46 protein-coding genes (1 of these 46 cut by a window edge) are annotated in these 50,743 nt (G+C 67.2%); 20 read left to right on the top strand and 26 right to left on the bottom strand.

The genetic code is table 11. From position 1 onward, the window contains the following. Positions 1-99, top strand: partial view of a 4a-hydroxytetrahydrobiopterin dehydratase gene (locus tag BOS5A_RS06930; RefSeq protein WP_151954401.1) — the final stretch only. 207 nt of this gene lie to the left of the window's left edge; 99 of the gene's 306 nt are visible here — the last part of the coding sequence; its start codon lies beyond the left edge, outside the window; its stop codon occupies positions 97-99. A gap of 134 nt (positions 100-233) precedes the next feature. On the opposite strand, the gene BOS5A_RS06935 is transcribed toward BOS5A_RS06930, so the two are convergent. Continuing rightward, positions 234-1,013, bottom strand: a complete 780-nt coding sequence (locus tag BOS5A_RS06935) for an SDR family oxidoreductase (protein WP_151954402.1) — start codon at positions 1,011-1,013, stop codon at positions 234-236. A 102-nt stretch (positions 1,014-1,115) separates the two neighbouring features. Here BOS5A_RS06935 and BOS5A_RS06940 point away from each other — a divergent pair, with 102 nt between their 5' ends. Together BOS5A_RS06940 and BOS5A_RS06945 are read left to right on the top strand one after the other, a co-directional pair. Beyond that, positions 1,116-1,877 carry an ATP-binding cassette domain-containing protein gene (locus BOS5A_RS06940; RefSeq protein WP_234419232.1) on the top strand — a complete coding sequence of 254 codons (762 nt, stop codon included), beginning with the start codon at positions 1,116-1,118 and terminating at the stop codon, positions 1,875-1,877. Beyond that, positions 1,874-3,412: an ABC transporter permease/substrate-binding protein gene (locus BOS5A_RS06945; RefSeq protein ID WP_151954403.1), complete on the top strand. Its 1,539-nt coding sequence runs from the start codon at positions 1,874-1,876 to the stop codon at positions 3,410-3,412. Before BOS5A_RS06940 ends, BOS5A_RS06945 begins: the two co-directional genes overlap by 4 nt. Before the next feature lie 96 nt (positions 3,413-3,508). Here the strand turns inward: BOS5A_RS06945 and hslU are convergent, their stop codons facing one another. Genes hslU through hslV form a run of 3 tightly spaced genes read right to left on the bottom strand, consistent with a single transcriptional unit; the run spans position 3,509 to position 6,447 of the window. Beyond that, positions 3,509-4,807 carry an ATP-dependent protease ATPase subunit HslU gene (hslU, locus tag BOS5A_RS06950; protein ID WP_151954404.1) on the bottom strand — a complete coding sequence of 433 codons (1,299 nt, stop codon included), beginning with the start codon at positions 4,805-4,807 and terminating at the stop codon, positions 3,509-3,511. Then, positions 4,804-5,868, bottom strand: coding sequence for an aldo/keto reductase (locus BOS5A_RS06955; protein WP_151954405.1), 1,065 nt, complete (start codon positions 5,866-5,868; stop codon positions 4,804-4,806). The genes hslU and BOS5A_RS06955 overlap by 4 nt, the downstream gene beginning before the upstream one ends. Positions 5,869-5,877: 9 nt before the next feature. Beyond that, on the bottom strand, positions 5,878-6,447 hold the full coding sequence (gene hslV / locus BOS5A_RS06960; protein WP_151954406.1) for an ATP-dependent protease subunit HslV: 570 nt from the start codon (positions 6,445-6,447) through the stop codon (positions 5,878-5,880). Between the two features lie 119 nt (positions 6,448-6,566). Between hslV and BOS5A_RS06965 the strand changes: the two genes are divergently transcribed. After that, positions 6,567-7,739, top strand: a complete 1,173-nt coding sequence (locus BOS5A_RS06965; RefSeq protein ID WP_151954407.1) for an AAA family ATPase — start codon at positions 6,567-6,569, stop codon at positions 7,737-7,739. Position 7,740: 1 nt separating this feature from the next. Here the strand turns inward: BOS5A_RS06965 and BOS5A_RS06970 are convergent, their stop codons facing one another. From BOS5A_RS06970 to BOS5A_RS06995, 6 genes are all read right to left on the bottom strand, one after another. Then, entirely contained in the window at positions 7,741-8,151 is a 411-nt protein-coding gene (locus tag BOS5A_RS06970; RefSeq protein WP_151954408.1) for a holin family protein, read from the bottom strand. A 15-nt stretch (positions 8,152-8,166) separates the two neighbouring features. Beyond that, positions 8,167-8,706 carry a glycoside hydrolase family 108 protein gene (locus tag BOS5A_RS06975; RefSeq protein ID WP_151954409.1) on the bottom strand — a complete coding sequence of 180 codons (540 nt, stop codon included), beginning with the start codon at positions 8,704-8,706 and terminating at the stop codon, positions 8,167-8,169. A gap of 63 nt (positions 8,707-8,769) precedes the next feature. Beyond that, a complete protein-coding gene (gene aguB / locus BOS5A_RS06980) occupies positions 8,770-9,636 on the bottom strand; it encodes an N-carbamoylputrescine amidase (protein WP_151954410.1) in 867 nt (288 codons plus the stop codon). Positions 9,637-9,643: 7 nt separating this feature from the next. After that, positions 9,644-9,994, bottom strand: coding sequence for a DUF3147 family protein (locus tag BOS5A_RS06985; RefSeq protein ID WP_151954566.1), 351 nt, complete (start codon positions 9,992-9,994; stop codon positions 9,644-9,646). A gap of 2 nt (positions 9,995-9,996) precedes the next feature. Beyond that, the gene (locus BOS5A_RS06990; protein ID WP_151954411.1) at positions 9,997-10,968 is read right to left on the bottom strand and encodes an agmatine deiminase family protein; all 972 of its coding nucleotides are present in this window, start codon (positions 10,966-10,968) and stop codon (positions 9,997-9,999) included. Between the two features lie 51 nt (positions 10,969-11,019). After that, entirely contained in the window at positions 11,020-12,660 is a 1,641-nt protein-coding gene (locus BOS5A_RS06995; RefSeq protein WP_151954412.1) for a M28 family metallopeptidase, read from the bottom strand. 120 nt (positions 12,661-12,780) lie between these two features. On the opposite strand from BOS5A_RS06995, the gene BOS5A_RS07000 reads away from it, so the two are divergent. Then, complete coding sequence (locus tag BOS5A_RS07000; RefSeq protein ID WP_151954413.1) at positions 12,781-14,769, top strand: alpha/beta hydrolase family protein; 1,989 nt, start codon at positions 12,781-12,783, stop codon at positions 14,767-14,769. A gap of 144 nt (positions 14,770-14,913) precedes the next feature. Here BOS5A_RS07000 and rpsD read toward each other — a convergent pair whose 3' ends face one another. Next, the gene (rpsD, locus tag BOS5A_RS07005; protein WP_151954414.1) at positions 14,914-15,528 is read right to left on the bottom strand and encodes a 30S ribosomal protein S4; all 615 of its coding nucleotides are present in this window, start codon (positions 15,526-15,528) and stop codon (positions 14,914-14,916) included. Positions 15,529-15,711: 183 nt separating this feature from the next. Continuing rightward, complete coding sequence (locus tag BOS5A_RS07010) at positions 15,712-15,990, bottom strand: hypothetical protein (RefSeq protein WP_151954415.1); 279 nt, start codon at positions 15,988-15,990, stop codon at positions 15,712-15,714. A 645-nt stretch (positions 15,991-16,635) separates the two neighbouring features. Here BOS5A_RS07010 and BOS5A_RS07015 point away from each other — a divergent pair. The 3 genes from BOS5A_RS07015 to BOS5A_RS07025 are packed head-to-tail and all read left to right on the top strand — an operon-like array spanning position 16,636 to position 20,535. Next, positions 16,636-16,965: a chorismate mutase gene (locus tag BOS5A_RS07015; RefSeq protein ID WP_151954416.1), complete on the top strand. Its 330-nt coding sequence runs from the start codon at positions 16,636-16,638 to the stop codon at positions 16,963-16,965. Between the two features lie 52 nt (positions 16,966-17,017). Next, positions 17,018-19,486: a DegT/DnrJ/EryC1/StrS family aminotransferase gene (locus BOS5A_RS07020; RefSeq protein WP_151954417.1), complete on the top strand. Its 2,469-nt coding sequence runs from the start codon at positions 17,018-17,020 to the stop codon at positions 19,484-19,486. Beyond that, positions 19,483-20,535 (top strand): glycosyltransferase family 2 protein, encoded by a 1,053-nt coding sequence (locus BOS5A_RS07025; protein WP_234419233.1) that lies wholly within the window; start codon positions 19,483-19,485, stop codon positions 20,533-20,535. Before BOS5A_RS07020 ends, BOS5A_RS07025 begins: the two co-directional genes overlap by 4 nt. 4 nt (positions 20,536-20,539) lie before the next feature. Here BOS5A_RS07025 and BOS5A_RS07030 read toward each other — a convergent pair whose 3' ends face one another. Then, positions 20,540-21,418 carry a tyrosine-type recombinase/integrase gene (locus BOS5A_RS07030; protein ID WP_151954418.1) on the bottom strand — a complete coding sequence of 293 codons (879 nt, stop codon included), beginning with the start codon at positions 21,416-21,418 and terminating at the stop codon, positions 20,540-20,542. A 75-nt stretch (positions 21,419-21,493) separates the two neighbouring features. Here BOS5A_RS07030 and BOS5A_RS07035 point away from each other — a divergent pair, with 75 nt between their 5' ends. Next, a complete protein-coding gene (locus BOS5A_RS07035; RefSeq protein WP_151954419.1) occupies positions 21,494-23,662 on the top strand; it encodes a primosomal protein N' in 2,169 nt (722 codons plus the stop codon). 16 nt (positions 23,663-23,678) lie between these two features. Here BOS5A_RS07035 and BOS5A_RS07040 read toward each other — a convergent pair whose 3' ends face one another. The 6 genes from BOS5A_RS07040 to BOS5A_RS07065 form a co-directional block, all read right to left on the bottom strand. Further along, on the bottom strand, positions 23,679-24,356 hold the full coding sequence (locus BOS5A_RS07040) for a DUF4760 domain-containing protein (RefSeq protein ID WP_199857244.1): 678 nt from the start codon (positions 24,354-24,356) through the stop codon (positions 23,679-23,681). A 121-nt stretch (positions 24,357-24,477) separates the two neighbouring features. Next, positions 24,478-24,729 carry an ATP synthase F1 subunit epsilon gene (locus BOS5A_RS07045; protein ID WP_151954421.1) on the bottom strand — a complete coding sequence of 84 codons (252 nt, stop codon included), beginning with the start codon at positions 24,727-24,729 and terminating at the stop codon, positions 24,478-24,480. Then, entirely contained in the window at positions 24,729-26,210 is a 1,482-nt protein-coding gene (atpD, locus tag BOS5A_RS07050; protein ID WP_151954422.1) for a F0F1 ATP synthase subunit beta, read from the bottom strand. Before atpD ends, BOS5A_RS07045 begins: the two co-directional genes overlap by 1 nt. A 106-nt stretch (positions 26,211-26,316) precedes the next feature. Beyond that, positions 26,317-27,195, bottom strand: a complete 879-nt coding sequence (locus BOS5A_RS07055; RefSeq protein WP_151954423.1) for a F0F1 ATP synthase subunit gamma — start codon at positions 27,193-27,195, stop codon at positions 26,317-26,319. Positions 27,196-27,266: 71 nt separating this feature from the next. Next, positions 27,267-28,796 carry a F0F1 ATP synthase subunit alpha gene (gene atpA, locus BOS5A_RS07060; RefSeq protein ID WP_151954424.1) on the bottom strand — a complete coding sequence of 510 codons (1,530 nt, stop codon included), beginning with the start codon at positions 28,794-28,796 and terminating at the stop codon, positions 27,267-27,269. Between the two features lie 4 nt (positions 28,797-28,800). Then, positions 28,801-29,349 (bottom strand): F0F1 ATP synthase subunit delta, encoded by a 549-nt coding sequence (locus BOS5A_RS07065; protein WP_151954425.1) that lies wholly within the window; start codon positions 29,347-29,349, stop codon positions 28,801-28,803. Positions 29,350-29,541: 192 nt separating this feature from the next. On the opposite strand from BOS5A_RS07065, the gene BOS5A_RS07070 reads away from it, so the two are divergent. The 3 genes from BOS5A_RS07070 (at position 29,542) to BOS5A_RS07080 (ending at position 32,318) form a co-directional block, all read left to right on the top strand. Beyond that, a complete protein-coding gene (locus BOS5A_RS07070; protein ID WP_151954426.1) occupies positions 29,542-30,216 on the top strand; it encodes a dienelactone hydrolase family protein in 675 nt (224 codons plus the stop codon). A 64-nt stretch (positions 30,217-30,280) separates the two neighbouring features. Continuing rightward, positions 30,281-31,339, top strand: coding sequence for a bifunctional DNA-binding transcriptional regulator/O6-methylguanine-DNA methyltransferase Ada (gene ada, locus BOS5A_RS07075; protein WP_151954427.1), 1,059 nt, complete (start codon positions 30,281-30,283; stop codon positions 31,337-31,339). 58 nt (positions 31,340-31,397) lie between these two features. Next, positions 31,398-32,318 (top strand): CPBP family intramembrane glutamic endopeptidase, encoded by a 921-nt coding sequence (locus BOS5A_RS07080; RefSeq protein ID WP_151954428.1) that lies wholly within the window; start codon positions 31,398-31,400, stop codon positions 32,316-32,318. Here the strand turns inward: BOS5A_RS07080 and BOS5A_RS07085 are convergent. Next, complete coding sequence (locus BOS5A_RS07085; RefSeq protein WP_151954429.1) at positions 32,279-33,820, bottom strand: S1C family serine protease; 1,542 nt, start codon at positions 33,818-33,820, stop codon at positions 32,279-32,281. The genes BOS5A_RS07080 and BOS5A_RS07085 overlap by 40 nt on opposite strands. Before the next feature lie 128 nt (positions 33,821-33,948). Here BOS5A_RS07085 and BOS5A_RS07090 point away from each other — a divergent pair, with 128 nt between their 5' ends. The 4 genes from BOS5A_RS07090 to BOS5A_RS07105 are packed head-to-tail and all read left to right on the top strand — an operon-like array spanning position 33,949 to position 39,737. Continuing rightward, a complete protein-coding gene (locus BOS5A_RS07090) occupies positions 33,949-35,490 on the top strand; it encodes a CpaF family protein (RefSeq protein WP_151954430.1) in 1,542 nt (513 codons plus the stop codon). 8 nt (positions 35,491-35,498) lie between these two features. Then, positions 35,499-37,046: a hypothetical protein gene (locus BOS5A_RS07095; protein ID WP_151954431.1), complete on the top strand. Its 1,548-nt coding sequence runs from the start codon at positions 35,499-35,501 to the stop codon at positions 37,044-37,046. Positions 37,047-37,093: 47 nt separating this feature from the next. Beyond that, positions 37,094-38,281, top strand: coding sequence for an aspartyl protease family protein (locus BOS5A_RS07100; RefSeq protein ID WP_234419234.1), 1,188 nt, complete (start codon positions 37,094-37,096; stop codon positions 38,279-38,281). A 1-nt stretch (position 38,282) separates the two neighbouring features. Beyond that, positions 38,283-39,737, top strand: a complete 1,455-nt coding sequence (locus BOS5A_RS07105; protein ID WP_151954432.1) for a hypothetical protein — start codon at positions 38,283-38,285, stop codon at positions 39,735-39,737. On the opposite strand, the gene BOS5A_RS07110 is transcribed toward BOS5A_RS07105, so the two are convergent. Next, on the bottom strand, positions 39,727-39,909 hold the full coding sequence (locus BOS5A_RS07110) for a hypothetical protein (RefSeq protein ID WP_151954433.1): 183 nt from the start codon (positions 39,907-39,909) through the stop codon (positions 39,727-39,729). The two genes, BOS5A_RS07105 and BOS5A_RS07110, sit on opposite strands and share 11 nt — an antisense overlap. A gap of 10 nt (positions 39,910-39,919) precedes the next feature. Continuing rightward, the gene (phaR, locus tag BOS5A_RS07115; RefSeq protein ID WP_151954434.1) at positions 39,920-40,462 is read right to left on the bottom strand and encodes a polyhydroxyalkanoate synthesis repressor PhaR; all 543 of its coding nucleotides are present in this window, start codon (positions 40,460-40,462) and stop codon (positions 39,920-39,922) included. A gap of 102 nt (positions 40,463-40,564) precedes the next feature. On the opposite strand from phaR, the gene BOS5A_RS07120 reads away from it, so the two are divergent. The 3 genes from BOS5A_RS07120 (at position 40,565) to BOS5A_RS07130 (ending at position 46,264) form a co-directional block, all read left to right on the top strand. Continuing rightward, a complete protein-coding gene (locus BOS5A_RS07120) occupies positions 40,565-41,563 on the top strand; it encodes an alpha/beta hydrolase (protein WP_199857245.1) in 999 nt (332 codons plus the stop codon). 25 nt (positions 41,564-41,588) lie between these two features. Next, on the top strand, positions 41,589-42,785 hold the full coding sequence (locus BOS5A_RS07125) for an acetyl-CoA C-acetyltransferase (protein WP_151954436.1): 1,197 nt from the start codon (positions 41,589-41,591) through the stop codon (positions 42,783-42,785). A gap of 206 nt (positions 42,786-42,991) precedes the next feature. Beyond that, the gene (locus BOS5A_RS07130; RefSeq protein WP_325058535.1) at positions 42,992-46,264 is read left to right on the top strand and encodes a TonB-dependent receptor domain-containing protein; all 3,273 of its coding nucleotides are present in this window, start codon (positions 42,992-42,994) and stop codon (positions 46,262-46,264) included. Between the two features lie 92 nt (positions 46,265-46,356). Here the strand turns inward: BOS5A_RS07130 and alr are convergent, their stop codons facing one another. After that, on the bottom strand, positions 46,357-47,382 hold the full coding sequence (alr, locus tag BOS5A_RS07135) for an alanine racemase (protein WP_151954438.1): 1,026 nt from the start codon (positions 47,380-47,382) through the stop codon (positions 46,357-46,359). Between the two features lie 41 nt (positions 47,383-47,423). Then, positions 47,424-49,016, bottom strand: a complete 1,593-nt coding sequence (locus tag BOS5A_RS07140; protein WP_151954439.1) for an MFS transporter — start codon at positions 49,014-49,016, stop codon at positions 47,424-47,426. Between the two features lie 157 nt (positions 49,017-49,173). Between BOS5A_RS07140 and BOS5A_RS16285 the strand changes: the two genes are divergently transcribed. Then, on the top strand, positions 49,174-49,461 hold the full coding sequence (locus BOS5A_RS16285) for a CsbD family protein (RefSeq protein ID WP_151954440.1): 288 nt from the start codon (positions 49,174-49,176) through the stop codon (positions 49,459-49,461). 92 nt (positions 49,462-49,553) lie between these two features. On the opposite strand, the gene BOS5A_RS07150 is transcribed toward BOS5A_RS16285, so the two are convergent. Both BOS5A_RS07150 and BOS5A_RS07155 read right to left on the bottom strand, forming a co-directional pair. Next, positions 49,554-49,970, bottom strand: a complete 417-nt coding sequence (locus BOS5A_RS07150; RefSeq protein WP_151954569.1) for a secondary thiamine-phosphate synthase enzyme YjbQ — start codon at positions 49,968-49,970, stop codon at positions 49,554-49,556. 341 nt (positions 49,971-50,311) lie between these two features. Beyond that, positions 50,312-50,743 (bottom strand): OmpA family protein (locus tag BOS5A_RS07155; RefSeq protein ID WP_151954441.1); only part of this gene is annotated, 432 nt, incomplete at its 5' end.

The following is a 50,743-nucleotide window of genomic DNA, read 5'->3' on the forward strand; positions in this document are numbered from 1 at the left end:
AATCGCGTGGAGATCACGCTGACGACCCACGATGCCGGCGGGCTGTCGGAACGGGATATCGAACTGGCAGAAGCGATCGACGCGATCCTGGAGGGGTAATCCTCCCCGGCACGGGGAGGTGGCAGTCCGCGGGACTGACGGAAGGGGGCCGCCGCAGACGTCACGCCAGTGGTGGGCCCCCTCCACCACGCTCTTCGAGCGCGGTCCCCCTCCCCGTGCCGGGGAGGATTTTCTTACCGCCGCATCCGCTTGCGCAGGCTTCCCGGCATCCAGCGCGCAGCGAAGGCCATGCGGTGCGCGGTCTTGCCGACATAGGTGTGGACCTTGTCACCATGCACCGCGGCCCATGCCGCCTCCGCCACCGCATCCACCGGGGTCACCTCCAGCCCCGCCGACGTCACCGTCTCGCGGATCGAGCGGTTCGATCCGCCCGCGGTCGCATCGAGGAGCGGCGTCTCGATGAAGCTCGGCACCACGTCGCGCACCCGGATGCCGTCCGCCGCCCATTCGCCGTCCAGCGCCTCGGTCAGCGCCCGCACCGCGAACTTCGTGGCGGAATAGGTCGCCAGCCCGGCCGACCCATAGATCGCCGACGCAGACGCGGTGTTGAGCAGGCACGAGCCAGGCGTGCGCGCGAGATAGGCATGGCCGATCCGCGCGCCGTTCAGGACGCCGGTGAAATTGACCGCCACTACCCGGTCCAGCTCGTCGAAATCGGTCGTCGCAAGCGGACCGCCCGATCCGATACCGGCATTGTTGAACAGCACGTCGAGTCGACCGCCGACGGCGTTCGTGAACGCATCGAGCGCCGCGACCCACGCATCCCGATCACGCACGTCCATCTGGAAGGTTTCGCACGCGTCACCCGGCAGCATCGCCTTCGTCGCGGCCAGCCCCGCCACGTTCACATCCGCGATCCCGACCCGCCAGCCGCGCGCGGCGAACAGCTTCGCGGTCGCCTGGCCGATCCCGGACCCGCCGCCGGTTATGAAAATCGCCTTCGCTTCGGTCATTCTCGTCTCCCCCGGCGTTTCTTATCCGTTAGTTTCGGGCGAAGTCGAGAAACGTGTCGCCACATTACTCGACACGAGGGAAAACAGGGGCATAGTCGCACGGTGGACGATATCGGACCCAAAGTGCGCTTCGACGCGGTCACCAGGACTTTCGGCGAAACGCACGCGGTCGATTCGGTCACGCTCGACATCGCGGGCGGCGCCTTCGTGGCGCTGGTCGGGCAGTCCGGATCGGGCAAATCGACGCTGCTGAAGACGGTCAATCGGCTCGTCGTGCCCACCAGTGGCCGCGTCGCCATCGACGACCGCGATGTGGCGGCCGATCCGCTACCCCTGCTGCGCCGGCGGATCGGCTATGTCTTCCAGAATGTCGGGCTGTTCCCCCATCTGAGCGTTGCGGAAAACATCGCGATCCCGCTGCGGATCGCCGGGGATCGCGATGCCGTCAGGGTCGATGAACTGCTCGATCTCGTCGAACTGCCCCGCGCGCTGGCCACGAGAATGCCGGCCGAGCTCTCCGGCGGCCAGCGCCAGCGCGTCGGGATCGCGCGCGCGCTCGCCGCGCGGCCACGCCTCATGCTCATGGACGAGCCGTTCGGCGCGCTCGATCCCGTCACCCGCGATTCGCTGGGCGGGGCGGTGCGCGCGCTCCACGACCGGCTCGCGCTCACCACGATCATGGTCACCCACGACATGGCCGAGGCGCTGCTCCTCGCCGACCGCGTGCTCGTCATGGAGCGGGGCCGGATCGTCGCCGACGAAACGCCCAGCGCGTTGCTGGCGGGCGAAGGCGGGACGACCGCGCAAGCACTGGTCGCAATCCCGCGGACGCAGGCCGAGCGGTTGCTGGCGATCGAGCGATGAACGGCTTTGCCGACGCATGGGGCCGCGTGCCCGATCTGGCCGCGCAGCATCTGCTCCTCGCCGGCTGCGCGATGCTGCTCGCGCTCGTCATCGCCTTGCCGCTGGCGGTCTGGTCGGCGCGGACGCCCGCAGTGGCTCGCGTGGCGCTGGGTTTTGCAAGCCTCGTCCAGACGATCCCGTCGCTCGCGCTGCTCGCGCTCTTCTATCCGCTCCTCCTGTCGCTTCGCGCGGTATTTGGCGACGGTGTCCCCGCGCTCGGCTTCCTGCCTTCGCTCATCGCGCTGACCCTCTACGCGCTGCTGCCGATCCTCCGGAATGGCGTAACGGGCCTGACCGGGCTCGAACCCGCCGTCATCGAGGCGGCAGACGGCGTCGGGATGACGCCCGCGCAGAAATTGCGGCTGGTCGAGGCGCCGCTCGTCGCCCCCATAGTCATGGCCGGCATCCGCACCGCCGCGGTGTGGACGATCGGCGCGGCGACGCTTTCGACCACGGTCGGCCAGCCGAGCCTCGGCGACCTGATCTTCGCCGGCCTGCAGACCCAGGCCTGGCCGCTGGTGCTTGCCGGATGCCTCGCCGCCGCCGCGCTCGCGCTCGCCGTCGATGCGCTGCTCGCCATCGCCGAACGCGGTCTGGCGCGCCGCAAGCGGTGGATGGTGTGGACGCCGCTGCTGCTCCTCGGCGCGGCGCTCCTCGCCTCCACCGCCCCGCTATGGCCGCGCGGCGGCGGCGACCGCACCGTCGTTGTCGGCGCCAAGAACTTTTCGGAGCAGTATATTCTCGCGCGCCTCATCGGAGAGCGGCTGACGCGCGCCGGCTACCGCGTCACCTACCGCGATGGCCTGGGCTCGGCGGTTGCGTTCGGCGCGGTCGCGGGCGGCGATATCGACGTCTATGTCGATTATGCCGGCACGATCTGGACCGGCCAGATGCGCCGGGCGGATTCCCCGCCGCGCAAGGCGCAGGTCGCCGCGATCGCCGACTGGGCGAAGCGCACGCACGGGGTGACGCTGCTCGGCAGCCTCGGCTTCGAGAACGCCTATGCCTTTGCGATGCGCGGCGACGATGCGCGGCGGCGCGGCATCGCGAGCCTCGCCGATCTGGTTTCCGCCGCGCCCGGGCTCACCCTTGGCGCCGATCTCGAATTCCTCGATCGACCCGAATGGGCGGCGGTAAAGCGCGCCTATCCGCTCCGCTTCAAGGCGATGACCCCCTACAGCCCGACCTTCATGTATCGCGCGCTGGCGAGCGGCCGGGCCGACGTGATCTCGGCCTTTTCGTCGGACGGGCGGATCGCGGCGGATCGGTTGGCGGTGCTCGCCGATCCGAAACGGGCGATCCCGGGCTATGACGCGATCCTGCTGACCGCGCCCGGCCGCGCCAGCGACGCGCAGTTCGCACGCGCGCTCCAGCCGCTCATCGGCCGCATCCCGGTCGAGGCGATGCGGGCGGCGAACTATCAGGTCGATCGGGATGCGGACAAGCAGACGCCTGAGGCTGCGGCGCGGTGGCTGGCGGGGAAGATCGGTTTGTGATCCGTTCGCACTGAGCTTGTCGAAGTGCCGTTCTTCTTCCGCAGAAAAAAGAACGGGGCTTCGACAGGCTCAGCCCGAACGGCGTTTGCGGTGGGGCTACAGTACGAAGCGGCTCAGATCCGTATTCCGCGCGATGCTCGCCAGCTGCTTCTCGACATAGGCGGCGTCCACCACGACCGCCGCGCCCTTGCGGTCTTCTGCGTCGAAGCTGACTTCCTCGAGCAGCTTCTCCATGACCGTCTGGAGCCGCCGCGCGCCGATATTCTCGATCTCGCCATTCACCTCGGCGGCGATCTTCGCGACCGCGCGGATGCCGTCGTCGGTGAAGGTCACGTCGACGCCCTCGGTCTTGATGAGTGCGGTATATTGCGAGGGCAGCGACGCCTTGGTGTCGGAGAGGATCGCGACGAAATCATCCTCGGTCAGCCCCTTCAACTCGACCCGGATCGGCAGGCGGCCCTGGAGCTCGGGGAGCAGATCGCTCGGCTTGGCGACGTGGAACGCGCCGCTCGCGATGAAGAGGATGTGGTCGGTCTTCATCGGCCCGTATTTGGTCGCGACCGTCGTGCCCTCGATCAGCGGCAGCAGATCGCGCTGGACGCCCTCGCGGCTGACGCTGCCGCCGCCGCGATGTTCGGACATCGCGATCTTGTCGATTTCGTCGAGGAAGACGATGCCGTTCGCCTCGGCATCCGCCAGCGCGACGCGGCTGACCTCGTCCTGGTCGAGGCGCTTGTCGGCCTCTTCCTCGACCAGCTTCTCCCACGCCGACGGCACCGTCAGCTTGCGGCGCTTCTGCTGCCCGCCGCCGCCGAACGCCTTCATCATCTCGCCGAGGTTGATCATCTGCGGCGCGCCGCCGGGGATGTCGAAGGGCATTTGCGGCGCCTGGTTCAGCTCCAGCTCGATTTCGGTATTGTCGAGATGGCCGTCGCGGAACCGCTGGCGGAAGCTCTCGCGGGTCGCCTCGCTCGCGCCCTTGCCGGTCAGCGCGTCGAGCAGCCGCGCCATCGCCGCCTCCTCCGCCTTGTCCTTGACGGCGAGGCGGCGGCGCTCCTTCTCCAGCCGGATCGCCTCCTCGACGAGATCGCGCGCGATCTGCTCGACGTCACGACCGACATAGCCGACCTCGGTGAACTTGGTCGCCTCCACCTTCACGAACGGCGCGTCGGCGAGCTTGGCGAGGCGGCGCGAAATCTCGGTCTTGCCGCATCCCGTGGGACCGATCATCAGGATGTTCTTGGGCGTCACCTCGTCGCGCAGCTCGGCGGAGAGTTGCTGGCGTCGCCAGCGGTTGCGCATCGCGACCGCGACGGCCTTCTTGGCGTCGCGCTGGCCGATGATGTGCGCGTCGAGCGCGGCAACGATGGCTTTCGGGGTGAGGGCGTCGTTCATACGACCGGGGCTTCCTTGAGATTCGGGGTGTCGCCGGGACGGGCAGCAAGCGCGTTGACGATGGGGCCGTCCGGCACGCGGGTGACGCCGGTCACGAAATCGGGCGTCGGCTCCGTCGCCTTGTCGAGCTTGGCAAGGTCCTCGGGCGTCAGAGCAAGATTTGCAGCGGCGATGTTGTCGTCGAGCTGGGAGAGCTTCGACGCACCGATCAAGACGCTCGACACCTGCGGCTTGGCGAGGAGCCATGCGAGCGCGACCTGCGCGACGGTGGCGTCGTGCGCGGCGGCGATGCCGCGCATCGTCTCCACGAGCGCGAAGCCCATGTCCTTGTCGAAGGGGATCATGTCGAACCCCGACAGGCGATTGTTCGGATCGTCGAGGTTCTCGCGGGTGTATTTGCCCGACAGGAAACCGCCGGCGAGCGGGCTCCAGGCGGTGTAGCCGAGCCCATAATGCGCGGCCATCGGCAGCACCTGATCCTCAACCCCGCGACCGAGCAGCGAATACATCATCTGGATGTGGGTGAACGGCGCCCAGCCATTGGCGCGCTGCAGCTCAAGCGCCGCGGCGACCTTCCACGCCGACCAGTTCGACACGCCGAGATACCGCGCCTTGCCCGCGCGCACGATCGCGTCGAGCGCCTGGAGCGTTTCCTCCAGCGGGGTATGCGCGTCGTCGCGGTGGGCGATGTAGACATCGACATGGGTCGTGCCGAGCCGCTTCAGGCTCTGGTCGATCGACCAGTGGAGATGCGCGGCAGAGAGACCCGAGCGGTTGAGCGGCGCACCGGTGCGCCACCCGGCCTTGGTCGCCAGCACCACCTCGTCGCGGCGCTTGCCGAGGATGCGGCCGACAATCTCCTCGCTCTCGCCGCCGGCATAGACATCCGCCGTGTCGATGAAGTTGATGCCCGCATCCAGCGCACGGTCGACGATCGCGGCGGCATCCGCCTCGCGTGTCCGCGCAATCGCGGCATTGCCGCTGCCCGCGCCGAAGGTCATCGTGCCGAGGGCGAGGCGCGAGACGATCAGCCCGGTCGTGCCGAGTTTGGAATAGAGCATGATCGTCCTTCAGGTCGCGCTGTCGAGGGTTTCGATCGTGAGGCGGTCGTTGGTGTAGACGCAGACCTCCGCCGCGATCGCCATCGCCTTGCGGCACAGCGTCTCGGCATCGGTTTCGTAGTCCACCAGCGCGCGGGCGGCGGCGAGCGCGTAATTGCCGCCGGAGCCGATCGCGGCGATGCCGGCCTCTGGCTCCAGCACGTCGCCGTTGCCGGTGAGGATCAGCGTGACGTCCTTGTCGGCGACGATCATCATCGCTTCCAGGTTGCGCAGATATTTATCGGTCCGCCAGTCCTTCGCAAGCTCGACCGCGGCGCGCAATAACTGGCCCTGATACGCCTCCAGCTTGCGCTCCAACCGCTCGAACAAGGTGAAGGCATCGGCGGTCGCGCCAGCGAACCCGCCGATCACCTTGCCATCCGCCCCCAGCCGACGGACCTTCTTCGCATTGGGTTTCATCACGGTCTGGCCCATCGAAACCTGGCCGTCGCCGATGACGACAACCTTACCCCCGCGCCTGACTGAAAGAATGGTGGTGCCGTGCCAGACCGGCGCGGCGTGTGGATCGTTCCCGCTCATGCAGCGGAATATGGGAGGGGCATGTGACGCCGCAAGGGCTGCGACCAATCCATCCCACGGCGAGATCAAGCGAGTTTATGCAAGTTTACGGAATTTCGATAAACTGGCATAACTTCACTATGGATGCGCGTCGCAACCCCTTCGCTCCCGGCGCCGGCACGCGTCCGCCCGAACTCGCCGGCCGCGAGGATCTGATCGAAGCGTCCGCGGTGGCGCTCGATCGCATCCGGGCGGGGCGGGCGGCACGCAGCACAATCCTCTACGGCCTGCGCGGGGTGGGCAAGACGGTGCTGCTATCCGCCATTCGCGACGCGGCGGAGGCCGAAGGCATGGCCGTCGTGGCGATCGAGGCGCCGGAGAACCGCTCGCTTCCGGGCATCCTCGTGCCGGCCTTGCGCGCAGCGTTGCTGCGGCTCGATCGGGTGAAGCAGGCGTCAGCGGGGGTGAAGCGGGCGCTGAGCGCGCTGGCGGGGTTCGCCAAGCTGAAGGTTAAATATGACGATCTGGAGGTCGCGCTCGACTTCGCGTCCGAACCGGGGCTGGCCGACAGCGGCGATCTGGAGGCCGATCTGGCTGACCTGATCGTCGCGGTGGGCGAGGCGGCGCGCGAGCGCGGTACCGCCGTGGTGCTCGCGATCGACGAGCTGCAATATGTGCCGGAGGAACAGCTCGCCGCGCTCATCAGCGCGCTGCACCGCGCGAACCAGCGACAATTGCCGATCACGCTCGTCGGCGCGGGCCTGCCGCAACTTCTGGGACAGATGGGACGCGCCAAATCCTATGCGGAGCGGCTGTTCGCCTTCGTCCCCGTTGGGCCGCTCGACGCCGCCGCAGCGGGCGACGCGCTGCGGTTGCCGATCGAGCGCGAGGGGGAGGCGATCGACGATGCCGCAATCGCCGCGATCGTCGCCGAAACCGAGGGATATCCCTATTTCCTGCAGGAATGGGGCAAGCATAGCTGGGACACCGCCGAAGCCTCGCCAATCACTGCAGAGGATGTGGCGCTCGCCACGCGCACCGCGCTGGCCGAACTCGACGCCAGCTTCTTCCGCGTCCGCTTCGACCGGCTGACCCCGGCGGAAAAGCGGTATCTCCGCGCGATGGCGACGTTGGGGCCGGGACCGCACCGGTCGGGCGACATCGCCGATGCGCTCGGCGTCAAGGTCTCCAGCGTCGCGCCGACGCGCAATACGCTGATCGGCAAGGGTATGCTTTACAGCCCGGCGCACGGCGACACGGCGTTCACCGTGCCGCTGTTCGACGCGTTCATGCGCCGGGTCCTGCCGGACTGACCTATTTCTCGCCCTTCGCCTTCCCCCATTGGCGCGCGACCGTGTAGCCAAGATAGCCAGTGCCGAAGAGCGTGTAGAGTTCCTCCGGCAGCGCACGCAGATACGCCGTCATGCCGTTGGCGATCGCGGCCGCGGTCGCTGGCTGGACCGCGGCGATGAGGCCCATCGGGATCGACCACAGGATCATCGCATACATGACGTAGAGGAAGCTCGGTCGCGCGCGGCTGGTCCACGGGTCCGCGGACTGCGCCTCGGCAAGCACCGCGCCCATCTGCGCTTTCGTCCTCTCCAGGTCCTGGCTTCCCTCAAGCTTCAGCAGTTCCAGCTTCGCCGCATCGCGCGCCTTCGGATCGGGAATGATCTTGTCGAGCAGCCCCGCTACCGGCGCGATGATACCGTCCAATACCCCCATTTCACTTCCCCTTGTTTAGCCGATACGGTTCGCTAGCCATCCGTACAGAAACGCCTCGCTCGCCGGCCGGGATTCTGCCAGCGCGACGTAGCGTTCGCCCTGCAGCGCCTCGATCGCCTTCAGCAGCACCGCTTCGCCGCCGCTCCCGCGCCGCGCGATGAAACCGTCGAGCGCGGCGAGCGTCTTCGGCCCGATCCGTCCGTCGAGCGCCACGTCGGGATAATCGCTGGCGCCGCGGTTGAGCGCGTTGAGCGCGCGCTGCAGAAACGCCGCCGCGACCGCCGGCCCCATGTTAACGCCTGTGTCGAAAAGCTCGGCCGCGATCAGCGGCGCACGCGACGCCACGCCATCAAAGCGCGGGCGTATCCAGTAGAGCCTGCGATAGATCGCAACCGCGTCCTCGCGCGGATACGCGCGCATGTCGCCGCGATATCCAGATGCACGCGCGACCGCTTCTGTCACCCCCCACCGCGTCGCCCCGCCGCGATCCGCGCGGTGATCCGAATAGCCCCCCTCGCGGTCGATCACCGCGTCGATCAGATCGTCGATATCCATCCGTGCCCCCGTCAAAGAGGCGCGCTCATAACCTATATGGTTCGCTGTAGGACAGCGGCGGGATCAGATATCCTGAACGAGCCGGCCGTAGAGGTCCGGGCGCCGATCCCGGAAGAAACCGAAGGCGGCGCGGTGGCGCTTTACGCGGTCGAGGTCGATCGTCGCGGTGATGACACCCTCCTCTTCGCGGTCGAGCTCGGCGAGGATATCGCCGCGCTCGTCGGCAATGAAGCTCGTGCCGTAAAAGGTCTGGCCATGCTCCGTCCCCACCCGGTTCGCCGCGACGATCGGGACCACGTTCGACACCGCATGCCCGACCATCGCGCGCCGCCACAGCCTTGCGGTATCGAGCGAGGTGTCGTGCGGCTCGCTGCCGATCGCGGTGGGGTAGAACAGCACCTCCGCCCCCATCAGCATCATCGCGCGCGCGGTTTCGGGATACCATTGGTCCCAGCACACGCCGACGCCCAGCGTCGTGCGGCCTCCGGATGCCTTGGCCGGCCCGTCCCACACCTTGAACCCGGTGTTGCCGGGGCGGAAATAGAACTTCTCTTCATAGCCAGGCCCATCGGGGATGTGGCTCTTGCGATAGACGCCCGCGACCTCGCCATCGGGTCCGATCATCGCGAGGCTGTTATAATGGTGCGGCCCGTCCGCCTCGAAAAAGCTCGTCGGGATCCAGATCTTCAGCGCCTCCGCCAGCGCCTGCATCGCCAGCACCGCCTTGTGCTCGCCGACGGGTTTGGCCTTGGCGAACAGGCCCTCGTCCTCGATCCGGCAGAAATACTCGCCCTCGAACAGTTCGGGCGGCAGCACGACCTGCGCACCGCGACCCGCCGCCTCGCGAACGCCTTCCGCCACCCTGGCGATGTTCGCGTCGATATCGTTCGAAAAGGCGAGCTGGAGCGCGCCGACGGTGATCTGGGTCATGGCTATCCTACAGCGTGACGCCGAAGCGCGCGGCGATGAATGTCGTGGCGAGATAGAGCAAGACCGTCAGCACGCAACCCGCGAGCAGCGCGGTCCAGAAGCCCACGCCGTGCCGCAACAGCAGCGGGATGAGCGCGAACATCGGCAGCGAGGGCAGGACATACCACAAGGTCGCCCCGGCATGGGTGGCAAGCCGCTCGGGATCGTGCGTATCGCGCCACAGGAAGATCATGCCGAGCACCGAGACGAGCGGCAGCGACGCGACGATCGCCCCCGCGACCGGGCTACGCCGCGCGATCAGCGCGACCGCCGCGACGATCAGCCCGGCGAGTGCCGCGCGCGCGACGAACGCGCCGATAGTCACCCAGGAATCTGCTGCGAGATGCAGTGGAAGCTGCCGCCCCCGGTCAGGATCGCGTCGGCACGCAGACCCACGACCGCGCGCGTGGGGAAGAGCTTGCCGATCGCGAGCACCGCCGCCTGGTCAGCGTCGGTGCCATAGAGCGGCACGACCACCGCGGCGTTGCCGATGTAGAAATTCATGTAGCTCGCCGGCACGACCTCCTCGTCGCGCAGCACGCGTCCCGGCGACGGGATGCGCGCGATCGTCAGCCCTGCGGCCTCGGCGCGCATCGCGGCGTCCTGATAGACGCGCCAGTTGGGATCATTGTCGCTGGCTTGCGGGATCGCGACGACACCGGGCGCGACGAACCGCGCGAGGTTGTCGACATGGCCATCGGTATGATCGTTGACCAGCCCGTCGCCCAGCCAGATGACCTCCGTCAGCCCCAGATCGCCGGCGAGCCGATCCTCGATCTCGCTGCGTGACATGTGCGGGTTGCGGTTACGGTTGAGCAGGCACTGCTCGGTTGTGACGACCCGCCCGGTCCCGTCACCGTCGATCGCGCCGCCCTCCAGCACCCAGCTGCACGATTCGACCGCGATCCCGCGCGATTCCGCCAGCCGCACGCCGATATCCTCGTCGCCGGGCAGATCATATTTCCCGCCCCAGCCGTTGAACTGGAAATCGCGCGCGGTGCCGTCGCCGCCGATGATCGGCGCGGTATCGCGCAGCCAGATGTCGCCGAAGGGCTGGACGACGACATCGGCGATGTCCCCCGCCATCCGGCGCGCAGCGTTCGCCGCCTCGGCGTCCGCCGCGACGAGGATCACGCGCTCGCCGGCGCCGTCCGCATGGACCGCGCGGGCGAACGCCGTTACCTCGGCCCGCGCGGGTTCGAGGTCCTCGACCCACAATTCCGGATGGCTCGGAAAGCCGATCCAGACGGCCGTGTGGCGGACCCATTCGGCGGGGGGCGGTTTGATCGTCATGGGCGATTCGATTAGCAAAGCGCGCCTGACCCCGCAGCTATTTCTTCGCCCCTAGTTTTTGGCTCGATCCGCGTCGCGGATGCGGCGGAATTCCGACGTCGTATACCAGTTCGGCCAGGCCGTCCCGTCCGCCAGGCTGCGACCGAGATCGTAATAGATCGTCAGGTCCTGCACCGCGCCGGTCCAGTCCCATTTCGGATCATATTCGTCCTGCGGCTTGTGATAGCGGTGCGCGATGTAATCCTCGGTCGCGGCCTTGCCCGCCGCCTTGCCGCCGGTCACCAGATCCTCGCCCGATCCGCCGTCGAGCATCGGCACGCCCAGCTTGGCGAAGCTGAAATGGTCGGACCGGAAATAGCCGCCGCGCTCCGGATTGGGTTCGGCGGTGATGACGCGGCCTTCCGCCGCGACGAAGGGCTTCACCATGTCCTCAAGCTCCGACTTGCCTGCCCCGGTGATGACGAAATCGCGCGCCGGGCCAATGATGTTCAGCCCGTCCATGTTCACGCCCCCCACCGTCGAGCGCAGCGGGAAGATCGGATGGCGCGCATAATATTCGGAGCCCAGCAGCCCCGATTCCTCCGCGGTCACCGCCAGGAACGCGATCGATCGCCGCGCCGGTCCGGCCTTGGCGTTGGCCTCAGCCAGCGCGATGAGCCCGGCGACCCCGCTCGCATTGTCCAGCGCGCCGTTGCAGATATCATCGCCGTCCACCGCATCGCAGCGGCCCAGATGATCCCAGTGCGCCGAATAGAGCACCGTCTCGTTCGGCGCGGTCTTGCCCGGCAGCACGCCGATGACGTTCTTCGACGCCTGCTTGCGGATCGTGTTGTCGAAGCCGAACGACGCCTTCACGCCCAGCGGCACCGCCTTGAAGCCCCTGACCTTGGCGGCGGCCGAGAGCGCGGCGAAATCCTTCCCCGCGCTCGCAAACAGCGCTCTGGCGGCCGGCAGCTGGATCCAGCCGATGCCTTGCGCCGCACCGCTATGCCCGTCCGCCGCGTCCAGCTCATACTGCGCGCCGGTCCAGGACGACTGGACCACCGCCCAGGGATAGGCCGCCGGCTCCGTATCGTGGACGATGATCGCGGCCGCCGCGCCGTGCTTCGCGGCGTTTTCGTATTTGTATGGCCAGCGCCCGTACCACGTCATCGCGCGGCCTTCGAAAGGCCCATCCCGGGTCATCGTCTGCCAGTCGGGATCGTTGACCAGCATGACGACGGTCTTCCCCTTCACGTCGATGCCGGCATAGTCGTCCCAACCCTTTTCGGGCGCGGTTATGCCGTAGCCGACGAAGACGACGTCGCTGTCCCTGACCGCGATCTTCGGCGTCACCCGGTAGGTCGCGATCACCATGTCCTTGCGATAATCGAGGGCGACCGGCGTCTTGCCGCCGGTGAAGGTCAGCGGCTGGACGTTTTCCGCGGTGATCTCGACCATTGGCACGTCCTGCGTCCACGCGCCGTTGTTACCCGGCTTCAGCCCCGCCGCCTTCATCCGCTCGATGATATAGGCGACCGTCTTCGCCTCCGCTGGCGTCGTCGGCGCGCGGCCTTCAAAGGCGTCGGACGACAAGGTCTGCGTCACGGCTTTCAGCGTATCGATCGATATCGCGGGTTGCGTCTGCGCGAACGCGGGCAGCGGGCTCACCGCGCTGAGCAGGACTGCTAGACGGACGATATGATCGGACATGGCTGTTTCCCCTCTGGTCGTGGTCAGCGTGACAGGCTGCCGGAACGATCGCAACCATCCTCGGGTCTTGCCGTCGCAAATCAATCGGCTAGCGTGCGTCGGGGACTATTGGGGGACGACATGACACGGACATTTCGGGCGACGCTGCTCGCGGCGGCGGGCATCGCGGCTGTGCCGGCTGCGGCACAAAGCGATGCGGCCAAGCGCTTCGGTGCGCGCGAACAGGTCATCTCCGCCACGATTTCTCCTGATGGCAATCACTACGCGGCCGTCCTCGCCACGGCGGGGCGCAAGTCCGTCGCCATCGTGGGCGACGTCGCCGCCACCGCGACGCTCAAGCCGATCCTGCAATCGAGCGGGGCGCCGGAACGCCTGACCGACTGCAACTGGGCGACCAATGCCCGCCTCGTCTGCGGTATCTATGCCATCGACGGGAAGGGCAGCGCGGCGCTCGGCTTCACTCGCCTCTTCGCGCTGGACCCCGACGGCAGCAAGCTGAAACTCATCAGCGCGAAATCGTCGCTGGACAGCCTGGGGATCATGCAGAATGGCGGCCAGGTCATCGACTGGTATGGCGACGAAAGCGGCGGGTCGCTGCTGATGCTGCGCCAGTTCGTGCCTGAGAAGACGACCGGCACCTATACAGCGAGCGCACTCAATGGATATGGCCTGGAGCGGATCGATCCGGTCACGTTTCGCCGCACCGTCGTCGAGACGCCCCGTCCGGAGATCGAGGAATTCATCACCGATGGGCACGGCACCGTCAGGATCATGGGCGTCCGGCCGCAGGACTCCGCCGGCTACGGCAAGACGTTCATCAACTACATGTTCCGCAAGCCCGGCGAACGATCCTGGAACAAGCTGAGCACCGTCACCGGCGATTCGCAGACCCGCATCGGCTTCGATCCCTATGCCGTCGATCGCGATCTCAACGTCGCTTACGGTTTCGACGTGCAGAATGGTCGGTCTGCGCTGTTCAAGATGGCGCTCGACGGCAGCGGCAAGCGGGATATCGTCTATGGCCGCCCCGACGTCGATATCGACGGGCTGGTCCGCATCGGTCGGCAACGGCGCGTCGTCGGCGTGACCTTCGCGACCGATCGGCGGGAAACGGCCTTTTTCGATCCGGAGCTGAAACGGCTCCAGGCCGCGCTGTCGAAGGCGATTCCCGAATTGCCGCTAATCCGCTTCATCGATGCCAGCGCCGACGAGAAGAAGCTGCTCCTGTGGGCTGGCAGCGACGTCGATCCGGGCCGCTATCTCGTCTTCGACAAGTCCAACCGTCACCTCGACCTGTTGCTGCCCGCCCGCCCCCAACTGGAAGGATTCACGCTCGCGCCGGTCAAGGCGATCACCTACGCCGCCGCGGACGGGACGAAGATCCCCGGCTATCTGACCGTCCCCGCGGGCAAGGATGCGAAGAACCTTCCCACGATCGTGATGCCGCATGGCGGCCCCAGCGCGCGGGACGAATGGGGGTTCGACTGGCTGGCGCAGTTCTTCGCCGCGCGCGGTTATGCCGTGCTCCAGCCCAACTTCCGGGGGTCGTCGGGCTACGGCGACAGCTGGTTTCAGGAGAACGGCTTCCGATCGTGGAAGACGGCGATCGGCGACGTGAACGACGGGGGCCGCTGGCTGGTCAAGGAAGGTATCGCCGATCCGAAGCGGCTCGCCATCGTCGGCTGGTCCTATGGCGGCTATGCGGCGCTGCAATCGCCGGTCCTCGCGCCCGACCTCTTCAAGGCGATCGTCGCGATCGCGCCGGTCACCGATCTGGCGACGCTGCGAGAGGAGCACCGCGACTTCAGCGATTTCCGGCTGGTCGATACCTTCATCGGCCGCGGCGATCACGTGAAGGAAGGTTCGCCCGCGCAGAACGTCGCGGCGATCAAGGCGCCGGTGCTGCTGTTCCACGCCGACCAGGACCGCAACGTCGGGATCGGCGAGTCGCGCATGATGGCGTCACGCCTGCGAAATGCGGGGAAGCAGGTCGAACTGGTCGAGTATAAGGGCCTCGACCACCAGATCGACGATAGCGACGCGCGGATCGCGATGCTCGACAAGGCGGATACGTTCCTGCGGACGACCCTCGGGATCGAGGGGCCTTGAAGCGAAAAGGGCGGCCCGGTTGGGACCGCCCTCTTGTTGATCGTGGAGCGCCGCGGGCGAAGCCCGCGCCGTCGGTCGTCGCTTGAGCGACGCCGGCCGCTCGCGCTGAGTGTTGGCTCGACCCAGCTTCGCCAGGTCGTTGCCTCAGCGCGAGTAGAACTCGACCACCAGGTTCGGTTCCATCTTCACCGGATACGGCACTTCGTCCAGGGTGGGCACGCGCACGAAGGTGATCTTCGCGTTGCCGTCCGGCGCGACATAATCGGGGACGTCACGCTCGGCGAGGCTCTGCGCTTCCATGACGAGCGCCATGTCCTTGGCCTTCGTGCCCAGCGAAATCTCGTCGCCGACAAAGCAGCGGCGCGACGCGATGTTGCACTTCACGCCGTTGACGCGGATGTGGCCGTGGCTGACGAGCTGGCGCGCCGCGAAGATCGTCGGCGCGAACTTGGCGCGGTAGACGATCATGTCGAGCCGCTGCTCGAGCAGGCCGATCAGGTTCTGGCCGGTGTCGCCCTTCATGCGCGCCGCCTCGTGATAGCAGGCGCGGAACTGCTTCTCGGTCACGTCGCCATAATAGCCCTTGAGCTTCTGCTTGGCGCGCAGCTGGATGCCGAAGTCGCTGACCTTGCCCTTGCGACGCTGGCCGTGCTGGCCGGGGCCATATTCGCGCTTGTTGACCGGGCTCTTCGGACGACCCCAGATGTTCTCGCCCATCCGGCGGTCGAGCTTGTACTTGGCGCTCTGGCGCTTCGACATCGTATTTCCTCAATTGCAACAACGTTGGTCCCGGTATCGCTCTGGACCGGCAGAAACCGGGCAGGGCCGCCGCTTCACCGGGGTGCGGGGCCAATTGCGAAGCTGCGCCCTATGTCAGCTAGCGCTTTGGCGGTCAAGCTCTCGCCGGCCAGCCGCGTGGAATGCCTGGCTTGATGCCCGGAGCTACTCGAAGACCGGCGTTCCCACATGGTCGGTTTGCACCCGGGAAATGTTGCCGAGCATGCGCATCCGCATGTCCACGTCTTTGCCGGCCGCCGACTTGGCGTCGCTCCACTCCACAGCCGTCCGGCAGGTGCGCACCGGCATGCGCGATCCGGTGAATGTCTGCGAGCGGCAGATCTTCTTGCCCGAAGCGTCCTTGGCATCCTTGGCGATGGCCGGCTCAGTCAGAGCCAAGGACAGCATGGGAAGCACAGGAATGGTCACCAATATGCGGAGCATCTCCGTCCCCCTCGCCATTGCAACGCCATCAAAATCATCGATTGACGAGCAGCTTAGCACACCCGAGGCGCCATACAAGCGTTCGCCGGCGCGATGGCCCCCCGCCGGGCCTCCGTGCTGCCGGATCGCTGCGTATCGCCACAAACCTGGCGGCGCCGTGCCCGCCGCGAAGTGGGGGCCAATTGCGACGCAGCGCCCGATGCAAGGTCGCGTCGATCAAACGCCAGCCGGGTGACGGCTGCGCGACCGGGCCGACCTCGAAGACGGTTATTGCCGGCTAACTCCGGCGGTCGTCGCGGGCCGATTCCGGAAAGCCTCTACGTTCGCCGCATTGGTTTCTTCCTGCTGCTTCCATTCGCTGGCGGTGTGGCATGTGCGGTGCGGCATTATGGACCCCGTGACGGACTCGCTCCGGCAGATCTTCTTTTCCTTCGCCGGCGAAGGCGTCGGCTCTGCCTTCTGCGCCACAGCACCGGACGATATGGCCAATGCTGCCACGCCCATTACCACCAATAAAAGCTGCCGCATGACCCTATCCTCTTAAGAATCGTCCACAAATTTTGACAGTGTCATTGCCGCATTCATCGAAAATTGCAAGACGATCGCTTGGCTGGACAGAGCGCGGCGGGACGCTATGCACACCCCATGCCCGACAGGATCCTCCCAGGCCCCGATTGCACGACCATGATCGAGGTGCGTGCCGGCGTCGATCAGGTCGACCGCGAGCTCGTGGCGCTGCTCGTCCGGCGATTCGCCTATATGGACGCCGCGGCGCGCATCAAGCCGACGCGCGGCGCGGTACGCGACGAGGCGCGCAAGGCGCAGGTGATCGCCAACGCTCGGGCGGCCGCGGAAGCCGCGGGGCTGCCCGGAGACGCGATCGCGGCGCTCTGGGATCAGCTCGTGGAGGCCTCGATCGCCTACGAGTTCGACGCCTTCGATACCGATACGGACCGAAGCGTAACCGCTTCTTAGCAGCCTCCATGGCAAGCGCCCGGCTTCGACAAAGGAGCCCGGGGGAGTTCGCTTGCAGCAAAGACTGCCGCTGATCGCACCGCAGCCGCCGCGGCTCAGCCGCCTGACGGCCGCGCTCGAGCGGGTGGAGGCGTCCGGCACCTACAGCAACACCGGTCCCGAAGTCCGCGCGTTCGAGGCGGAGGCGACCGCGCAGCTGTTCGGCGGCTGCGGCGATTCGCTTGCGGTCGCCAACGCGACGCTTGGCCTGATCCTGGCGATCAGCGATCAGGCGCGCCCTCGCGCGGGGCTTGGCCTCGCGCTCATGCCGGCCCTCACCTTTGCCGCGACCGCGCAGGCCGCGCATTGGGCGGGCCTGACCCCGCTCATCTGCGATATCGATCCGGACGACTGGTCCGCCGCGGCGGCCGAGGAAGAGTGCCTGCTCTCGCTCCATGCGGATCGGATCGCGGTGATCGTGCCCTATGCCACCTTCGGCCGCGCGATCGATCTCGATCGCTATGCGTGGCTCGCCGACCGTCACGGTGTCGGCGTCGTCGTCGATGCGGCGGCCTCGCTCGGCACGACCACCGCGGATGGACTGAACTTCGGCGCCGGCGCGCGCTTCCCCGTCGTCTTTTCGATGCACGCGACCAAGACCTTCGCGACAGCGGAAGGAGGCCTCGTCCACTGCAGCGATGCCGGCGTCATCGCGCGGCTGCGATCGATGGCGAATTTCGGATTCGATGGCGCGCGCAGCGCCGTTCTGCCGGGCCTCAACGCGAAACTGCCCGAAGTCCTCGCCGTCATGGCGCGCGCGAAGCTTGCGGAATTTCCGGGCGTATGTGCCGCGCGTGAAGCGGTTGCGGCCGCCTATCGTGCCGCGATCAGCGATCGATACGGCCTGCAGTCGCGCACACCGGGCACGCAGGCCATGCAGTTTTTTCCCGTGCTGCTCCCGCCCGGCTCTGACCGTGAGGTCATTGCCGAACGCATGGCGGCACGCGGCATCGGCACCGGGCGCTATTTCTCCCCGCATCTGGGCGAGCAGCCCTGGATCCGCGCCAACGCCCAAATCGAGCCGACGCCGGTCGCGGACGACATCGCCGCGCGGCTGCTCTCGTTGCCGATCACCGATAGGATGACCCCAGCCGATGCAGAGCGCGTCGCGGCTGCGCTGGACGACGCCTGCCGTCCGCGTGCGAAGGCGGTTGTATCGATTGCCGCCCCCCCGGTCGCCGATGTCCTGATCGTCGGCGGCGGTCCGGCCGGCTCGGCCGTTCTTACGGCGGCAACCAAGCGCGGCCTGTTGCCCGACTTCGCGCGCAATCTGGTGGTGGTCGAACGCGACCACGGCATCGGTGGCGGGCGGCTCGGACACTACGCCATCACCTCTGATTCGACCGCGCAGACGTTTCTCAGCGCGGTAGAGGGCAACATCCACCCCGAGATCGCTGCGCTGGCGGACCATCCCACAGGCCGCGCCGTCGCCGGCTACCGCGATGCGCTCGGCGTGCCGCTGGTCGAAGCGGGCCCCTTCCTGAGGGCAACCGGTGAGCGGTTAGCGGAAATCGTCCGCGGCGCCGGTGGCACGATCCTGACCGGGCACGAGGCGCTCGCGACCCGGCGCGGGCATGACGGCTTATGGCGCACCACCCTCCGCGACCGGGAAAGCGGCCGAACGCAGGAGCGCGCGTCGCGTAGCGTCGTCATCGCGACCGGCGGGCATCAGCCGCTCGATCGGCTGGCGCAGCAGCGTGTGGCAGGCGAGCCGCTCATCGCGCTGGCCGGCGATCGGCTCGTCCAGTCGGATAGCATCCTCGCCATCGGCGGGCCGGCGCGTGTTGAGGATCTGCTCGCCGGGAAGCGTGCGCCGCGGATCGCGGTGATCGGCGGGTCGACCAGCGCGCTGACGACGGTCGTCCTCCTGCTCAAAAGTGCCCTGCCGCTCGGTCCGGGCGCGATATCGCTGCTCCACCGCCGGCCGCTTCGCCCCTTCTATCCCTCCGTCGAGGCCGCGCATGCCGAAGGGTTTCGCGATTTCGGCCCCGACGATGTCTGCCCGATATCGGGCTTCGTCTACCGCCTCGCGGGCTTTCGGCTGGAGGCGCGCGAACTCGTCCTGCGCCTCCTCGGCGTCGACGGCCGGGCAAGCGAGCCCCGCGTCGCTGCGCACCGCATCGATGACGACCACGCAAAGGCGCGCGCGCTGATCGACGATGCCGACCTGGTCATCGCGGCGCTCGGCTATCGCCCGCATGCGCTGCCGGTCGAGGGCACCGACGGCACGCCGGTCACGCTCGCCGCGCATTACGGGGCACCGATGGTGGATCGGCATTGCCGCGTTACCGACGCTGCCGGCCAGCCGATCCCCGGCCTCTACGGCATCGGCCTGGCGGCTGGCTTCGTGCCCTGGGGATCGCTCGGCGGCGAGGCGAGCTTTCGCGGGCAGGCGAACGGCCTGTGGCTCTGGCAGAATGATGTGGGGCTGATGATCGTCGATCAGGTGATGGCCGATATCGCCACGCGCGCGGTCGCGTGACGCCGCCCGCGCCCACCGTCAGCGTCGTCATGGCGGCCTATAATGGCGCCGGGCTCATCGGGGAGACGCTCGCGAGCCTTGCCGCGCAGACCTTCGGCGATTTCGAGCTCATCGTCGTCGATGACTGCTCGACCGACGACACGCGCGCGGTCATCGCAGGCTGGGACGATCCAAGGCTGCGGCTGATCGAGTCTGCGCACAACGGTGGCCCCGTCCGTGCGCGCAACCGCGCCTTTGCGCAGGCGCGCGGCCGCTATGTCGCCGGGCTCGACCAGGACGATCTGTGCACGCCCGATCGCTTCGCGCGGCAGGTCGCGTTTCTCGATGCAAATCCCGACGTCGTCCTCGTCGGTGCCAATGCGCACTATCTCGACGGGGCCCGGCAGAGCGCATCGGCCTATGCGCCGCTCACCACCCCGACGCTCGTCGAATGGCTGCTTCATGTCGAAAATCCGCTCGTCTGGTCATCGGTGATGCTGCGCACAGATGCCGCCCGCACGCTCGATCCCTTCACCCGCCCGGACATCCTCTACGCCGAGGATTTCGACCTCTATCACCGCATGGCGCGGATGGGCCGGATCGCGCGGCTCGACGACGAGCTGATCCTCTATCGCCGCCACGCCGGCGGCGCCTCGCACCGCTACACCGCCACGATGGAGGACAGCGCCGCGCTGGTGCTGGCGGGCGCCTATGCGCCGTTCTTCGGCGAGGGTGCGGTCGAAGCCGCTAGCCTCGTGGTTCGTCACGTCATGGGCCGCACCGCCCCGCCCGACCGCGCGACGCTGGAGGCGATCGGCGATATCCTCGTTCGCCTGCAGGACCTGTTCCTGCAACGCCATCCGTGCGACGAACCGTGCCTGCGCCTGATCCGCTGGGAAACCGCGCGACGCTGGGCAGGCGTGGTGCGCAGCGGACTGCGCAGCGGCACGATCACGCTGTTCGATGTCGTCGCCGCGCGCCGCGATCATCTGGGACTCGGTCATGCCGGGATCGAGGAGCTCGCCTGGTCGCGCGCCATCGGCAAGACGCGGGGGCTGATCGGGCGGTAGCCGCTCAGGCGCGCGGATGCGCGTTGCGATACACGTCCAGCAGATGCGCCGCATCGACCGCGGTGTAGATCTGCGTCGAGCCAAGGCTCGCATGCCCGAGCAATTCCTGCAGCGACCGCAAATCCGCACCACGCCCGAGCAGATGCGTCGCAAAGCTGTGGCGCAGCGCGTGCGGCGTCGTCCGCTCGCTCAGGCCGAGCCGCCCCCGCGCCGCCCGCACCCCCGCGCGGATGATCCCCGGCGACAGCGCCCCGCCCCGCGCGCCGCGGAACAGCGGCTGGTCCTTTGCCGACGGCCAGGGGCATACCGCCAGATACGCCTCGATCGCGCCGCGCACCTGCGGCAGCAACGGCACGATACGCGTCTTCGCGCGCTTGCCCGTGACGACCAGCGTGCTGCCGAGCGGCAGCGCCGCGCCGGTCAGCGCCAGCGCCTCGCCGATCCGCAAGCCGGCGCCGTAGAGCAGCAGCAGCAGCGCCCAGTCGCGTGCGCCGACCCACGCGTCGCGCGCGCTTTCCGCGACATCGCCCGCCAGCGCCATCACATCGTCGGGCGCGACCGGGCGCGGCACGCCCTTCTTCACCCGCGGCCCGCGCATTGCCGGCATCGCGCCCGGCGCCGCCCAGTCGACAAAGGCGCGCGCGGCCGACAGTTCGCGCGCGGCCGAGGCATTGGACAGCCCCTCGCCGCGTCGCATTGCAAGGAACGCCCGGAGATCGCTCGCCGAAAGTCCCCTGAGAGCAACCGCATCGATCGCCCCACCCCAATGCCGTTGGAGGAAGTCGCACAGCCGCTCGGCCGTCGCCTGATACGCGCGCACCGTATGCACCGACCGCCTGCGGTCGCGCAGCAGATGCTCGGCAAAGGCGGCTGGCAGCGTCATGGTGCCACGTTAGCGCAGTGTCCGGGGACGGGCGAGGGTTCCCCAAAACCATCGCCGCCGCCATATGAGCGGGGCATGTCCCGCGCCCGCGTCCTCGTTCTCAACTCCGCGCTCGGCCCGCTCGATTACCGCGTCCCGTACGGGATGAGCGTGGAGCCGGGGTCGGTCGTCGTCGCGCCGCTCGGCCCGCGGCAGCTGATGGGCGTGGTCTGGGAGCCGGATCGGATGCCGTCGGATGCGGAGGTCGGCGACAACCGGCTGCGCAACCTCGTCGGCGTTGCCGATGTGCCGCCGCTGGCGGCTCCGCTTCGCCGGCTGGTCGAGTGGACCGCCGATTATTACCTCGCCCCGCCCGCCGCCGTGGTGCGCATGGCGATCCCGTCCACTTCCGCGCTGGAAGGCGCGCGCACCGCGATCGAATATCGCGCGACGGGCGAGCTTCCCGAACGCCTCACCCCGCAGCGCGCGCAGGCGCTGGAGCGGATCGCCGACCGCCAGGGCCTGATCCGCGAGCTTGCCGCCATCGCCGACGTCTCCGACGGCGTGATCCGCGGGCTGGTGAAGGCGGGCGCTATTCAAGCGGTGGAGGTCGCAATCGACAGCCCCTTCGCGCTTCCGGACCCCGCTTTTGCGCAGCCGGTGCTGTCCGAAAGTCAGCAGGCCGCGGCCGATAGGCTTGTCGCGCAGGTGGAGGCACGCGCCTTCGCGCCGACACTGCTCGACGGCGTGACCGGCTCCGGCAAGACCGAGGTGTATTTCGAGGCGGTCGCCGCCGCGATCCGCGAGGGCCGGCAGACGCTGGTGCTGCTCCCGGAAATCGCGCTCACCGAACCGTTCCTGCGCCGCTTCCAAGACCGCTTCGGCTGCGAACCCGTCGCGTGGCATTCGGGGCTTCGCTCCACCCAGCGCCGCCGCGCGTGGCGCGCGATCGCCAGCGGCGAGGCGCTGGTGACCGTCGGCGCGCGCTCGGCGCTGTTCCTGCCCTACGCCAACCTCGGGCTCATCGTGATCGACGAAGCCCACGAAACGAGCTTCAAGCAGGAGGACGGCGTCCATTATCATGCGCGCGACGTCGCGGTGATGCGCGGGATGTTCGAAGGGTGCCCGGTCATCCTCGCCTCCGCCACCCCCGCGATCGAGACGCGCCAGCAGGTCGCGGCGGGGCGCTACGCCGAACTGAGGCTCCCCGGGCGCTATGGTGCGGCGGAAATGCCGACCATCGAGGCGATCGACCTGATCGCGCATCCGCCCGAACGCGGGCGTTGGCTCGCGCCCAAGCTCGTCACCGCCATGGAGGAGACGCTCGCTCGCGGCGAGCAGTCGCTGCTCTTCCTCAACCGCCGCGGCTATGCGCCGCTGACGCTGTGCCGCACCTGCGGCCACCGTTTCCAGTGCCCCAATTGCACCGCGTGGATGGTCGAGCACCGCCTCACCCGCCGCCTCGCCTGCCATCACTGCGGCCATATCGAGCCGGTGCCGCGCGCCTGCCCGGAGTGCAAGAACGAGGACACGCTCGTCGCGTGCGGCCCCGGTGTCGAGCGCATCGCCGACGAGGTCTCGTTCCTCTTTCCCGAGGCCCGCACCGCGATCGTAACGTCCGACACGATCTGGAGTCCCGCCAAGGCCGCCGAGTTCGTCGCGCGGATGGAAGGCGGGGCGATCGACATCGTCGTCGGCACGCAATTGGTGACGAAGGGCTATCACTTCCCCAATCTGACGCTGGTCGGCGTCGTCGATGCCGATCTGGGGCTGGAGGGCGGCGATCTGCGCGCGGCCGAGCGGACCTTCCAGCAGATCCGCCAGGTCTCGGGCCGCGCCGGCCGCGGCGAGAAGCCGGGGCATGTCTACATCCAGACGCATTCGCCCGGCGCGCAGGTCATGCAGGCGCTGGTCACCGGCGACGCCGACGCCTTCTACGCCGCCGAAACCGAGGCGCGTCGGGATGCGGGTGCGCCCCCCTTCGGCCGCTACGCGGCGATCATCGTCTCCTCCGAGGATCAGGCGGCCGCCCACGACACCGCGCGCCAGATCGCCCGCGCCGCGCCGCAGGTGGAGGGCATGCACGTCTACGGCCCCGCCCCTGCGCCGCTGGCGATGCTGCGCGGGCGGCACCGGTTCCGGCTGCTGGTGCATGCGCGGCGCGCGCTCGACGTGCAGGACGTTATCCGGGCCTGGCTGGGCGGACTGGACTGGCCGGCAAAGGTCCGCGTCGCGGTGGATGTGGACCCGTATAGTTTCCTGTAAAGCGTCTTGTTACGCGTTATGGATCGTCGACGATGGCTGGCGGTGCCGGCCCGGGATCGTTAGGTTCTGGAAGGGGATCGTCACCTGGCCCTCCGGCATGCATCAATTGCGGCTTGTCCGACGACGCGTTTGTAAGCCGCAAAGCATCTCTCGAGAAGCGCGATGCCAGCCATTGATAGCTTGCATAAAGCCGGGGTCGATAGACGAAATCGTCTTTCGCTTCGTTTAAACGCCACCGCTCCCGCTGAATATAGGAAGCGGCAGCATTCCAGTCGCGCACGACAGCGCTTCCCATCCATTCCTTGTAGATTTTCTCGTCGAGAATATTGTTTCGAATGCCGATCGCGACGAGCTCATAATGGTTGAGATAATCCTGCACATCGGCGCGCGCCTTACGCTCTTCATCGCTTTGCGGGTCATGCAGCGCTGCAAATCCGCCCGCTTTTCGCGTCGCCGAAAACGCCTCGTTGAGCGAACGGTAATGCTCGGTCGACTCAAATTTCTCGATGATATCAAGCGTCGCTTTCTGGCGTGCGACAGCGCGTGCGTTGCGGATTCCCAGCCATGCGACGAAGACCGATATCAGGACCAAAGCGGGTCCCAAGAGCGTCTTCCAAAGTGGACCGGAATCAGAAACGCAGCGGAAGGACTCCGCTGCGCTCATAAAACCAAAATGAAAAATCTGGCAATTCAACGGATTTAGTCGCGTGCACCTTCGCGCATCATCAATCCTTCCTTGATAAGGAACTGCTTGTGAATATCTGACTTAGCATCCAACAAGTCAATAGAGCCTTACGGTCGGTTTCCCTCGCTCCTTACCCCGCATGTTCCGCTAGGATCGTAAGACCTGCCTTCGATACTTCTGCGAACCCGCCGCGGATCGCCAGCGTTTCCGGCTCGCTTTTGTCGGCTTTGTAGATCGAGAGCGTCCCGTCGCGCACCGTCGACATCAGCGGTGCATGGCCTTCGAGCACGCCGAAATCGCCCTCTGTCCCCGGAACGGTCACCATGTAGACCTCTTCCGAGCGGACGAGCCGCTCGGGGGTCACGAGTTCGAAATGGAGCATTACGCTTCCTGCGCCATCTTCTCGGCCTTGGCGACGACCTCGTCGATGCCGCCGACCATGTAGAACGCCGCTTCCGGCAGATGGTCGTATTCCCCGTCGACCACCGCCTTGAACGACCGAACGGTATCCTCGATCGCGACGAATTTGCCGCTGATGCCGGTGAAGACCTCGGCGACGTGGAACGGCTGCGACAGGAAGCGCTGGATCTTGCGGGCGCGCTGGACGGTCAGCTTGTCCTCTTCCGACAGCTCGTCCATGCCCAGGATCGCGATGATGTCCTGCAGCGACTTGTAGCGCTGGAGCAGCGACTGGACCGCACGGGCGGTCTCGTAATGCTCCTGCCCGACGACGCGCGGCTCGAGCACGCGGCTCGTGGAATCGAGCGGATCGACCGCGGGGTAGATGCCAAGCTCCGAGATCGCGCGGTTGAGCACGGTCGTCGCGTCCAGATGGGCGAACGACGTCGCCGGCGCCGGATCGGTCAAGTCGTCGGCGGGAACATACACGGCCTGCACCGACGTGATCGAGCCCTTGTTGGTCGAGGTGATGCGCTCCTGCAGCGCGCCCATGTCGGTCGACAGCGTCGGCTGATACCCCACCGCCGAGGGGATGCGGCCGAGCAGCGCCGAGACTTCGGCACCCGCCTGCGTAAAGCGGAAGATGTTGTCGACGAAGAACAGCACGTCCTGACCTTCCTGGTCGCGGAAATATTCCGCGATCGTCAGGCCCGATAGCGCGACGCGCGCGCGGGCACCCGGCGGCTCGTTCATCTGGCCGAACACCAGCGCGACCTTCGATCCCTCGCTCGTCGGGTTGCCATCGGCATCCTTGGCGATGACGCCGGCGTCGAGGAATTCGTGATAGAGATCGTTGCCCTCACGCGTCCGCTCGCCGACGCCCGCGAACACCGAGGTGCCGCCATGACCCTTGGCGATGTTGTTGATGAGTTCCTGGATCAGCACGGTCTTGCCGACGCCGGCACCGCCGAACAGACCGATCTTGCCGCCCTTCGCGTACGGCGCGAGCAGGTCGATGACCTTGATACCCGTGACGAGGATCGACGACTCGGTCGACTGATCGACGAACAGCGGAGCCGAGGCGTGGATCGGCGCCTTGTGCTCCGAATTGACCGGACCGCGTTCGTCGATCGGCTCGCCGACGACGTTCAGGATGCGACCGAGCGTCGCGGGACCGACGGGCACGGTGATCTGCGCGCCGGTGTCGGTCACGGTCTGGCCGCGGGTCAGCCCTTCGGTCGCGTCCATCGCGATCGTGCGGACGGTGTTCTCGCCCAGATGCTGCGCGACCTCGAGGACCAGGCGATTGCCGTTATTGTCGGTTTCGAGCGCCGAGAGGATCGCCGGCAGGTTCTCGGGAAAATGCACGTCGACGACCGCGCCGATCACCTGGGCGATCGTGCCGACGTTGTTGCTGCCCGAGGTCTTGGTCGTCGGGCGGATGTCTTCAGCGGCGGTTGCCATGGCTTCGTTCCTTGCCTTCTTCGGTCGTCATCCCGGCGAAGGCCGGGACCCAGTTGCTACCGTCGGAGCTGGACCCCGGCCTGCGCCGGGGTGACGGTATTGGTTGTTACAGCGCCTCGGCGCCCGAGATGATCTCCACCAGCTCGGTCGTGATCGCGGCCTGGCGGGTGCGGTTGTACTGGATCGAGAGGCGATTGATCATGTCGCCCGCATTGCGCGTCGCATTGTCCATTGCGTTCATGCGGCTGCCCTGCTCCGACGCCGCGTTTTCCAGCATCGCGCGGAAGATCTGGATCGCGACGTTGCGCGGCAGCAGATCGGCGAGGATCGATTCCTCGTCGGGTTCATACTCGACCGCGGCCGCACCGTCGTTCGCCGCCGCCTTGTCGGTCGGGATCGCGACCGGGATGATCTGCATGCCGACCGGGTCCTGCACCAGCGCCGAGACGAACTTGGCGTAGAACAGGTGCGCCACGTCGAACTCGCCCGCCTCGAACCGCGCGATCAGATCGTCGGCGACTTCGCGGGCCTGATCGAAGCCCAGGACCTTGTGCTGCCCCAGCTCGAAATCGGCGGCGATCGCGTTCGGGTAGAAGCGCTTGAGCACGCGCCCCTTCTTGCCGGCGAGGTAGAAGCGCACCGTCTTGCCCGCCGCTTCCAGCGCTTCGGCCTTCTTGCGCGCGGCACGGACGATGTTGGTGTTGAACGCGCCCGCAAGGCCGCGTTCGGAAGTCGCGACGACGATCAGATGGACCTGATCCTTGCCGGTGCCCGCAAGGAGCTTCGGGCTGCTTTCGCTGACCGTCACGGTGGAGGCGAGCGACGCCATCACCTTTTCCAGCCGCTCGGCATAGGGGCGGCCGGCAACTGCCGCTTCCTGCGCACGGCGCAGTTTGGCAGCGGCAACCATCTTCATCGCCTTGGTGATCTTCTGCGTCGACTTCACCGAGCCGATGCGGATCTTGAGGGCTTTAAGCGAGGCCATCTAGGTTCCCTTGTGTCCCCGCGAAGGCGGGGACCCAGTCTGTGCTCCCGCCTTCGCGGGAGCACATTCGATTACGCAAACGTCTTCGCGAACTGGTCGAGCGCGCCCTTGAGCTTGCCCTTGGCCTCGTCACCCAGATCGCGGGTGTCGCGGATCATTGCCAGCACATCGGCGTGGTTCGCGCGCAGATCGGCGAGCATCGCCGCTTCGTAGCGGGTCACGTCGGCGACCGGAACCGTATCCAGATAGCCGTTGGTGCCCGCGAAGATCGACGCGGTCTGCTCCTCGAACGGCATCGGGTTGAACTGCGGCTGCTTCAGCAGCTCGGTCAACCGCGCGCCGCGGTTCAGCAGGCGCTGGGTCGAAGCGTCGAGGTCCGAACCGAACTGCGCGAACGCCGCCATCTCGCGGTACTGCGCCAGCTCCAGCTTGATCGAGCCGCTGACCTTCTTCATCGCCTTGGTCTGCGCGGCCGAGCCGACGCGGCTGACCGAAAGGCCGACGTTGATCGCGGGGCGGATGCCGGCGAAGAACAGGTCGGTTTCGAGGAAGATCTGGCCGTCGGTAATCGAGATCACGTTGGTCGGGATGTAGGCCGAGACGTCGCCGGCCTGCGTCTCGATGATCGGCAGCGCGGTCAGCGAGCCACCGCCATTGTCCTTGTTCATCTTCGCCGCACGCTCAAGCAGGCGCGAGTGGAGATAGAACACGTCGCCGGGATACGCTTCGCGGCCCGGCGGACGGCGCAGCAGCAGCGACATCTGGCGATAGGCGACCGCCTGCTTCGACAGATCGTCATAGACGATGAGCGCGTGCATGCCGTTGTCGCGGAAATACTCGCCCATCGCGCAGCCGGTGTATGGTGCGAGGAACTGGAGCGGCGCGGGGTCCGACGCGGTCGCGGCGACGACGATGGAATAGTCCATCGCACCGTTTTCCTCCAGCGTGCGGACGAGCTGCGCGACGGTCGAGCGCTTCTGGCCGACCGCGACATAGACGCAGTAGAGCTTCTTGGACTCGTCGTCGCCCTGGTTTGCGGTCTTCTGGTTGATGAAGGTGTCGATCGCGACCGCCGACTTGCCGGTCTGGCGATCGCCGATGATGAGCTCGCGCTGGCCGCGGCCGACCGGGACCAGTGCGTCGATCGCCTTCAGGCCCGACTGCATTGGCTCGTTCACCGACTGGCGCGGGATGATGCCTGGCGCCTTCACCTCGACGCGGCTGCGCTGGTCGCTTTCAATCGGGCCCTTGCCGTCGATCGGGTTGCCGAGACCGTCGACGACGCGGCCGAGAAGGCCCTTGCCGACGGGCACGTCCACGATCGTGCCGGTGCGCTTGACCGTATCGCCTTCCTTGATCTCGGCGTCCGAGCCGAAGATCACGACGCCGACGTTATCGGCTTCGAGGTTCAGCGCCATGCCCTGCACGCCGTTGGCGAACTCGACCATCTCGCCCGCCTGGACGTTGTCGAGCCCGTAGATGCGCGCGATGCCGTCACCCACGCTGAGCACCTGGCCGGTCTCCGAAACCTGCGCTTCGGTGCCGAAATTGGCGATCTGGTCCTTGATGACCTTCGAGATTTCTGCGGCGCGGATATCCATGTTCTTAGCCCTTCATCGCGCTGGCAAGCGCATTCAAACGGGTGCGGATCGACGAATCGATCATCTGCGATCCGATGCGGACGACGAGCCCGCCCAGGAGTGTCGGGTCGACCGAAAGATCGACGGAAACGTCGCGCCCGACGCGGGTGCGAAGCTGCCGTTTCAGCGCATCGACCTGATCGTCGGTCAGCGGATGCGCAGAGATGACCTCGGCGCTCGTCTCGCCACGGTGGTTCGCCGCGAGCTGACGGAAGGCGCGGATGATCGCGGGCAGATCGCCGAGCCGGCGGTTTTCGGCGAGTACGCCGAGGAAGTTCTTCGTCGTCGCATCGACGCCGAGCGACTCCGCGGTCGCGAGCACGGCCTTCACCGCCGCGCCCCGCGCAACGAGCGGGCTCGTCGTCAGCTGCTTGAAATCGGCCGATTGATCGAGCGCATCCTGCACCGTCTTCAGGCTGGCCTCGACCGCATCGATCGTCTTCGCATCGCGCGCGAGATCGAACAGCGCGGTCGCATAACGTCCGCCCAGGCTCGCCTGTATCCTGCTGCTCAAGTTACCGCTGGAGCTATCCACGCGATTCGTTTCCCCGGTTCGCCAAATGGTGGCCCCATGCGCCTTGGGGCCGCGTCTGGCGCGACCGGAGCATGGGATGGCGGGCGGCTAGCATGGGGTCCGCGGGGATGCAAGCCGGGCCGCAGCCGGGTAAGGCTCGCGCAAACGACTCGATACCGAAGGAGCGAACCGATGCCCGGCACGATGGAACAGATGACGATGTCCGACGGTGCCGAAATCGGCGTCTATCACGCCCAGCCGCAGGGGGAGCGCAAGGGGGGCCTCGTGCTGGTGCAGGAGATTTTCGGGATCACCGAGCATATCCGCGATCTGTGCGAGGAATATGCGGCGGACGGCTATGAGGTTCTGGCGCCCTCGCTCTACGACCGCGAGCATCCGGGCTTCCAGGCCGATTATACCGGCCCCGATTTCGACCGCGCGGTGGAACTCGCGCGCAAGCTCCATCCGTTCGATCTGTCGCTGAAGGACGTGCAGACCTGCGTCGATGCGCTGAAGGAAAAGGGCGCGGTGTTCGTGGTCGGCTATTGCTACGGCGGATCGGTCGCGTGGTTCGCGGCGACGCGCCTCACCGGCGTGGCGGCGGCCAGCGGCTATTATGGCAGCCTGATTCCCGGCGCGGCGGACGAGGAACCCAAGGTGCCCGTCATCCTCCATTTCGGTCGTCACGACCACGGCATCCCGATGGAAGGCGTGGAAAAGGTGATCGCGAAGGATTGGCCGAACGCCGCCGTCTATGTCTACGAGGCGGGGCACGGCTTCAATTCGGATCGTCGCAAGGATTATCACGAACCCTCGGCCGATCTCGCGCGCGAACGCACGCTTGCGCTCTTCGAGGCGAACCGCTGACCCCGACGCTTTGGCCGCAAGCGGCGGGACGCGCCGCGGACGGCCAGCGCCCATATCGAGACGCATGACCCTCCCGATCGACCTCGACGAAGCCTGGCGCGCCTTCGAGCGCCGCGACCGCAACCAGGACGGGCGCTTCGTCGTCGCGGTGCGGACGACAGGCATCTATTGCAAGCCGAGCTGTCCCGCGCGGCATCCGGCGCGAGCGAACGTGTCCTTCTACGGCGAACCGGCCGATGCGCGCGCTGCCGGCTACCGCGCCTGTCTGCGGTGTCGGCCCGACGAAGTGGGGCGCGACCGCGAAGCCGTCGCGCGTGCGGTCGCCATCATCGATACAGCGGAGACGCCGCCGACGCTCGTCGAACTTGGCGCGGCCGTCGGCTATGCCCCGCATCATTTCCAGCGGCTGTTCACCCGCGCGACCGGGGTGTCGCCCGCCGCCTATGCTCGTGCGCGGCGGGCGGGCCGCGCCGCCGACGCCTTGCAAGGCGAGGCGAGCGTCACCGACGCGATCTACGCCGCCGGCTATTCCGCGCCAAGCCGCTTCTACGAACACGCAGCCCCGCGTCTGGGCATGGCGCCGAGCGCGTGGGCACGCGGCGGCGCCGGCGTCACGATCCGCTGGACGCTTGCGCGGACCAGCCTTGGTCCCTTGCTCGTCGCCGCGACTGACCGGGGGCTGTGCCGCGTCGCGTTCGACGAGGATGATGCGAGCCTGAAGGCGCGCTTCCCGCATGCGGAACTCGTGCAGGGCGGCGAAGCGCTCGCCACGCTGGCCGCGCAGGTGGTGGCAAGCGTCGAATCCCCCGATCGCGACCAGTCGCTGCCGCTCGATATTCGCGGGACCGCGTTTCAGGAGGCGGTGTGGCAGGCGCTGCGCAGCATTCCGGCCGGCGAGACGCGGAGTTACCGCGAACTCGCGGCGATCGCCGGCAGCGCAGGTGCTGTGCGCGCGGCGGGAAGCGCCTGCGGCGCCAATCCGGTGGCGGTCGTCGTCCCCTGCCATCGGGCTAAGCGATCGGACGGCAGCATCGGTGGCTATGCTCACGGGTTAGACCGCAAGCGCGCGTTGCTGGCGCGCGAGCATAGCACGAGCGACGAAACGAGCGATTTGCGCGATTAGCGGTTGCGCTGCAGGCCTGGCCTAGTAGGGCCACGGGACACCGCCCGGAGCCGCCGAAATGTTACCGACCCTGCCCGTCACGCCCCCCGCCAGCCGCGTGTGGCGCGTGATCCACTTTCCGCCGGTGCTGCTGATCGTTGGCCTTGGCCTGATGGCGCTGGGGGCGGCCATCGCGCATTTCGTAGGGGTGGGCACGGCTGCGCGGGAAAGTGCGAGCGGGCTGGTGGCCATTGCGGTCGCGCTGGAAACCGCGGCGATCTGCGCTGGCGTTTATTGGCTCTTCGTCCGCTTCGTCGAGCGCCGCCCGAGGGTCGATGAGTTCGCCGCCAAGGGCGCGCTTCCCGAATTGCTGGCCGGGCTTTTTACCGGCACGATCCTGTTCGCGGCGATCGTCGCGATCATCTGGGCGGCGGGTGGCTACAGCGTCCTCGGCACCAACCCGCCAGCCGTGCTGCTACCGGTCCTTGCCATCGCGATCGTGTCAGGGGTTACCGAGGAGATCATCTTTCGCGGTCTGGTCTTTCGTATCCTGGAACGCTGGCTGGGCAGCGGCATCGCGCTCGTCGTCTCCGCGCTGATCTTCGGGCTGCTGCATCTCGCCAACCCCAATGCGACGCTGCTCGCGGGCTTCGCGATTGCACTCGAAGCCGGCGTGATGCTCGCCGCCATTTACATGCTCACGCGGCGGCTTTGGGCGGCGATCGGCGTCCATGCCGCGTGGAACTTCGCGCAAGGCGGCATCTTCGGCATCCCGATCTCGGGTTTGGCTTCGGACGGCCTCCTCCGCCCCCGTATCACCGGCCCCGATCTGCTGACAGGCGGCGATTTCGGGGCGGAGGCATCGCTGCCGGCGATCGTCGTCGCGACCGCCTTCGGGCTGGCGCTATTGTGGCGCTGCCATGTCCGCGGTCGCTTCGTCGCGCCGTCGTGGCGCCGCGCTCAGGAGTCCGCGGCTCCCGTCGCTGCCGAGCAGGTATAGACCAGCTTCTCGTTGGGCAGCGGCGGCAGGACGGCGCGGATCGCCGCCTGCTTCGCGGCCAGCGCCGCGCGCGCCGCCGGGTCGGCGGTGCACATCGCCGGCTTGCCGTCCCCACGGGCGGCGCGCGCCGCCGCCATGCCCTGCGCGCCGAGCAGATAGCGCGTGTTGGTATAGTCACGGCTGACCGGGTCGAAGGACAGGATCGATACCGTCTGCTCGGCGTCGGGCACCGCGACCCGCGTCCAGCGTGCGCCGTCCTCGGCGAACTGGGTGCGCCCGCCGACGCAGCCGCCCTTGCCCCAATCGAGCGTAATGTCGTTCCCCGATGATACCGTCACCCGGCTGCGGTCGGGCACCAGCGTGCAAACGAGCCTGCCCGCGGACTGCGCCGCGCCAAGCGTCGCTGAGGGAATCGCGGCACCGGCGGGCAGGCCGATCCGCGGCGAGGGCCGGAACAGGAAGACCGCGACCGCACCGACGATCAGCACCGCGCCGACCCCCGCGGCCCACAAGGCCGGCTCGCGCCGCCCGGTCAGCTCCAGCGTGCCGCCGATGCCGAGCCCCAGCGCCCCGGCGACGAGCATCAGCACCGCGAGCGCCATCACATTCTCGCGCATCGCCTCCGCATCCGCGCGCGCATCGGCCAGCGCCTCCTCGCGCGCGACCGCCGCCTTCGCCGCTGCGTCGCGGCGCGCGGTATCGGCGCTTGCCAGCGCGCGGGCGCTCGCCTCACTGTCGCTGCGCAGCCGGTCCTCGATCGAGGTGCAGGGAAAGCCGACCGAGGCATAGGGCTGCTTCGCCGCCTGCAGGAACGCGGCGAGTTCGGTGTCGGCGATCGCGAAGCCGAAGCTCGCGTCGCCGTCCTGCCCCTGAGTCACCGCGGAGTTGACCCCGATCACGCGCCCGCACCGATCGAGCAACGGCCCGCCCGAATTGCCCCGCGCGATGTTCGCGGTGTGGAGAAGCACCCCCGTCCCCTCCAGCGCACGCCGCCCCGAAAAGACACCCTGCGACCGGATCGGCGTCGTCGGCTTGATATAGTCGGCCGCGCTCTGCGCCGTCGCGAGATCGACATTGCCCGGATAGCCGAGCGCGACCACGGGGTCACCCTCCGTCACCGGCCCGGTGAACAGCGTCGCGGCGGGCAGCCCCGGCCCATCGAACTGGATGAGCGCGAGGTCGCGCTTGGGATCATAGGCGATGACCTTGCCCTGAAAGGACTTGTCCCCTTCGGACGGCACGATGCCGATCACGACATTGTCGGCGTAACGCTCGGCCAGCTCCACGACATGCGCGTTCGTCACAATCCGGTTCGGCGAAATCGCGAAGCCCGATCCGTGCCCGAACCCGACCACCTCGTCATCGACGACCGCGATCGTGACGACCCGCACGACCCCCCGCCCGGTCGCGGAGATGTCGTCCGCGGCCGCCGGCCAGGCCAGCGCGAGCGCCGTCACCGCGATCAGATATCGCAACGCCGCTGCTATCGTTCGTGCACCCATACAGCCTCCTTTGCCGGTCGGCTCGATCCGATCAAGACGCACGCGCGGCCAATTCGTCGCCGCGAATTAGGTAAATGTCAGGACTTGGCGGTTAACCACGGCGCGATCGATATCGAAGGACGGTGGAAATGAGTGCGTTCGGACGTCGCAGCGGACCCAGTGGCGGCACAGCCGGTGCCGGCGGATCGCGCCCGGCCTTTGGCGTCGCGCGGCCGATGCAGGGCGGCGCCCCGGCGCGCGCCGAGCCCGCGGGCGGCGAGCAGTTCCCGCCGCTGGAGACCATCGCGCCGCTGCTCGACGATGCCGGGCTTGGCGCGGCGCCGTTCGGCGGACCGACCGACGCGATGCAGCGCCTGACCGATCGCCAGAATTCCAGCGGCGAGGCCGGCAACAGCCGGGTCGAGGGATTCGAGGCATCGATCCACAAGATCAAGGAGCAGGTGCTGCCGCGCCTGCTGGAACGCGTCGACCCCGAAGCCGCCGCGACCCTCGGCAAGGACGAGCTGGCCGAGGAATTTCGCCCGATCATCGGCGAGGTGCTCGCCGAACTGAAGCTGACGCTCAACCGCCGCGAGCAGTTCGCGCTGGAAAAGGTGCTGGTCGATGAGCTTCTCGGCCTCGGGCCGCTCGAGGAGTTGCTCGCCGACCCGGCGATCTCGGACATCATGGTCAACGGCCCCGAACAGACGTACGTCGAGCGCAAGGGCAAGCTGGAGCTGGCGCACATCAGCTTTCGCGACGAGGAGCATCTGTTCCAGATCGCGCAGCGCATCTGCAATTCCGTCGGCCGCCGTGTCGACCAGACGACCCCGCTCGCCGACGCCCGCCTGAAGGACGGGTCCCGCGTCAACGTCATCGTGCCGCCGCTTTCCTTGCGCGGCACCGCGATCTCGATCCGCAAATTCTCCGCCAAGCCGATCACACTCGACATGATGGCGTCGGGCGGGTCGATGTCGGTAAAGATGGCGACCGCGCTGAAGATTGCGGGCGCGTGCCGATTCAACGTCGTCATCTCGGGCGGCACCGGCTCGGGCAAGACGACGATGCTCAACGCGCTGTCGAAGATGATCGACCCCGGCGAGCGCGTGCTGACGATCGAGGACGCGGCCGAGCTTCGCCTTCAGCAGCCGCACTGGCTGCCGCTCGAAACGCGGCCCGCCAACCTCGAAGGTCAGGGCGAAATCTCGATCCGCGACCTCGTCAAGAACGCGCTGCGTATGCGCCCGGATCGCATTATCCTGGGCGAAATCCGCGGCTCCGAATGTTTCGACATGCTCGCCGCGATGAACACCGGCCATGACGGATCGATGTGCACGCTCCACTCCAATAGCCCGCGCGAGGCGCTGGCGCGTATGGAGAACATGGTGATGATGTCCGACATCAAGGTGCCGAAGGAGGCGATCAGCCGCCAGATCGCCGATTCGGTCGACATGATCATCCAGGTGAAGCGCCTGCGCGACGGCTCGCGCCGGGTCACCAACGTGACCGAGGTGATCGGCATGGAAGGCCCCGTCATCGTGACGCAGGAGCTGTTCAAGTTCGAGTATCTGGACGAGACCGCGGACGGCAAGATCATCGGTGAATACCGCGCGATGGGCTTGCGCCCCTATACCATCGACAAGGCGAAGCAGTTCGGCTTCGATCAGGCCTTCCTCGAATCCTGCCTCTGACCGGGGATATGCACGGGACCATCACGACTTCGCGTGCGCGCGCGCGGACGTCCGCTCTCGTCGTCGCGGCGATCGTGGCGGTTGCCTTCGCGCTGCGCGCGACGACGCTCGCACGGCCGTCGATCCACCACCCGGACGAGATCTACCAGTATCTCGAGGCTGCGCACCGCTATCTCTTCGGTTACGGAGTGGTTCCGTGGGAATACCGCGTCGGCATGCGCAGCTGGCTGCTGCCGTTGCTTCTGTCGGGGCCGATGGCGCTGGGCAACCTCATCGCGCCGGGCGGCACGATCTATCTCCTGCTGCCGCGCCTTGCGATGATCGCCGCGTCCACGACGATCGTCGGATCGGCCTGGACCCTGGGCGCCCGTGTCTCGCGCACGCATGCGATCTGCGCCGCGATCGTCGCGGCGACATGGTACGAGTTCATTGCGCTCGCCGCGCATCCGCTGGGCGAGACGACCGGGCTGGCGAGCGCCTGCGCGGCTGCCGCGCTGGCGTTCGGCGGGCGCCAGGATGCGAAGCGGATGGCCGCGGCCGGCGCGCTGCTGGCGCTGACCTGCGTCCTGCGCTTCCAATACGGGCCAGCGGTGCTGGTGCTGGCGGCGTTTGCCGGCGGGCGCGACCGGCGCGGGCGGTGGCTGCCGATGGCGGCGGGTGGTGCGGCGATGCTCGTCGTATCGGCCGCGGTCGATCTGGCCTTCGGCGCGGTGCCATTCTTCTGGCTGCTGGAAAATGTCCGCCAGAACATCGTGCTCGACAAGGCGGCGGGTTTCGGCACGTCGCCGGTCACGGCCTATATCGGCGTGCTCGGCAACATGTGGAGCTGGGCGAGCGTGCCGATCGTCATCGCCGCCTATATCGGCGGTCGGCGGTTCCCGGCGCTGTTCTGGGCCGCGGTCGTCCACTTCGCCTTGCACAGCCTCATCGCGCACAAGGAATTTCGCTTCATTCTGCTGACCAGCGGGTTCGCGATCATCCTTGCCGCCATCGGCACGGTGGACCTGATCGATCGCCTCGCTGCACGCGTCGGGCGACCGCGCCGGGTGGTGTTGCTGAGCGTTTCGATGATCGTGTGGATCGCGGTGTCGATCCTGCTCGGCGCACGCTGGGAAAGGCGTCCGCTATGGACGGCGCGTTCCGCGTCGCTCGCGACCTTCACTGACCTGCGCCGCGATCCGGCGCTGTGCGGGATCGGGTTGATCGGCGTGCCGATTTCGGAATTCGGCGGCTACACGGTCCTTCACCGCCAAATACCCATCTACATGATCGACCGCCGCTATCCCCGCCAGCGCCAGGCGGCCGCGGCCTTTGCGCCGGCCTATGATTCGATCATTGTGACCTCGATGCGTGCTGGCGACGTGCCTGCCGGCTTTACCCGCGCAGGGTGTCGATCGACCGCGGGCGAATATATCGGCAACTACACCAACCCGCAGGATGCCGGCTCGATCAGCGCGATCTGCCTTTACCGCCGGCCGGGACGCTGCGACGCGAGGACGCAGCGTCAGGCCACACCGCTGGAAGTCAACAGGGTGCTCGCCGATCTGGGCATGTGACGCGCGCACCCTTCCCCCGCGCACCGCGATCGTTACAAGGTCAGCCCGTGCACCGCGTCGCGACCGTCCTTCTTGCCCTTGCGGCGACCGCGGCCCTGCGCGCCGAACCGATACCGCCCTCTCCCGCCACCTACACGCTGGCAACGGATGCCGAGACGCGCTGGATTCCGTTCACGCTGACACCCGGCAACCAGATCCGCTTCACCATGGCGCTGGATAGCCGGCCGGTCAGCGCGGTGCTCGATACCGGTGTCAGCTATTCGGTGCTCAGCCGCCGCTATGCCGACATGGCGAAAATCCCGGTTGTGGCGGCGGGCGTCGCGACGGCGATCGGGGGCACGGTGCCGATCGGCTCCGTCAAGACCACCAGCGTGTCGATCGGCGCGCTGGTGCGCCGCGGCGGCACGCTTTCGGTCGCGGAGCTTCCCCCACTCGCCACCGGCAGCGCGACCGCGATCGACCTGCTCGTCGGACGAGACCTGCTTGCCCGCTACGCGCTCGACATCGATTATGCGGGGAAACGTTTTCGCCTGCTGCCGAGCGGCCGGCTGCCCTTCGCCGGCGTGTCCGCCCCCTCGTGGATCGCGCGCGACAAGCTGGTCTACGCGACGGAGATGACGCTCGGTCGCCAGCGCCTGCGCCCGGTCGTCGTCGATACCGGTGACGGTTCCTCCGTCACCGCCACGTCGGCCGGCTGGGCGGCGGCGGCGGTGCCGGGCGTTCGCACGACGACCGCGATCTCCTATGGTCTTGCGGGGCCATCGGTCAGCACGCTCGGCATCGTGCCCGCGCTCATCCTCGGCGATCTGACCGCGCGCAATGTCGAGGTTCGGATCGAGCCCAAAGGCGGCTTCTCCGACACGATCGGGGTCGCCGGCCGGATCGGCTCGGGGTTCCTGCAGCGTTACCGCGTGCTGCTCGATCCGTCCGCCGGGCGGATGGTGTTGCAACCCGGTCCCGATGCGGATCTGCCGCCCCTGCGATCGACGAGCGGCCTGCTGATCGGCCTTGCCAGCGATCGCCTGCGCGTCATCCATGTCATGAAAGGCGGGCCGGCCGCCGCCACCGGATGGAAGACGGGCGACGAAATCTGCGCCGTCGATGGCCAGATGATCACGAATGCGTATCCCGCCAGCCCGCTCGCGCGCTGGTCGGCGGGCGCGCCGGGCCGGATCGTGACGCTCGGCATGTGCGACGGCACGACGCGAACGCTCACGCTGAAGAGCTTCTACTGAAATGACCAAGCCGGATCGTCTGCGCGGCGGCACGGCCGGCATCCTGCTCCTCGCCGTGCTGCTGCGTGTCTGGGACTTCGGCAACCCGGTCATCCATGTCGATGAGCAATTCTACCTGCTCGTCGGCGACCGGATGCTCCACGGTGCGGTCCCCTATCTCGATATCTGGGACAGGAAGCCGATCGGGCTTTTCCTGCTCTACGCGCTGTTTCGGCTGCTGCCGGGCGACGGAATCCTCGCCTATCAGTTTGCCGCCTGCGCCAGCGCCGCGCTGACCGCGCTGATCGTCCGCGAAGGCGCACGAAGCGTCGGCGCGCGCGATCTTGGCGCGCTTGCCGCAGGAGCCGCCTATCTCATCGGCCTGTCGCTGCTCGGCGGGCGCGGCGGGCAGGCGCCCGTCTTCTACAATCTGCTGATGGCGCTCGCCGGCTGGATCACGCTGCGCCTGCCGTGGCGATCGATGCTGGGTGGCGCGGTGGTGCGAAGCGGTGTGGTCGTGTGCCTGCTTGCGGGCGTCGCGATCCAGTTCAAATATTCGCCCGCGTTCGAAGGCGTGCTCTTCGGCTGCGCGCATGTGTGGGTCTATGCGCGCCGCACCCCCGGTGCCGCACGGCTGACGGCGGCGGCCCTGCTATGGGCGCTTGCCGGGGCGCTGCCGACGCTGGCCGCGATCGGCTGGTATTGGCAGCGCGGCGCGTTCGACGATTTCTGGTTCGCCAACATCACCTCGATCCTGCTGCGACCCGGATACCCGCTTGCCGATCTGGCGATGCGGCTTCTGGGTATCGCCGCCCAGCTCACCCCGCTCGTCATCGCCGCGGTCATCGCATGGCGGCGGCGCCAGCGCAGCGGCACCGCCGGCGACGCGATGACGCTCGCGCTCGCCTGGCTCATGGCGGCGCTGATCGGCTTCTTCGCGATCGGCACCTTCTTCGATCACTACGCGCTGCCGCTGCTCGTGCCGCTGTGCATCATGGCGGGCGCCGGCTTCTCCGCGGTCCCGCGCACGATGGTCGCGGCGATGGTGCTCGGGCTGATGCTCGTGGTCATCGAACGCGCCGTCCAGCCCGACGACGGGCCGGGCGCGAGACGCGTCGCGGCAACCGTGCGCGCGAACAGCGGCGACGAGTGCCCGTGGGTCTTCATCGGCGATACCATCACATACCGGCTGGCTGACGCATGCCTGCCGACGCCCTACGCCTTTCCGAACCTGCTTGCCTATTCCACCGAGGAGGGCGCAACGGGGATCGATGAAGCTGCAGAGGTGCGGCGCATCCTGGCGCAGCGGCCGCCGGTGATCGTCACCTCCACCCGGCGCCTCTCGATCTGGAATCCAGGGAGCCTGTTCGCGGTCAAGGCCGCGCTCGCGCGCGATTACCGGCCCGTCTTCTCCACCCCGCGCAGCCGCTGGCGCACCGTCGTCTACCTCAGGCGCGACCGCGCGTTCAGGAATTGAGCGCGACGCTGACGCACAGGAGCAGCGCGAGAATCGCGAAAAGCTGGATGCTGCGCCAGTCGAGCACGCCGACCCGGTCCGGATCGTCGCGCCGGTGGCGCCGCCGCTCGCCGACCGCGGCGACCACCGCGGTCACGCCGGCCGCACCCGCACCGATCCATGCCGCCGTCACGGCACGCCGCTCACTTGCCGAGCTTCTCGACCTTCGCCTGCAGCGACGCGAGCTCGGCCTTCAGCGCGGCGATCTCGTCGTCCTTGCTGGCCGGGGGTGCGCCGGCGACGGGCGGCTTGAACGCCTGGGTCGCGGCCTCGAACATCGCCATGTTGCGTTTCGCGATCTCGGCGAGCGGCGAGCCGACGAACGCGCCCTCGACCGCGGTCTTGAACTGTTCGTGGTTGCGGCGAAAGCTGTCCATCGACGCTTCCAGATAGCCCGGCACCATCGCCTGCATCGAATCGCCATACATCGCGATCAGCTGGCGCAGGAAATTCACCGGCAGCATCGACGTGCCGCGGCTTTCTTCCTCCATGATGATCTGGGTTAGGACGTTGTGGGTGATGTCCTCGTCGGTCTTGGCGTCCACGACCTTGAAGTCACGTCCTTCGCGGGTCATCGTCGCGAGATGGTCGAGCGTGATGTAGGATGAAGTTTCGGTGTTGTAGAGCCGCCGATTGGCGTATTTCTTGATGATGACCGTGCCCGTGCCGTCGTGCTGCTTCTTCATCCTCATCCCCCGATGATGCGCCGCAAGTCGCTGCAATCCCGCGCTACAGCACATCTTGCCGCATCGCAACACGGGCCTCGACCGCTCCCTCTGTTTCTGGACATGCTGCGCAGCGAAACCGCAACATCGGGTGAACGGCGCCAGGTCGCACTTGCGGGACTCGCCTGCTATCAGGCTGCGCCAAGGGAGCCTCGCCCCGCGATGCCCCCCGCAAAGCACCGCCGGGGCCACGCGAGGCTTCTCGATTACGGCGGCAGCGAGGATGGCCCACCGGTCGTTTTCGTCCCGTCGCTTATCAACCCGTCCCACATCCTCGACCTGACCCCCGAGACGTCGCTGCTACGCTGGATCGCAGCGCGCGGTCACCGGACGCTGCTGCTCGACTGGGGATCACCGACGCCCGTTGACCGCGCGCTCGATATCGCCGGCCATGTCGAGCGCATCCTCCTGCCGCTCCTCGCGCGGTTGAAGCAGGCTCCCATACTCGTCGGCTATTGCCTGGGCGGAACGATGGCGCTCGCAGCCGCGGCGCGCGCGGAGGTCACAGCGGTCGCTACGATCGCCGCGCCGTGGCACTTTACCGGCTATGGCGAGACGGCGCGCGCATCGATCGCCGATCTGTGGACCAGCGCCCACGCGGCCTGTGATGCGCTCGGCCTCGTTCCGATGGAGGTGCTGCAATCGGGCTTCTGGCGGCTCGACCCGGCGCGCACGATCGCCAAATACGAAGCGTTCGCGGCGATGCCCGCCGGCAGCCGCGCCGCGCGCGATTTCGTGGCGCTGGAAGACTGGGCCAACGCCGGCGCCCCACTGACCTATGCGGCGGGTGCGGAGCTGTTCGCGATGATCGAGCGGGATGCGCCGGGCAGGGGCGAGTGGATCGTCGGCGGCGCCCCGGTCGATCTCTCTTCGATCGCGTGCCCTGCCACCGAGTTCGTATCGCTGGGCGACCGCATCGTCCCCGCGGCCACTGCCGCCGGCCTGCCCTCGCGCCACGACGTCGCGGCGGGGCATGTCGGGATGATCGTCGGCGGTCGCGCCTGCGCGGTCCTGTGGGAACCGCTCGCCGACTGGCTAAGCACGGTCGCAGCGCCTAGATAGCGCCGCGAACAAGGAGTGCCATCCCATGACCGCAGCCACCCACGCCCCCCACGATGTCGTCATCGTCGCCGCGAAGCGCACGCCCGTCGGAAGCTTCCTCGGCGCGCTCGCCGCCACCCCCGCCCACGAGCTCGGCCGTATCGCGATCGAGGCGGCGCTCGCGCAGGCGGGCGTCTCGGGTGAGGAGGTGTCGGAAGTTATCCTGGGCCAGGTGCTGACCGCGGCACAGGGCCAGAACCCCGCACGCCAGGCCGCGATGGCGGCGGGCGTGCCGAAGGAAGTGCCCGCCTGGGGCGTCAACCAGGTCTGCGGATCGGGGCTGCGCGCCGTCGCGCTTGCCGTCCAGGCGATCCAGACCGGCGATGCTTCGATCGTCATCGCCGGCGGGCAGGAATCGATGTCGCTCAGCGCCCATGCCCAGACGCTGCGCGCAGGCGCGAAGATGGGCGACGTGAGCCTGGTCGATACGATGATCAAGGACGGCCTGACCGACGTCTTCAACGGCTATCACATGGGGATCACCGCGGAGAATCTGGCGGAGCAATATCAGGTGACGCGCGGCGAGCAGGATGCCTTTGCCGTCGCCTCGCAGAACAAGGCCGAGGCTGCGCGCGCCGCCGGCCGCTTCCGGGACGAGATCGCGCCCGTCACCGTCAAGGGCCGCAAGGGCGACACCGTCGTCGCCGACGACGAATATATCCGCACCGGTGCAACGCTCGACAGCGTCGCCGGCCTTCGCCCCGCCTTCAAGAAGGACGGCACCGTCACCGCCGCCAATGCCAGCGGCCTCAACGACGGCGCCGCCGCCCTGGTGCTGATGCGCCGCGACGAGGCCGAGCGCCGCGGTGCACCCGTGCTCGCAACCGTCCGCTCCTGGGCTTCGGCGGGCGTCGACCCTTCGGTGATGGGCATCGGCCCCGTCCCCGCCAGCAAGCGCGCGCTGGAAAAGGCCGGCTGGTCTCTCGCCGACCTCGACCTGATCGAGGCGAACGAGGCGTTCGCGGCGCAGGCGCTTTCCGTCGGCAAGGAACTCGGCTGGAACGCAGAGCGCGTCAACGTCAACGGCGGCGCGATCGCGATCGGCCATCCGATCGGCGCGAGCGGCGCCCGCGTCCTGACGACCCTGATCTACGAAATGGGCAAGCGCGGCCCCGGGAAGGGCCTCGCCACGCTGTGCATCGGCGGCGGCATGGGAATCGCGATGTGCGTGGAAACCGCGTAATTTTGTTTCGCCGATCTGCGAGATACACTCATTAACAGCCATTTAGTCAAAATGACTTACGTGTCACTTTTGAGACACATGCGCTCAAAAAGACCAAAGTAGGTAACGCTTTTTGTCTTGTTTCGGCGGCGCATTTGAACCTTTCTGCCAGATGAACGGGCAGTCCCGCCCGTCATCTGGGGGCAATAATGCGACAGACACGCTTGTTGAGCGCGACCGCGCTCGCGACATCACTACTCATTTCCACCGCCGCCTTCGCGCAAACGACGCCGGCGCAAAGCGACAGCACGGTGTCGTCGCCCGCGACGAGCGACGCCGATCAGCGCGTCGATCAGTCCACGACGGGCGACGAAATCGTCATCACGGGCTCGCGCATTCGCACGCCAAACGCCGAATCGGTTTCGCCGGTGACGTCGGTGACCGGCGCCGAACTGACGCAGACCGCGCGTATTTCGGTCGGCGACGCGCTCAACGACCTGCCGCAGCTGCGCACGACGCTGGGCTCGCAGAACTCGATCACCGGCTCGCTTGGCCTTCGCGGCATCACCGCGCTCGACCTTCGCGGCCTTGGCACCACCCGCACGCTGACGCTCGTCAACGGTCGCCGCGAAGTGGCCGCCGACATCATCAACAACCGCGCGATCGTGGATACCAGCGCTTTCCCGAGCGATCTTATCGAGCGGGTCGACGTGCTGACCGGTGGCGCTTCGTCGGTCTACGGGTCGGACGCGGTCGCCGGCGTCGTCAACTTCATCCTCAAGGACAATTACGACGGTCTGGCGCTCCACGCGCAGTCGGGCGTCACGATTCCCTGGGGCGACGCGGGCACGCAGCTCGTCTCCGTGGTCGGCGGCAAGAACTTCGACGAAGGTCGCGGCAACATCGCGATCAACGCCGAATATGCCCACCAGTCGCGCTATTATGCGTCGGGGCGCCCGGATTACCGTTCGGCCAACGGCTTCGTCATCACCGGCACGGACCCTGCGGGTTCGGTCAACGGGTCGGACGGTATCCCGGATCGCCTCTATTTCCGCGATATCCGCTCGACCACGATCTCGCTCGGTGGCCAGCTTGGCTTCCGTTACGGCAACGCCGCAGCGCCATGTGGCCTGGACAGCAACCCCAACACGGCCGCTCGCAGTGCCTTTACCTGCGCGTTCCTGTTCCAGCCGGGCGGCTCGCTTACGTCGCAGACCGGCCAGCGCGTGGGCGTGGGGCCGAACGGCAGCTTCATCGGCGGCAATGGCTATACCGGCCGCGAAGGCCAGCTGCTGACGCTCTCGCCCGACGTGCAGCGCTATGCGGTGACCGCGCTCGGCCATTACGACTTTTCGCCGGCCTTCACGCCCTTCTTCGAGGCGCGTTACGTCAAGACCAAGGCGTTCGGCTCATCGAGCGGCCCGTTCTTCTCGCAGGGCCAGACACTGGGTGACGGCGTCGCCATCACCGGCTTCAGCGACTATTCCTATAGCAACACCAACCAGACCGGCACGAACGTCAATCCGGTGAACCGCGAGGGGATCCGGCTCGACAACCCGTATCTGAGCGCGGCGGCACGTGGCACAATCACGTCGCAGCTGACGGCCGCCATCAACTCGGGCGTGAACCCCAACACCGGCACCGCCTATGCGGCGACGGCAGCGGGCACGACCGCGCGCAACGCGGCTCTGGCTCAGGTCGCAGCAGGCACCTTCCGCTTCTCGCTGCGTCGCAACTGGCTCGATCTCGGCATTCGTGACGAGTTCATCACGCGTGAGACGTTCAAGCTGGTCGGCGGTATCCGCGGCGACTTCAACGACGATTGGCATTACGAACTCTCGACCAATTACGGCGAGCACGACGAAACCAACGAAATCCGTAGCAACATCAACCGGCAGCGTTATCTGCTGGCGATCGATACGACGCGGAATGCCGCTGGCCAGATCGTGTGCCGCTCGCAGATCGACTCCCGTTACGCGGGCGTGGATCGCGGCGGAAACCCCGCGCAGCTCGCTGCCGACATCGCGGCCTGCGTTCCGATCAATCCGTTCGGTGAAGGCTCGGTCAGCGACGCCGCACGCCAGTATCTGACGGTCAACAGCCTCGCCAGCGGCAAGGCGACCCAGTTCGTCGCCAACGGCTTCGTCTCTGGCGACCTCAGCCAGCTGTTCGATCTGCCGGGTGGTCCGATCGGCTTCTCGCTCGGTGGCGAATATCGTCGCGAGACGCTGCGCTACGACCTCGATAAGTTCACCCAGTCGGGCTACGCGTTCTACAACGCCATCCCGTCGTTCCGGGCGCCCTCGTTCGAGGTCAAGGAAGCCTTTGCCGAGGTCAACCTGCCGATCGTCAAGGACCTGCCGTTGCTGCGGGAACTGACGCTCACGGGTTCGGGTCGTGTGTCCGACTACAAGGGCTCGGTCGGCACCGTTTACACCTATCAGGTCGGTGGCCGCTACAAGCCGATCAACGATCTGATGTTCCGCGGCGACTATGCGAAGTCCGTGCGCTCGCCGTATCTGGGCGATCTGTATGCGACGACGAGCCAGAACTTCGCGACCGTTACCGATCCTTGCTCGGCGCGGAACCTGGCCAACGGCACGACCTACCGGGTCGCGAACTGCAACGCGGCGGGTCGCCCTTCGACCTATGATTATGTTTACAGCGCCTCGCTGGAAATCAAGAGCGGCGGCAATCCGAACCTTCAGGCCGAAACGTCCAAGTCGCTGACGCTGGGTGCGGTGTATTCGCCCAGCTACATCCCCGGGCTGGTCGTGTCGGGCGATTTCTATGACATCACGGTGGACAACGTGATCTCGGCCGTCAGTGCGCAGAATATCCTCAACCTGTGCTACGACTCGCCGACGCTCAACAATCCGTTCTGCGGGCTGTTCCAGCGTGCGGGCAGCAGCGGTGGGCCACGCGGCGAGGAAGCGTTCCGCGTCCTCGAAGGGTCGCTCCTGCAGTCGTCCGCCAACTTTGCGAAGCTGAAGGCGCGCGGTGTCGACGTGAACGTCCAGTACAACCATCGCTTCGGCTTCGGGACGCTCGCGCTCCGCGGCGACTACACCCACGTCATCCAGCGCGATAACTACACCAATCCGCTGGACCCGAAGTTCAAGGATGTCGTCACCGGCGAACTCGGCGATCCGCAGGATCTGTTCAACATCAACGCCGACTTGAAGATCGACAAGGTGACCTTCGGCTACGGCTTCCGCTGGATCGGTCGCCAGTATCTGAACACGTTTGAAGACTATAATTCGGTGAACGGCCTTCCGCCGCAGAACACGGATTACGCACAGATCGTGCAGTATCCGATCACGACCTACAGCGACGTGCGCGTGGGATATGATCTGACCGACCGGTTCAGCCTCCAGCTGGGCGTGAACAACATCGGCAACACCATCCCGCCCTTCGGCTTGGTGGGCTCCGGTGGCGGTGCGATCTACGACAGCCGTGGACGCTTCGGCTACATCAGCGTTCGCGCCAAGATCTTCTGATCGGCGGATCGAAAGCTAGCGGAAATGGCCGGGAAGAAATTCCCGGCCATTTTTGTGTCAGCCTGGCTGGCGATCCCGGTTCACGGCAGATCTCACATGCGCTCGAAGCGCTGCCCCAACCCCGTCAGCAATTCATATTGCGACATGCCGCTCGCCGCCGCCGCGCTCGCCAGCGCGTAATCCGCAGCGATCCAATCGCCTTCGCGCACATTCGTGGCGTCGGTCAGATCGACCGCCGTCAGGTCCATCGACACGCGTCCCAGCACCGGCAGGCGCACATCGCCCCACCGGAATGCGCCCGAATTCGTGAAGCCGCGCCAATAGCCATCGGCATAGCCGATGTTGAGGATCGCGATCTCGGTGTCCGCCTCGGCGCGCCACAGAGCGTTGTAACCAACGGTTTCGCTCGCCCGCACTACGCGCCGCTGGATCACCTGCGCCTCGGGCATGACCACCTGAAGGATGCTATCGGCTAGCTCGGCGCGAGGGACGCCACCGTAAAGCGCGAGACCCGGCCGCGTCAGGTCAAAGGCATAGTCCCGCCCGAGCGCGATGCCTGCGGAATTGGCAAGGCTCATCCTCCGCGCCGTCGTTTGCCCTGCCAGTGCTGCAAACCGCTCGCGCTGCGCCGCGTTCATGGCACTGTCCTCGTCGGCGCAGGCAAGGTGGCTCATCAGCGTATCGATGGTGAGACCCACGCACTGTTCGCCGACGGCCTGCCCGACGTCGAGGCCCAGCCGGTTCATGCCGGTGTCGACCATCAGATCGCACGGCCGGCCCGCGCCCGCGTCCCGCCACAGCGCGACCTGCCCGGCGGTGTTCAGCACGGGCCGGGCATTGGCGGGCAATCCCTCGGCCAGGTCCTCGGCGCGAATGCCGTGCAGGACGGCGATCGACACGCCCATATCGGCGATCGCGCGTGCCTCGGCCCAGGTCGCCACGAAAAAATCCCGCGCGCCCGCCGCCGCCAGCGTCTCGACGACCAGTCGCGCGCCGAGCCCATAGCCGTCCGCCTTCACCGCCGCACCGCACGCGGCGGCGCCGCTCATCCGGTCGAGCGTGCGCCAGTTCTGCGCCAGCGCGGCACGGTCGATCCTCAATCGGTTGGGACTGCTCATGGCCTAGCGGTTAGCGTCCCCTCGCGCCCGTCGCCACCCTGTCAGTCGATGACAACGCGCCCCTTCTCCTCGCGCAGCCACAACGCCGTCACCACCAGCGCCATCGCGACCACAGCCATCGTATACCAGAGCCCGGAAAAGGGATCGCCGGTTCGCGCCACGATATACTGGCTGATGAAGGGAAGGAATCCGCCGAAATATCCCGTTCCCAGATGATAGGGAATCGACAGCGAGCTGTATCGGATCGCTGGCGGGAACATCTCCGATAAAAGCGCCGCAACCGGGCCATAGGTAAGGCCGGACAGCGCCGACATCGTCAGGATCGCCATAAGGATGAGCGCCAGATTCGCTGTCGTCGGCACGACCTTGGTCAGGTTATAGCCGCCTCTCGAAAGCGCCGCATCCAGCCCCGCATCGGACAGGTCACCCACCGGCTCGCCGCCCACCGACACGATCGTCACGGGCGACACCATCTTGGTGTAAGCCACGCCTTTCTTGGAGAAATAGTCGAGCAAGCGCCCGCAGGCATCCGCCTGCGTCTTTGCAAACGGGCTGTAGGCGCAGTGCGGCCCCGACACGATCACCGGCGCTCGCTGCGCCGCGCGCGCCAACCCCGGATTGGCGGCCGACGCCATGAACCAGAATATCGGGAACAACAGCAGGAGCGTCAGCACATAGCCGATCACGATCGGCGTCTTGCGGCCCACCCTGTCCGACAGTCGCCCGAAATAGATGAAGAACACCAGTCCGAAGAGCGCGCCGGTGCCGGTCAGCAGCTGCGCCACCGTCTCGTCGACGCGCATCGTCGTCTGCAGGAAGGAGAGAACGGTGAACATCGCGGTATACCAGATCACCGTGAGGCCTGCCGCGATGCCGAACAGCGCGACCAGCATCCGCTTCATGTTGCCGGGATAGGTGAAGCTCTCCACGATTGGGTTCGCCGCTCGCTCGCCGGCGGCCCGCATGGCCTTGAACACCGGACTCTCGGACAGTTTCAGCCGCATCCACAGCGACACCGCGAGCAGCAGGATCGAGAACAGGAACGGCAGCCGCCATCCCCACGCATCCCATGTCGCGCTGGGCAAGAGGCCTTTGAACGACAGGACGACGGCAAGGCTCAGGATGAATCCGCCGACCACGCCCGCCTGGATGAAACTGGTGTAAAACCCCGATTTTCCCGGTGGCGAATGCTCTGCGACATAGATCGCCGCGCCGCCATATTCGCCGCCGAGCGCCAATCCCTGGGCGATTCTCAGCAGGATGATGACGACCGGCGCGGCCATGCCGATCACTGCGGCGGAGGGCACAAGCCCCACCCCCGCGGTTGCGACACCCATCAGCGTGATCGTGACGAGAAAGGTATATTTACGTCCCAGCCGATCGCCGAGATAGCCGAAGAGTACCGCGCCGAGCGGACGAAAGCCGAAGCCGACCGCAAATCCCGCCCAGGCGAGGAGCGTCTGCACCACCTCGTTTCCAGCCGGGAAGAAGGTCCGTCCGATGATCCCCGACGCCGCCAGCGTGCCGTAGATGAAGAAGTCATACCATTCGAACACCGTCCCCAGCGCCGATGCGGTGATGACCAGCCGGACATCCTTCGGGGCCGGTGTCTCGACTGTCGTGCTGGCATCCATGCAACGTCCCTCGCCCCAGCGTCCCTGCGACGAATGTCTAGCGACTATCGCATCACGGGCAAGCGTGGGAGCCAAGCGAAAATCTGGCACCGAAACGAACGTCGCGCGTTGTGCACCGCGACATTCCCCTCCTGGAGATCTGGAAAGGATTGATGCGATGAACAGCGATACCCTGATCGGCAATGGCCGCGATGTGGCGGGCAAGGTGAAGGAAGGCGTCGGCGTCGCGACCGGCGACCGCGCGCTCGAAACCGAGGGCAAGGCCGACCAGCTCGGCGCGCAGGTTCAGAAGGGCTACGGCGCCGCGAAGGACGCGGTCCTGAACGGCAGCGGTCCGCTCGTCGACAAGGCGCGCACCTTCGCCAAGGATCGTCCCTTCGCCGCGGCCGCGCTTGCCGGGGTCGTAGGTCTGGCGATCCTCAACACGCTGCGGGGCAAGCGCTAAGCCCTAATAGCGCCGCGTTGTCTCGCTGATCGAAAGGCCCCGCGCTACGATGTGTGCGGGGCCTTTTTTCGTTCGTAGTGATGCCCGCCGGGTCAGGCGCCGATAACATGCAGAGCGATCGCGCGGCGTTGCGGGCCGCGACGGTGCTCGAACAGATAAATCCCCTGCCATGTGCCAAGGGCAAGTCGCCCGCCGATGACCGGGATCGCCAGATGCGTCTGGGTCAGCGCCGCCCGCAGATGCGCTGGCATGTCTTCGGCCCCTTCATCGTTATGGCGGTATCGATCCGATTCCGGCGCGATCCGCGCGAAATAATCCTCCAGATCGCGCCTGGCGCCCGGAGACGCATTTTCCTGAATGAGCAGCGATGCCGACGTGTGCCGGCAGAACAGCGTCAACAAGCCCGACGATATGCGCTGCTCGGCCAGCCAATCCGCCACCGCGCGCGTGAAATCATGAAGACCGGCATCGGCGGCTGCGACCACCAGTTCGCCGGTTGCCTGCCGAATTGCTGCCGTCACGCCCCCACCCCGTTCAGCCAGCGTATTTTCTCCCTCCTACGCAACAGCATGCCAACGCATCGTGCGTGATCCCACGCCGCGACCCGCACGAATTTGCTCCCTCCTACGTAACAGCACGCCAACGCGTCCCGTGTTTCAGCCCTGGGTCATCGCGAGTTCGATTTCGAGCGCAAGCCGCCAAGCGAGCGCAAATGAGAATAGGTTTGCCAAGAGCACTGGCTCGGCTGCCTCGACGCCGTCGCTGCCAAGCTGACTACGCACCAATAAAAAAGGAGGCCGGCTCGCGCCGACCTCCCTCTTTTCTCGAACCCTGCGGTCCGGGGTTGGGCTTACTGGCCCGAACCCGGTCCGTAGGTGATCTCGACGCGACGGTTCTGGACCTCGCGGACGCCGTCCGCAGTCTGAACGCGCAGCTTCGTCTCGCCGAATGCTTCGGTCGAGATGTTCGCGTCGGCAACCGCCTTCGACGAGAGGTATGCCTTCACGGCATCCGCACGGCGCTGCGACAGGCCAACGTTGTACTTCGACGAACCCGAGGTGTCGGTGAAGCCGGCAACCATGACCTGCGCGTTGCCGCACGACTGGTACTGGGTAACCGCGTTGTCGAGGATCGACGCCGCTTCCGGGGTAATGTCCGACTTGTCCCATTCGAAGAAGACAATGAACGGACCCGGCGAGCAGACCACCTCGGGTTCGTCGAAGTACAACGTTGGCCTGGCGCAGCGCCGTGCGGATGCCGTGAAGGCATACCTCTCGTCGAA

The organism is Sphingomonas sp. EC-HK361, from assembly GCF_902498785.1.
Taxonomy (GTDB): Bacteria; Pseudomonadota; Alphaproteobacteria; order Sphingomonadales; family Sphingomonadaceae; genus Sphingomonas.

Coding starts and splice junctions, on each gene's coding strand:
- BOS5A_RS07090 (WP_151954430.1), top strand. CDS start 33,949: ATGAGTGCGTTCGGACGTCGCAGCGGACCCAGTGGCGGCACAGCCGGT.
- BOS5A_RS07095 (WP_151954431.1), top strand. CDS start 35,499: ATGCACGGGACCATCACGACTTCGCGTGCGCGCGCGCGGACGTCCGCT.
- BOS5A_RS07045 (WP_151954421.1), bottom strand. CDS start 24,729: ATGCTCCATTTCGAACTCGTGACCCCCGAGCGGCTCGTCCGCTCGGAA.
- BOS5A_RS06935 (WP_151954402.1), bottom strand. CDS start 1,013: ATGACCGAAGCGAAGGCGATTTTCATAACCGGCGGCGGGTCCGGGATC.
- BOS5A_RS07140 (WP_151954439.1), bottom strand. CDS start 49,016: ATGGATGCCAGCACGACAGTCGAGACACCGGCCCCGAAGGATGTCCGG.
- BOS5A_RS06965 (WP_151954407.1), top strand. CDS start 6,567: ATGGATGCGCGTCGCAACCCCTTCGCTCCCGGCGCCGGCACGCGTCCG.
- rpsD (WP_151954414.1), bottom strand. CDS start 15,528: ATGTCGAAGCGCCAGAGCGCCAAGTACAAGCTCGACCGCCGGATGGGC.
- BOS5A_RS06970 (WP_151954408.1), bottom strand. CDS start 8,151: ATGGGGGTATTGGACGGTATCATCGCGCCGGTAGCGGGGCTGCTCGAC.
- BOS5A_RS07080 (WP_151954428.1), top strand. CDS start 31,398: ATGTTACCGACCCTGCCCGTCACGCCCCCCGCCAGCCGCGTGTGGCGC.
- BOS5A_RS07000 (WP_151954413.1), top strand. CDS start 12,781: ATGACACGGACATTTCGGGCGACGCTGCTCGCGGCGGCGGGCATCGCG.
- BOS5A_RS07010 (WP_151954415.1), bottom strand. CDS start 15,990: ATGCTCCGCATATTGGTGACCATTCCTGTGCTTCCCATGCTGTCCTTG.
- atpD (WP_151954422.1), bottom strand. CDS start 26,210: ATGGCAACCGCCGCTGAAGACATCCGCCCGACGACCAAGACCTCGGGC.
- BOS5A_RS16285 (WP_151954440.1), top strand. CDS start 49,174: ATGAACAGCGATACCCTGATCGGCAATGGCCGCGATGTGGCGGGCAAG.
- BOS5A_RS07085 (WP_151954429.1), bottom strand. CDS start 33,820: ATGGGTGCACGAACGATAGCAGCGGCGTTGCGATATCTGATCGCGGTG.
- BOS5A_RS06975 (WP_151954409.1), bottom strand. CDS start 8,706: ATGGATATCGACGATCTGATCGACGCGGTGATCGACCGCGAGGGGGGC.
- BOS5A_RS07120 (WP_199857245.1), top strand. CDS start 40,565: ATGCTGCGCAGCGAAACCGCAACATCGGGTGAACGGCGCCAGGTCGCA.
- hslV (WP_151954406.1), bottom strand. CDS start 6,447: ATGAGCGGGAACGATCCACACGCCGCGCCGGTCTGGCACGGCACCACC.
- BOS5A_RS06995 (WP_151954412.1), bottom strand. CDS start 12,660: ATGTCCGATCATATCGTCCGTCTAGCAGTCCTGCTCAGCGCGGTGAGC.
- atpA (WP_151954424.1), bottom strand. CDS start 28,796: ATGGATATCCGCGCCGCAGAAATCTCGAAGGTCATCAAGGACCAGATC.
- BOS5A_RS06990 (WP_151954411.1), bottom strand. CDS start 10,968: ATGACGATCAAACCGCCCCCCGCCGAATGGGTCCGCCACACGGCCGTC.
- BOS5A_RS07105 (WP_151954432.1), top strand. CDS start 38,283: ATGACCAAGCCGGATCGTCTGCGCGGCGGCACGGCCGGCATCCTGCTC.
- aguB (WP_151954410.1), bottom strand. CDS start 9,636: ATGACCCAGATCACCGTCGGCGCGCTCCAGCTCGCCTTTTCGAACGAT.
- phaR (WP_151954434.1), bottom strand. CDS start 40,462: ATGAAGAAGCAGCACGACGGCACGGGCACGGTCATCATCAAGAAATAC.
- BOS5A_RS07015 (WP_151954416.1), top strand. CDS start 16,636: ATGCCCGACAGGATCCTCCCAGGCCCCGATTGCACGACCATGATCGAG.
- BOS5A_RS07125 (WP_151954436.1), top strand. CDS start 41,589: ATGACCGCAGCCACCCACGCCCCCCACGATGTCGTCATCGTCGCCGCG.
- BOS5A_RS07070 (WP_151954426.1), top strand. CDS start 29,542: ATGCCCGGCACGATGGAACAGATGACGATGTCCGACGGTGCCGAAATC.
- hslU (WP_151954404.1), bottom strand. CDS start 4,807: ATGAACGACGCCCTCACCCCGAAAGCCATCGTTGCCGCGCTCGACGCG.
- BOS5A_RS07030 (WP_151954418.1), bottom strand. CDS start 21,418: ATGACGCTGCCAGCCGCCTTTGCCGAGCATCTGCTGCGCGACCGCAGG.
- BOS5A_RS07035 (WP_151954419.1), top strand. CDS start 21,494: ATGTCCCGCGCCCGCGTCCTCGTTCTCAACTCCGCGCTCGGCCCGCTC.
- BOS5A_RS07055 (WP_151954423.1), bottom strand. CDS start 27,195: ATGGCCTCGCTTAAAGCCCTCAAGATCCGCATCGGCTCGGTGAAGTCG.
- BOS5A_RS06955 (WP_151954405.1), bottom strand. CDS start 5,868: ATGCTCTATTCCAAACTCGGCACGACCGGGCTGATCGTCTCGCGCCTC.
- BOS5A_RS06945 (WP_151954403.1), top strand. CDS start 1,874: ATGAACGGCTTTGCCGACGCATGGGGCCGCGTGCCCGATCTGGCCGCG.
- alr (WP_151954438.1), bottom strand. CDS start 47,382: ATGAGCAGTCCCAACCGATTGAGGATCGACCGTGCCGCGCTGGCGCAG.
- ada (WP_151954427.1), top strand. CDS start 30,281: ATGACCCTCCCGATCGACCTCGACGAAGCCTGGCGCGCCTTCGAGCGC.